Origin of the sequence: Myxococcus sp. NMCA1, from assembly GCF_026810205.1 — a bacterium.
GTDB classification, from domain to species: Bacteria; Myxococcota; Myxococcia; order Myxococcales; family Myxococcaceae; genus Myxococcus; species Myxococcus xanthus_A.
On the sequence record NZ_CP113950.1, the window covers coordinates 2,334,290 to 2,391,039 of the forward strand.

A 56,750-nucleotide genomic window follows, 5' to 3' on the forward strand; every position below is an offset into this window, starting at 1 on the left:
CTTTTCGTTGGCCAGGTCGATGGACTCGCTCAGCTCGTCGTCGGAGAGCTCGGAGGCCGTCTTTCCCTTGTGGGGGCCGAACGCCACCACCACGGCGCTCGGCTTGGGGCGTGGCGCGGTCTCTGGACTGGCGGCGGGCTGGGCCTTGGCCACCGGCTCCCGCTGAGGGGCCGGGGCGGCGGGCCCCGCCTCCAGCGTGGACTCGCGGGGCTGCTTGGGCTGGAGCGGCACGTCGATGTCCAGCTGCGCCGCGGCGGCCTGGGACGCGCGCGGCTCCTGGGGCGCCAGTGGAGGGAAGGACGCCTTGAGGGGACCGGGCTTGGAGCCCAGCACCTCGTAGGGGCCGCTGCCGTGCTCGTCCGAGTGCGACTCGTAGTCCTCGGCGGGCATCTCCTCCCGCACATAGAGTCCACCGAAGGCCTCCGGGTACGCCTTGCGCAGGGCGGCCACGCGGGCGCACTTCTCAATCATGGTGGTGGGAATCTTGGACCACAGCGGCGTCTGCTGGACGTAGCCGCTGAAGTCCAACCACACCACCACGGGCAGCTTGTCCTCGCGCACCACGCGCGACCATGCACCCACCAGCGCGCCCTTGCGCTTGGCGGGGTTGAAGCGGTGCACCACCTCGCCTCGGCCCTGGTCCACGACGATGTCGTCCTCGGCGAACACCGCGCTCGCCTGGATGCCCTTGAAGTCCGGGAAGCGCTCGGCGCGCGCGAGCATTCCGGCCTCGGAGGGCTGGAACTCGTACTTCGTCACCCAGTTGGGCCGCTCGCGGTTGCCGGCATTCTGCCGGCGCGCCACGCAGAAGGCCTCCTTGAGGAGCGGGTCCAGGCCACTGCGCTTGCACTGCTCGATGAAGAGGGCGAACTCGTCCTCGCTGATGCCGCGAGGGCAGATGGTCCGCTTCACGAGCTCCACGCGCTCCCGCGTCCACCCGGCGTGCTGGCCACCCTGGCCGGCCGCCGTTCCTTCCGCCTTCTGTTGGGGGTTGGCTTCCATCTCTGTCTTCTCCTGCTACGTCCTGCGCGAAAAGGGCGGACGACCTCCGTCCGCCCGCATGGTTGCCGCGGGGTGCTCGGTGCTCTTGAGGTGACTGACCGCGAGCCGTCACACGCTCGCCGTCCCGCCAGGCTGGGACGAACAGCGTGCTACGGCCATGTTGAACATCGGAGTGGGGCGCTCGCTTCACATGCCTGTGTCACGCGCCGGGCCCGGCTGAAGAGCATGCGGACCAGCATCGACCCCGGAAATCACCGGAGACAGATCGCCACGGACAGGAATGAAGGGGGGCGCGAAAAAACGTTTTGACACAGCCAGCGGCGTTCTGTAGTTACCGCCGCCACCTGGACGCCGCGCAGGCGGCGGACCGGGGCAGTGCCGGGAGCGTAGCTCAATTGGCAGAGCAATGGACTCTTAATCCATAGGTTGTGGGTTCGATTCCCTCCGCTCTCACTGTGAGGCCCCTCCAGAAATGGAGGGGCCTTTTTGTTTTTCCGGCCCTCTGCCGTTCCGTGGACGTTTCACGGTAAGACGGTGCAGCGCACGACGACGCAACCCGGGCGGGTGGCGAAACTGGTAGACGCGCCAGACTTAGGATCTGGTACCGCAAGGTGTGAGGGTTCGAGTCCCTCCTCGCCCATTTCGCGTTGACCCGTTCGTGCCTATCCCCTAAAGGCGCACGTCCCACTTTTCCGGCACCGCCCGAAACGACTGATTGTCCGGCGGCGGTGGCGAGCGAGGCCCGCATGAAGGTCCAGGTCGAAGAGCTTTCTCCCATCGAGAAGAAGCTCTCCATCGAGGTCGACAATGCCCGCGTGGCGGAGGAGCTGTCCCGCGCGTACTCCAACCTGGGCCGCCAGGTGCGGCTGCCAGGGTTCCGTCAGGGCAAGGTGCCTCGTCGCATCCTGGAGCAGCGCTACCGCGACCAGGTGGAGGACGAGGTCATCCAGCGCGTGGTGCAGAGCGCGTACGTGGAGGCCATCCGCGAGCACAACGTGGAGGTCGTCGCCACGCCGCAGGTGACCAACTCCGGTCTCAAGCCCAACACCCCGTTCACCTTCGAGGCTCGCGTCGAGGTGAAGCCCAAGGTGGAGGCCAAGGACTACCAGGAGCTGCCGCTGACGAAGTCCGACACCGCCGTCACCGACGAGCAGGTGAACGAGCAGCTGGAGCGCATGCGCCAGTCGATGGCTCGGCTGGAGCCCGTCACCGACCGCGACACCGCCGCCTCCGGCGACTACGCCACCGTGGACTTCGACGCCACCGTGGACGGCCAGCCCTTCGCGGGCAGCAAGGCGGAGGGCATCACCGTGCAGGTGCAGCCCGGTGAGCTGGTGGAGTCCAAGATTGCCGCCCTGGAGGGCGTGAAGGTCGGCGAGTCCAAGGACATCGACTACGCCTTCCCGCAGGAGTACCAGGTGGAGGAGGTGCGCGGAAAGACGGCGCGCTTCCACATCACGCTCAAGGGCGTGCAGAAGGAAATCGTCCCCGAGCTGAACGACGACTTCGCCAAGCAGACGGGCGTCTCCCAGTCCATTGACGAGCTGCGCACCAAGCTCCGTGAGGACATGGAGAAGGCGCGCAAGTCCCAGGTGGAGGGCGAGGAGCGCGAGGCGCTGGTGAAGGCGCTGCTGGAGCGCAACACCTTCGACGTGCCCCGCGCCATGGTGGAGCGGGCCATGGACTCCATGCTGCGTGGTGCGCTGCAGCAGCTCCAGCGCTCCGGTGTGGACCCCCGCCAGCTGAACCTGGACTTCAACCGTCTGCGCGAGGACATGCGCGAGAAGGCCCTCCAGGAAGTGAAGGGCACGCTGCTCTTCGAGTCCATCGCTCAGAAGGAGGGCATCCAGGCCTCCGACGCGGATGTGGACGCCCGCATCGAGCAGCTCGCCAACGAGGCGGGCCAGCCGCTCGCCGTGGTGCAGAAGTACTTCAAGGGCGCCGACGAGCGGCTCGGGTTGTCTCTCCGACTCAGGGAGGAAAAGACGATTGAATTCCTGAGGAGCCGGGCGAAGTATTCGTAAGGTTCCCTCACCGAGGTCGACATGCCCTTCATGCCCGTTCCCTACGTCATCGAGCAGACCCACCGGGGTGAGCGCTCGTACGACATCTACAGCCGGCTCCTGAAGGACCGCATCGTGATGCTGGGCACGGAGATCGACGATGACGTGGCCAACGTCATCGTCGCCCAGCTGCTGTTCCTGGAGTCGGAAGACCCGGACAAGGACATCAACCTCTACATCAACTCGCCGGGTGGTTCGGTGACGGCGGGCCTCGCCATCTACGACACCATGCAGTACGTGAAGTGTCCGGTGTCCACCATCTGCGTCGGGCAGGCGGCCTCCATGGGGGCCGTCCTCCTGCTCGCCGGTGCCAAGGGCAAGCGTTACGCCCTGCCGTCCAGCCGCATCATGATTCACCAGCCCTTGGGCGGTGTGCGCGGTCAGGCAACGGACATTGAAATCCAGGCGAAGGAAATCCTCCGGATGAAGGCGAAGCTCAACGAGCTCATCGTCAAGCACACCGGACAGTCCATCGAGCGTGTCGAGAAGGACACGGACCGCGACTACTTCATGGGCGCGTCCGAGGCGAAGGCCTACGGCATCATCGATGAAATCCAGAACCCCCGGAAGGTCGTGGGACTGGGCAAGGAAGAGAAGAAGTAGGCGGATTGCCGAGGCTTCGGGGCCTCGGTCGGCAGCCGGAGCCGCGGGAATGCGCCCCCGCGACTCCGGCTTTCTGCTTTCTGCGTCATGGCACAGGCCCTGTTAAGTACCCGGAAGGCGCGTGGACGTTCCGGACGGGGGCTGACTAGATTGGTCCCGAGCCAGGAACGGGGTGGAGTTCGGGGTCGGGGGCCTTTCAGGCGCAGCGAGGGACGAAATGGCGGGCAAGAACGTGGAGAAGCGAGACAACCAGACCCTCTGCTGCTCCTTCTGTGGAAAGTCACAGAAGGAGGTCAAGAAGCTCATCGCGGGGCCGACGGTCTACATCTGCGACGAGTGCATCGGGCTGTGCAACGACATCATCGCGGAGGAGATCGACCGCGAGGAGACGAAGGACACCAAGCTGCGCATCCCCCGGCCCTCCGAAATCAAGGCGGTGCTGGACGAGTACGTGATTGGGCAGGAGCGGGCGAAGAAGACGCTCTCCGTCGCCGTGCACAACCACTACAAGCGCATCGAGTCCAAGGTCGCGATGGAGGACGTGGAGCTCCAGAAGAGCAACATCCTTCTCCTGGGGCCTACCGGTAGCGGCAAGACGCTGCTGGCGCAGACGCTGGCGCGCATCCTCAACGTGCCCTTCACCATCGCCGACGCGACGTGCCTCACCGAGGCCGGCTACGTGGGCGAGGACGTGGAGAACATCATCGTCAACCTGCTGCAGGCCGCCGACCACGACATCGAGCGGGCCCAGCGCGGCATCGTCTACATCGACGAAATCGACAAGATCGCGCGCAAGTCGGAGAACCCCTCCATCACCCGCGATGTCAGCGGCGAGGGCGTTCAGCAGGCGCTGCTCAAGCTCATCGAAGGCACGGTGGCCAATGTTCCGCCCAAGGGCGGCCGCAAGCACCCGCAGCAGGAGTTCCTGCAGGTGGACACCACCAACATCCTCTTCATCTGCGGCGGCGCCTTCGGCGGGCTGGACCAGGTGATTGAGCGGCGCATGGGCGGTCGCAGCCTGGGCTTTGGCGCGGAGGTGCAGTCCAAGAAGCAACGCAGCCTCACGGAGCTGCTCAAGCACGTGGAGCCGGAGGACCTGCTGAAGTTCGGCATGATTCCGGAGTTCATCGGCCGCCTGCCCATCATCACCGCGCTGGAGGAGCTGGATGAGGCCGCCCTCATCAACATCCTCAACCAGCCGAAGAACGCGCTCACCAAGCAGTACCGCAAGCTCTTCGAACTGGATGGCGTGACGCTGAAGTTCACCGACGGCGCCCTCAAGGCCATTGCCAACGAGGCCATCCGCCGCAAGGCGGGTGCCCGTGGCCTGCGCTCCATCCTGGAGTCGGCCATGCTGGACGTGATGTACGAAATCCCGTCCCGCAAGACGGCCCGAGAGGTGCTCATCTCCGAGGAAGTGATTCTCAAGAAGAGCGAGCCGGTGGTGCTGCACGCGCAGCCGGAGAAGGAAGCCGCGGAGCCGAAGAAGGAATCCGCATGACGCCTGGGCCCCTGTAGGGGCCCGGTGTTGTCTGGTTGACGGGGCGCGTCACGGAACCACCTGGTGTGGTCCGGGCGCGCCTCTTTCGTCAGGGGAGGGGCCGGGCTTGCGTTGGCCCCGCCACACTTTTTGTGGGACGGCCGGGGGCCTTTCTGTATGTGCTGGGCCCATGAGAAATCTGCTCGTTCCCGCCCTGATGTCGCTCGCGGCGTGTGCCTCCCAGAAGGAGGCTGCGCGTGATGAGCTGCCCGCGGCAGCCTCCGCGGCCCCCGTACCTGAGGAGTCTCCCCGCATGTCATACCCGGCGACCCGGGCGGAGCAGGTTGTCGACACGTTGCACGGCGTCCAGGTGGCGGATCCGTACCGTTGGCTCGAGGACGAGAAGGCCCCCGAGGTCCAGACGTGGATGACGGCGCAGAACGCGCACGCCCGCGAAGCGCTGGCGAAGTTCCCCGGCCGTGAGGCCCTGGCCGCGCGCTTCAAGGAGCTGTTCTACACCGACTCCGTCTCCACCCCGTCGCGCCGCAATGGGCGCTTCTTCTACGTCCGGACCCACAAGGACAAGGAGAAGGCCATCCTCTACTGGCGCCAGGGGGAGAGCGGGCAGGAGAAGGTGCTCCTGGACCCGAACGGCTGGAGCAAGGACGGCACCGTGTCCCTGGGGACGTGGGCCGTGTCCTGGGACGGCAAGAAGGTGGCCTTCGCCCAGAAGCCCAACGCCGCGGATGAGGCGGTGCTGCACGTCATCGACGTGGACTCCGGCGAGTGGTCCAAGGTGGACGTCATCGAGGGCGGCAAGTACGCCACGCCCAAGTGGACGCCCGACAGCAAGGGCTTCTATTACGAGTGGCTGCCCACGGACCCGTCCATCAAGGTGGACGAGCGCCCCGGCTACACCACCATCCGCTACCACGCGCTGGGCACGGACCCGTCGAAGGACACCGTGGTGCACGAGCGCACCGGCGACCCGACGACGTTCCTCCAGAGCGACCTGAGCCGCGACGGCAAGTACCTGTTCGTCTACATCCTCCGCGGCTGGAGCGAGAACGACGTCTACTGGAAGCGGCCGGGTGAGAAGGACTTCCGCCTGCTGGTGAAGGGCGCGGGCGCCAAGTACGAGGTGCACGCCTGGAAGGACCGCTTCTACGTCCTCACCGACGAGGGTGCCCCGCGCCAGCGCGTCTTCGAGGTGGATCCGGCGAAGCCGGCCCGCGCGTCGTGGAAGGAAATCGTCCCCGAGGACCCGTCCGCGTCCCTGCTGTCCGTCGGCATCGTCGGCGGGCACCTGTCGCTGGAGTACCTCAAGGACGCGACGTCCGAGGTGCGCGTGGCCACGCTGAAGGGCAAGCCGGTGCGCACGGTGCAGCTGCCGGGCGTGGGCGCGGCGTCCAACCTGATGGGCCTGGAGGACCTGGATGACGCCTACTACGTCTTCACGTCCTTCACCACGCCCCGTCAAATCTACAAGACGTCCGTCAGCACCGGGAAGTCTGAGCTCTGGGCCAAGGTGGACGTGCCCATGAACCCGGAGCAGTACCAGGTCGAGCAGGTCTTCTACGCGTCCAAGGACGGGACGAAGGTGCCCATGTTCGTGGTGCACCGCAAGGACCTGAAGCGTGACGGCAACGCGCCCACGCTGCTCTACGGCTACGGCGGCTTCAACGTGAACATGGAGGCCAACTTCCGCTCGAGCATCCTGCCCTGGCTGGACGCGGGCGGCGTGTACGCGGTGGCCAACCTGCGCGGCGGCGGCGAGTACGGCAAGGCCTGGCACGACGCCGGCCGCCTGGACAAGAAGCAGAACGTCTTCGACGACTTCCACGCGGCGGCCGAGTATCTGGTCCAGCAGAAGTACACGCAGCCCAAGCGGCTGGCCATCTACGGCGGCAGCAACGGCGGCCTGCTGGTGGGCGCGGCCATGACGCAGCGGCCGGAGCTGTACGGCGCGGTGGTGTGCGCGGTGCCCCTGCTGGACATGGTGCGCTACCACCTCTTCGGCAGCGGCCGGACCTGGATTCCGGAGTACGGCACGGCGGAGAAGCCCGAGGACTTCAAGACGCTGCACGCCTACTCGCCCTACCACCACGTGCGGCCGGACGTGCGCTACCCCGCGCTGCTGATGATGGCGGCGGACCACGACGACCGGGTGGACCCCATGCACGCCCGCAAGTTCGTGGCGGCGGTGCAGAACTCGCCCGGAAACCCGGCGACGGCCCTGCTGCGCATCGAGGCCAACGCGGGCCACGGTGGCGCGGATCAGGTGGCCAAGGCCATTGAGTCCAGCGTGGACCTGTATTCGTTCCTGTTCCACGTCCTGGAGGTCCAGGGGGCACAGGGTGGGGTGGCGGCGCAGGGCCGCTGACACCCCAAGCGGACGCCCGAGGGAGCTTCGGGTGTTCCCTTGATGGCACGACGCCGTTCCCCAATCTTGAGCCGGGGAACGGCGCCGCGAATCGCCGTGTTATAGAACTGCTGCATCCCGTACGAATGCTCGGCGAGCGAGCAGACGGGCAACTCTTCTAGGGGCCTGCAACTCCGAGGGCCCGCAGGTGGCGGATACATGTTCTTCGGACGTGACGACAAGAAGGAAGCCCAGAAGCGGGGTTTGACGGTCCCGCTCTTGCCCCTTCGGGACATCATCGTGTTCCCGCACATGGTGGTGCCGTTGTTCGTCGGCCGGGAGAAGTCCATCGCGGCATTGAAGGACGCGATGGCGCACAAGGGGCCGGACGACAAGGCCGTCATCCTGCTGGCTGCGCAGAAGAAGGCCAAGACGAACGACCCCACCCCCGACGACATCTTTCACTTCGGTACGCTGGGCCACGTCATCCAGCTCCTCCCGCTGCCCGACGGCACGGTGAAGGTGCTGGTGGAAGGCGTGCGCCGCGCCAAGGTGAAGAAGTTCCACCCCAACGACGCCTTCTTCATGGTCGAGGTGGAAGAGGTGGAGGAGCAGACGGAGAAGACGGTGGAGCTGGAGGCGCTCGTTCGCAGCGTCCACTCCGTCTTCGAGGCCTTCGTCAAACTCAACAAGCGCATCCCGCCTGAGATGCTGATGCAGGTGGCCAGCATCGACGACCCGGCGCGCCTGGCGGACACCATCGTCGCGCACCTCTCCCTGAAGCTGAACGACAAGCAGGCCCTGCTCGAGACGGAGTCCCCGGCCAAGCGCCTGGAGAAGCTCTACGAGCTGATGCAGGGTGAGATCGAGATTCTCCAGGTGGAGAAGAAGATCCGCACGCGCGTCAAGAAGCAGATGGAGAAGACCCAGAAGGAGTACTACCTGAATGAGCAGATGCAGGCCATTCAGAAGGAGCTGGGTGAGCGCGACGAGTTCAAGAACGAAATCCAGGAGATTGAAGAGAAGCTGAAGAACAAGCGGATGAGCAAGGAGGCCACGCTCAAGGTCAAGAAGGAGCTGAAGAAGCTCCGGATGATGAGCCCGATGAGCGCCGAGGCCACCGTCGTCCGCAACTACATCGACTGGATCATCAGCCTCCCCTGGTACGACGAGACGCAGGACCGTCTGGACGTCACCGAGGCGGAGACGGTGCTCAACGAGGACCACTACGGCTTGAAGAAGCCGAAGGAGCGCATCCTCGAGTACCTGGCCGTGCAGCAGCTGGTGAAGAAGCTCAAGGGCCCCGTGTTGTGCTTCGTCGGTCCTCCGGGCGTCGGCAAGACGTCGCTGGCGCGCTCCATCGCTCGGGCCACCGGCCGCAAGTTCGTGCGCCTGTCGCTGGGCGGCGTGCGTGACGAGGCGGAGATTCGCGGCCACCGGCGCACGTACATCGGCGCGATGCCGGGCAAGCTCATCCAGTCGCTGAAGAAGGCGGGCAGCAACAACCCCGTCTTCCTGCTCGACGAAATCGACAAGATGTCCACGGACTTCCGTGGCGACCCGAGCGCGGCGCTGCTGGAGGTGCTGGACCCCGAGCAGAACCACAACTTCAACGACCACTACCTGGACCTCGACTACGACCTGTCCAAGGTGATGTTCATCTGCACCGCGAACACGATGCACAACATCCCCGGTCCGCTGCAGGACCGCATGGAAGTGATTCGCATCGCGGGGTACACGGAGCCGGAGAAGCTCTCCATCGCCCGCCGATACCTCATCCCGAAGGAGCAGGAGGCCAACGGGCTGTCGGACCTCAAGGTGGACATCTCCGACCCGGCGCTGCGGACCATCATCCACCGCTACACGCGGGAGTCGGGCGTGCGCTCGCTCGAGCGTGAGATTGGCGGCGTGTTCCGCAAGATTGCCCGCGACGTGCTGAAGAACGGCAAGCGGGACATCGACGTGGACCGGAAGATGGCCATGAAGTTCCTGGGCACGCCCCGCTACCGCTACGGCATGGCGGAGGCCGAGGATCAGGTGGGCATCGTCACGGGCCTGGCGTGGACGGAGCTGGGCGGTGAAATCCTCACCACCGAGGCCACCATCATGCCGGGCAAGGGCAAGCTCATCATCACCGGCAAGCTGGGTGAGGTGATGCAGGAGTCCGCGCAGGCGGCCATGTCCTACGTGCGCAGCCGCGCCGAGCGCTTCGGCATCGACCGCAAGGTGTTCGAGAACTACGACATCCACGTCCACTTGCCGGAGGGTGCGATTCCGAAGGATGGGCCGTCCGCCGGTGTCACCATCTGCACCGCCCTGGTGAGCGCGCTCACCCGCGTGCTCATCCGCCGCGACGTGGCGATGACGGGCGAAATCACCCTGCGTGGACGGGTGCTCCCCATTGGCGGCCTGAAGGAGAAGACGCTGGCCGCGCACCGGGCGGGCATCAAGACGGTCCTCATCCCGAAGGCCAACAAGAAGGACCTGAAGGACATCCCGCTGAAGATTCGCAAGCAGCTGCGCATCGTCCCGGTGGAGTTCGTGGACGACGTGCTGCGCGAGGCGCTGGTGCTGGAGAAGCCGGAGGAGTTCGGCCGCAAGCCCGTCTCCGACGGTGGCAAGCTGGGTGCCGAGCTGCCCTCGTCGCCGGCCGTGGCTCCGGCCTAGCGGAGACAGACAGCATCCGGTGGGCCGCCGCGCCTGCCGGGCCGAGCTGAAGGGACGCCAGGACGCCGGACGACCAAGGTCGCCGGGTTCCTGGCTTCTCCTTTTCTGGCGCCTGGACCTTCGGGGTAGAAGGGGCCTTGGTGGCTCCGCGCGCTCGACTCCGGTGGTGGTGGTACCTGCTGGCCGTGTGGGCCGCGTCGTGTGGACCGTGTGGCTTCCAGCCAGAGCCCGGCGTGAAGGTGGTGGTGCCGGCCATGCCCACCACGCTGGATTGGAGTCACTCGGACCCGGACAGCTGGGCGAACTACCCGGTGATGCTGGCCACCCAGCGCGGGCTCACGCAACTGGGGCCGGACCATGCCGTGGAGCCGGGGCTGGCCGAGCGGTGGGAGCGCGTCACGGACGGGCAGGGGCGGGATGTCTATACGTTCCACCTGCGGCGGGACGTTCGCTGGTCGAATGGCGCACCGCTGGTGGCGCGTGACTTCGTCGTGGGCTGGCGGCGCGCGCTGCAGGGCCGCGAGCGCGGGGAGATGGCGGACCTGGAAGGGGCCTCCGAGGCGCTGGCGCTCCAGGAGCAGGGCGCGCCGGAGGCTGAGGTTCGCGCCGCGTTGGAGCGCGTGGGCGTGGAGGCCGTGGACGCGCACACGCTTCGGGTGACGCTGGCGCGGCCGCGCAGCTACTTCCTGGCGCGCGTGGCCAACGTGTACCTGTTCTATCCGGCGCCCTCGGCGGACCTGGAGGGGAAGTCGGACGAGGAGGTTCGGGACTACTTCGACCGTCCGCGCGATGGCCGGCCACTGGCGCTGGGGCCTTACCGCGTCGAGCGGTGGGACCGCGCGGGGGAGCGGGTGCGGCTGGTCCATAACCCGGCTTCGGCCTTTCCAGCGCCGATGGCAGAAGGGGAGACGCCCGTTCCGGTCATCACGCTGATGAAGTCGGAAATCGGCCCGGCGCTGTACGAGCGGGAGCGGGTGGACTTCGTCTTCGTGGACAGCGCCGCGGCGCTGCGCATCCACCGGCCGGACGACTTGCGCCGCGAGCCGTTGCTGTCCACGTACTTCCTGGCCTTCAACACGGAGAAGGCGCCGCTGGACAGGCCCGAGGTGCGGCGCGCGCTGTCCCGGGCGTTGGACCGCGAGGCGCTGCTGGCGGGGTTGCTGCCCGCGGCGCGGCCGTCTCATGTGTTGCTGCCGCCGGAGCTGCCGGGGGCCGCGACGACGGAGCAGGCCGCGCGGCTGCCGCACGATGCGCCGGAGCAGGCTCGGGCGGAGCTGGCGGGTGTGGCGGGGCTGGAGCGGCCGTTGCGGCTCGTCTACCGGTCAGGGGATGGATTCGTTCCCGAGGTGGCCATCGCGGAGCGGGTGGCCGCGCAGTTCGCGCGCGTGGGCGTGCGGGTGGTGCTGGAGGCGCGCTCGGATTTCTCGGCGGAGATTTCCCGGCGCTCTGCGCGGGGGCCTCGCACGTATGACTTGTACCTGAGGCGCCTGGGGGCGGATTACGCGCACCCGAATACGTTCTTCACGCTGTTCGAGCGTGAGGGCAATCACCAGACGGGGTGGGAGACGCAGTCGGGCGGCGAGCCCATGGCGCGCTTCGAGCGACTGCTGGAGGCAGGGGACGGCGCGCCGGACGAGGCGAGTGCCCACGCGTCATATGTCCAGGCGCAGGAGGTGTTGGTGGGGGAACAGGCGGTGATAGCGCCCCTGTACCATCCGGACCGTTACTACCGCGCGCGCGAGCGGCTGCGCGGACTGGACGTGGACCCCTTCAACTTCCTGGCGCTGCGCGCGCTTCGCTTGGGGCCGACGCTCGATACCTCCCGTGCGGGGGAGTCGCCGTGAGCGGCAGCGGAAGGAGTTGCAGGCTGCCTCTCGTATGCGCTTCGCGTGGGGCCCATGGCATCGCGCAGCGGCGTCACGCGAAATCGACTCGCGTCTGTCAGCGCATGCGGAGCTGTGTTGCTGGCGCTGGTCGTCGATGGGGAGGCGGGCCATGAGGGCCATCGCCCAGCGGCTGTTGCGGCAGGTGGTTCTGGTGCCCGTCGTGGCCGTGGCGTCGTACTTCCTCATGGCCTCGCTTCCGCTGACCACGGAGACGGACGCGAAGCGGCAGGTGTCGCGTGAGCTCGCGGCCTCGTACCGGAGGGATTTGGGCATCGGCGAGCCGCTGGGCTTCCTGCGCCCGTGGGAGAAGCTCTTTCGCGGCGAGCGCCTGGGCACGAGCGCCCAGGGCATCACCGGCGATGAGCTGCTGACGAAGCTGTCTGGCAGCGTAGGCGTGGGCTTGATGGCGCTGCCACTCGCGCTGACGTGGGCCCTGGGCTTTGCCTTGCTTCGGACACGGTGGAGGAAAGGCCAGTGGGCCGCGCTCGGTGACGTGGTGCCCGCTGTGGCCTTCGGAACACCCGTCTTCATCCCCGCGCTACTGCTCGCGCCTGGCGTGGTGGAGCGTGGGCATCTGCTGCCGGAATTGTGCGCGGCGCTGGTGACGTCCATCTGGCCCGGCATCTTCCTGGGCACGCTCGTGGGCGACTCGCTGGAGGCGGAGTTGTCGCGCGACTACGTGCGCACCGCGTTGGGCAAGGGCCTGTCCCGCGCTGCCGTGCTGCGCCGTCATGTTCTGCCCAACGTGTGGCCCGCGATGCTGGACGCCGTGGGGCCAGTGGCCACGTCGCTGCTTGCCGGTTCTTTCGCCGCGGAGCGCGTCCTGGGCCTGCCGTACTTCGGCCAGCTCTACGTCCTGGCCGTGCTCAACAAGCAGGTGGCCGTCGTCGTCGTCGCCACCACCACCTTCGCGACCCTCCTCGTCGTCGTGAGTCTTGCGGTGGAGGTGCTGCGCTACGCCGTGGACCCGCGCTCCCGGGAGGCCTCGGCATGAGCCGCGTTCCCGTGCGCGCCCGCGTTGGCCTGGCGCTCCTCGTGGGACTGGGCCTGCTCAGCCTCGTGGCGGGGCGGCTCTTCCCCGAGGCCCTGGCCAGCACCTGTCCGCTGGGCATGGACCCCACGCGCCCGGACCGCACCGTCTGCGAGCTCGCCTTCGGCGGACTCTGGGTCTCCCTCGCCGTGGGGCTCGCGGCGGGCGCGCTCTCCACCGCGATTGGCCTCACCGTGGCCGCCGTGGCGCGGCTGTCCGGCGGCGCGGTGGAGCAGACGTTGCTGCGCGCCGTGGACGCCGTCTTCGCCTTGCCGGACGTGCTGGTGGTGATGGTGCTCCAGCTCGCGGGGCAGTCGCTCTCCGACGCGGGAGCGGGCGGCGGCCTGGGCCCCTTCGGATTGATGGTCGTCTCGCTGGCCCTGGTGGGCTGGGCGGGGCCCGCGCGCATGTTCCGCAACCGACTGGCGACGCTCGAGTCCCAGGAGTACGTGGCCGCGTCCCGGGCGCTCGGCGGAGGCGGACTGCACTTGCTGCGCGTCCACCTGTGGCCCGCGCTGCGGCCCTTCGCGCTCGCGGTGTTCCTGTCGCGGCTCCCCGCCGCCATCCTCACCGAGTCCACCGTGAGCTTCTTCGGCATCGCCCGGATGGAGCCCATGTCCCTGGGCCGCTACCTGGGCACCAGCTACGCGGCCCTCATCTACGAGGGCGGCGGCCGGGTCGTGCTGCCCGCCTGGGCGCTGCTCGTGCTGCTGGTGCTCGGCGCCTCGCTCGCCTCCCAGGCGCTCTCCGGGGCACCTCGTCGGGCGTCCTGACGGGCACGGGACACGGGCGCCCGCCCTGGCGCGACGTGGAATTCCCAACGTTGGTGGAGGGGTTCTCCTCACACGGAAACCTTTTGCCCACATTGGTGCCATCATGTCCCTGACGCCCAGCGAAGAGCTTGCCACCTCCACCGAACTCGACACCCGCGAGCGCGAGGAGCGCACGGACTTGCTCAAGCTGGAGCCCGTGCGCGGCGCGGTGCTCGTCGTCGAGGATGACCCGTCCCACCGCGAAATCCTGGTGGAGTTGCTGGCGGGCTGGGGCTACGAGCCCCTGCCCGTGGGCAGCGCCGAGGAGGCCGAGTTCGCCGTGCGCAACAAGCGCATGGACGCCGCCGTCGTCGACGTCTTCCTGCCCGGCCGCAGCGGCGCCACGTTGATGTCGCGGCTGCGCGAGCGCTTCCCCCAGTCCGTCCTCATTGGCGTCAGCGCCATGAGCGACGCGGCCATGGCGCGCAAGTGCAAGGGCCTGGGCGCGGACCTCTTCATCGGCAAGCCCCTGGACCCGGAGCGGCTTGCCGAGGCCCTCCAGTCCAGGCACACGAGTTGGCATTGAGGCCCCCCTCTGGCCGGGGGCGCCGGGGCGGGTTCCGGTTGCGCCATCCGCGTGAACGGTTGATGCTCCTGGCGTGAAGAACCTCGCTCCCGGCTTGCTGCTGGCCATGCCCCAGCTCGGCGACCCGAATTTCTACCGCTCGGTCGTCTTGATGCTGGAGCACTCGGAGACGGGCTCCATGGGGCTCGTCATCAACCGGGGAGCGCCCCTGACGCTCGGTGAGCTGGCGCGCGGGCAGAGCCTGGGCATCGCCGCCGGGCGGAAGGAACATTCCGTCTACCTGGGCGGCCCGGTGGAGCCCCAGCGGGGCTTCGTCCTCCATGACGACACGGAGCAGCGGGAGAAGCATTCGGTGCTGCCCGGCCTGTTCCTGAGCGTGACGCTGGACGCGTTGGGCCCGCTGCTGACCAACCCGAACCCGCGCCTGCGCTTCTGCCTGGGGTATGCGGGCTGGGGGCCGCGCCAGTTGGAGAGCGAGATTGCCGCCGGCTCCTGGCTCTTCACCGAGGCCTCCGCGGAGGCGGTGCTCGGGCAGGAGCCGTCGAAGCTGTGGGACACGACGCTGCGAGGCATGGGGGTGGACCCCGCCATGCTGGTGATGGGAAGGGGAATGAACTGATGCTCGACGCCGAATTCATCCGGGCCCGCATCCTGGAGGCCCTGCCGGGCTCCGAGGTGGAGGTACGGGATTACACTGGGACGGGAGACCACTACGAGGCCCGGGTGGTGAGCCCTGACTTCGCTGGGAAAGCGATGGTGCAGCAGCACCAGCTCGTGTACGCGCCTCTCCAGCAGTGGCTGAAGAGCGGCGAGCTCCATGCGCTCGCGCTAAAGACCTATTCACCCGAGCAGTGGAAGAAGCTCGGGACTCGCTAGAAGGAGCGGTACCCATGACGCCCGAACTCAAGGCCCGGTTGGAGCAGGAGACCCGGTCGCACAAGATTGTGCTCTTCATGAAGGGCAATGCCCTCTTCCCCCAGTGCGGCTTCTCCGCGCGGGCGCTGCAGCTGCTGCAGCCCCTGGGTGAGGTCCACACGGTGGACGTGCTCGCGGATCCGGAGATTCGCCAGGGCATCAAGGACTTCACCAACTGGCCCACCATCCCCCAGATTTTCATCAACGGGCAGTTCGTCGGCGGCTCCGACATCCTCATGGAGCTGGCCGAGCGCGGTGAGCTGGCCGACCTGGTCGCGGGAAAGAGCCCGGCCTAGCGGAAGGGGCCTCGGGGCGTGACGGGCGAGGGGAGACCGATTCCCCTCGCTGCGGCTAGGATGGAAGGCCGCTGCCCCGAGGAACCGCCGTGGTCACCGCTACCCGTCACAACGCCCCTGAGAATCCGGACGAAGCCTCCGCCGAGGTGCCCAACGCGGGCCCCGCCGTCGAGGCGAACGTCCCCGTCGCAGAGCCCCCTGCCGCCGTCGCCCTGACGGACACCGTGTTGCCGGCCCAGGCGCCGGGCGTGGCGGTGGACCCGGACGACCTGGTCGACACGACGAAGACGCCCACCCTCATGGACAAGGTGCAGCAGTTCCGCGCCCGCCATGAGAAGTGGGAGATGGCCGCCTTCTTCTTCGGCGGCTTCATCTACGACGTCCTCACCATCAGCCGCATCGATGACACGCTGACGCTGGCGCAGAACTTCGGCTACCTGCTGGTCCTCACGGGACTGCTGCTGCTGGAGCAGCGCTACCCGGACGGCGTGGAGCCGCCGAAGTTCCTGCAGAAGGTCTGGCGCTGGCGTGAGGACGGCATCCACTTCCTCTTGGGGAGTCTGCTCAGCGCGTTCATGCTGCTGCTCTTCAAGAGCACGTCGGGCGCGCTGCCCTACCTGTTCGTGGTGGGCCTCTTCGCCCTGCTGGCGGCCAACGAGTTGCCCCTGTTCCGCAAGCTGGGCCCCGTCATGCGCATGGTGCTGCTCAGCCTGTGCGTGACGATGTACTTCGTCTGCCTGCTCCCGGTGGTGCTGGGGCGCATGGGCTTCTGGGTCTTCCTGCTGGCCGTCGCCGTGGGCTGCGCGAGCATCTACGGGGTGATGCGCCTCATCCGGCGCTGGCGGCCGGACAACCGGTACCTGCTTCGCAACGTGGCCATCCCCGGCTTCGGCGTGCAGGCCGCGCTGCTGGGGCTGTACCTGGTGGGCGTGATTCCGCCGCTTCCGGTGGCCGTGCAGTTCGCGGGCATCTACCACCAGGTGGAGCGGGTGAGCCCGGGCGTCTACCACCTGTCCTCGGTGGACTCCGGCGCCTGGTACAAGCCGTGGACGTGGGGCGGGCCGGACTTCCTGATGCAGCCGGGAGACAAGCCCTACTACTTCTTCCGCATCTTCGCGCCGAAGCACTTCCAGTCGTACAAGGTCCGCGTGCGCTGGTACTTCGACGACCCGCAGAAGGGCTGGACGACGTACGGCAACGGCTTCATGGCCACCGTCAGCAGCAACGGCACGGACGGCGGCTACCGTTTCTACGCGACGACGTCCAACCTGAAGCCCGGCAAGTGGCGCGTGGTGCTGGAGACGGAGGACGGGCACGAAATCCACCGTCTCAACTTCACCGCCGGCCCGGACGCGAACCCGCAGCCCCGCGTCTTCGACGTCGCGGTGTCCACGCTCAAGGACGTGAAGCCCCTGGCGCTGTCGGAGTGGCAGGAGCGGGCCGCGGCCGCGGCGGCGAAACCCGCCACCGCCGCGCCGAAGCCGAAGTAGCGCGCCTGGCCTACTTCTTCTTGCCCTTCCGGGCGGCCTTGTCCGCCGTCCAGAGTGACTTCATCCACGCCTCCACATCCTTCGCCTTGCGGGGGATGTCGGCGGAGAGGACCTTGCAGCCGCGCGCGGTGACGACGACGTCGTCCTCGATGCGCACGCCGATGCCGCGGTAGCGCTTGGGCACGGTGAGGTCGTCCATCTGGAAGTAGAGACCGGGCTCCACCGTCAGCACCATGCCGGCCTGGAGCTTCCCGTACTTGTAGGTCTCCTGCCGCGCCTGGGCGCAGTCGTGCACGTCCAGGCCCAGCATGTGGCTGACGTTGTGGAGCGAGTAGCGCTTGTAGAACTGGTGCTCGTCCTTGAGCGCCTCCTCGGCGTCCTCGAGGATGCCCAGGTGCTCCAGGCCATCCGCCAGCACGCGCATGGCCGCGCGGTTGGGCTCCATGAAGTCGTTGCCCGGCTTCACCTCGGCGAAGGCCGCGTCCTGGGCCTCCAGCACCAGTTCGTAGATTTCGCGCTGCTCCTTGGAGAACTTCCCGGAGATGGGCAGGGTGCGGGTGATGTCCGCGGTGTAGAGCGTCTGGCCCTCCACGCCCGCGTCCAGCAGCAGCAGGTCGCCAGGGACGAGCGGCCCGTCATTGTGGTGCCAGTGCAGGATGCACGCATGGGCGCCGGAGGCGGCGATGGTGCGGTAGCCCACGTCGTTGCCTTCCACGCGGGCTCGGAGGTTGAAGATGCCCTCCACGTAGCGCTCCGTCTTCGCCGTCTTCAGGCCGCGGATGACGTCCTCGAAGCCGCGCTGCGTGGAGTCGATGGACGTCTGGAGCTCGCGCAGCTCCTGCGCGTCCTTGAGCAGCCGCATCTCCGACAGCGCCTGGGCCAGCCCCTTGTCCTTGTCCTTCTCACCCGGCTCCGGCACGGCGCCGTCCACCTTGGGCGACAGGCCGCGCAGCAATCGCGTGGGGCGGCTCGCCGCGCCACTGAGGCCGGAGAGGAAGTCCGGCAGCTCGTTGAGGCCCCGGGCCTGGTCCACGCCGTAGCGGGCATGGCTCTCCTTCACGCCCAGGCGTGGGCCTTCCCACAGCTCACCCTTCACGCGGTCGGTGAAGAACGTGGCGTCGGTGCGGCCCGGGTTGGGCTCCACGAAGAGCACGTCGGTGTGGCCGCCCTTCTCCTTGGGCTGGAGGACGAGGACGCAGTCCGGCTCCAGGTTGCCGGTGAGGTAGTAGAAGTCGCTGCCCGGCCGGAAACGGAAGTTGGTGTCGTTGGCGCGCACCTTCTCGTGGCCGGTGGGGATGATGAGCGTCTCACCGGGGAACAGCTTGGAGAGCGCGCGGCGGCGGGCCTTGAAGGCGTCCGCCTGCTTGATTTTCGGGGGCAGCTTCTTCGAGCGCGGCTTCCACGACTTCATCATGAAGTCGAGCAGGGCCGGCGGCGGCACCGTGTCGTGCGTGGCGGGCTTCGCGGGCGCTGCCGCGGGAGCCTGCTCCTCGGAGGTGACAATCGGCTGTTGCTCGCCCAGGGCGGGCTGAGCGGCGGCGGAAGAACGGGTCGTGGCCATGGACAACTCTTCACCCGGCCACGGCGCGCCTTCAAGTCAGAGTTGTCGCGGGCGGTGCCGCAATGTCCTCCCGGAGAAGCGCCACCTGTCCCAGGAGGACGGGCACGGCCGTCTCCACGCGGAGAATGCGGGGCCCCAACGAAAACGGGTGGAAACCATGGGCTTCCAGGAGGTCGGCCTCGAAGGGCACCCAGCCGCCGTCCGGTCCAATGGCCAGTACGACGCGCTGGGCCAGACCCACGCCCAGCGCTCGGAGCGGCTGCCTCGCGGGAGGGTGGGGGAGCAGGCGGAGCGTCCGGGGGCCGAAGAAGGAGTCGAGCTCGTCTTCGACGAAGGGGCGGAAGCGCTCGCGGACCAGAACCTCTGGGAGGCGCGTGTCCCGGGCCTGCTCCAGTCCCTGGATGAGCAGCTCGTGGACGAAGGCGGGGTCCAGCACCTTGGAGTCGAAGTAGCTCTTCTCCACGCGCGCCGCGTTGACCAGGACGATGCGGTCCACGCCCAGCGAGGCCACGGCGGGCAGCACCTTCTTCAGCGCCTTGGGGCGGGGGATGGCTAGCAGCAGGTCGACGCCCGCGCGCGGGGGCGGAGGCTCGGTGAGGGCGACGCGCAGGTGCAGCACGCCCGCGCTGTTCTCCAGCACCTCGCCGGTGCCGGTGAGGCCTCCCAGGTGTCCCACGCGGAGGGACTCGCCGGGCTCGGCGCGCAGCACCTCGCGGGCGTGCTGGGCCCGCCGTCCGGTGAGGCGCGCGGTGCCGTCGGGCAGGAAGTCTTCGTCCAGGAGGAGCAGCAGATTCACCGGGCCTCTGTACTCCGTCGCCTGGAGGCTTGGGGAATCTTCAGCCCCGGGGAAGCCGGTCCCCGGGCACCCAGCCTGCCCGGCCCTCCCGTGGTGGGACTTGCCCCTGCTCGGAGCGTGCCGTAAAGGCGGTGGCCGTGCGTAACCTCTGCCTGCGTTGCCGCCGTCCCGAGAGCGCGTGTTATTGCGCGCAACTGCCGCCCCGGTTGGAGACTCGCACGCGCGTCGTGTTCCTCCAGCACCCGCGCGAGAGCCGCGTGGCCATTGGCACCGCGCGCATGGCCCACCTGTCGCTGAGCAACTCCGAGTTGCATGAGGGCGTGGACTTCACCGGCCACCGGCGAATCGAGGAACTGGCCGCGCAGCGGGACTCAGTCGCGGTGCTCTTCCCGGGCGAGGACGCCATCACGGTGGAGGAGGCGCGGCTGAATCCTCCCAAGACGCTCATCGTCGTGGACGGCACCTGGCCGCAGGCGAAGAAGGTCGTGTCGCGCAACCCGGTGCTGGCCGGGCTGCCGCGCATCGGCTTCGTGCCGCGCCGGCCCAGCAACTACCGCATTCGCGCGGAGCCCGCGGACCACTGCGTGTCCACCATCGAGGCCGTGGTGGAGATGCTGGGCATCCTGGAGGGGGACGCGGCGCGCTTCGACACGATGCTGCGGGCCTTCGAGTACATGGTGGATACGCAGTTGGAACGGCAGTCGGCGCGCACCTCGCCCAACCGGCGCCGCATCTACTTCGGGCCGTGGCGTCCACCGCTGGAGCTGCGCACGCTGGCGGAGCGCTTCGAGAAGCTCGTCGTCTTCTACGGCGAGGCGAATGCGCACCCCGCGGGCGACGAGGAGATTCCCACCGAGCTGGTGCACGCGGTGGCGTGCCGTCCGGCCACGGGCGAGCGCTTCGAGGCCATCATCGCGCCGGAGCAGCCCCTGGCCTACAGTACGCCGCTGCATGTGGAGTTGTCGGAGGACATCCTCCGCGCGGGCGAGCCCCGGGCCGAGGCGATGAAGCGCTTCGAGGCCTTCCTCCGTCCCGATGACGAGCTGGCGGTGTGGACCACGTTCGCGTTGGAGCTGCTGTGGGCGGGCGGCATCACCCGGCGTCCGGCGAGCAGCGTGCGCCTGGCCACCGCGCGCGCGCTGAAGGGCAAGGCGGGCGGCGTGGAGCAGGCGATGACGCTGTTGCAGGGGCCGGAGGTGCCGCAGTGGGCCCCGGGTCGCGCGGGCCGGCGCATCCGCGCGCTGGAGTCCGTGGTGCGCGAGCTGGTGGCTCGAGGCAACGCCACCGAGCCGCCCCAGAAGCTGCCTCGCACGGGTAGCTGAGTCCGAGGCCCGTAACCGTCCGCGCTGTGCGTCGCGCGCGGGCACATGGGGCCGTCATCTCCCGCCCGCATCAGGGCAGCAGTCCCGTCTTGGCCTCCTTGGCGTAGCGCCCTCGCGGGAAGTCGTTGAGGTACCGGCGGTATTCGTCCTTGGCCCGGTGCGATTCGAGCTTCTCCTCGAAGCACCTCGCGCGCAGGTAGCGCGCCTGTTCGCGGTGGGCCGCCCTTGGGCTGCGCTGGGCAATCTCGTCCAGGCCAACCAGGAAGCTCTCGCACTTGCGCGAGTTCACCTTGAGCCGGGCGTAGCCCAGGAATCGCTCGTCGGCGTCCTTGGACACCAGCGCCATGGGAATCAACGGCTCGCGCTTCTTCGGTGATTGCTTCGCCACGGCCCCCGGAGGCGGCTGGGGCTCCGGCGTGGGCGACATGGGGACGTTCACCGACGGCACAGGGTAGGGCGCGAACTCGTGGTTCGGGTCCACGGGGGCCGGGGGCGCGGTCGGGGTACCTCCCGCGGCGGCCACGGGGGCCAGGGCATTCGCCGGTGGCGGTGCGGGCTCGGGCGCCGGGGCTTCCCCGATGGGCTCCTGCGGCGTGGGCGTCACCGCCGCCACCGCGCCCGGCGTCATGGGGGCGGGCGCGTCGGTCGGCTCGGGTTTCTGACGGGGGGCGGGCCGAGCGCTGATGGGGTGGGGCGGGCTCACGGGGACTTCGTCCACCGGGTCCCGGAGCTCCGCGATGGCCCGCAGGTCCGGCTTCGACATCTTCCGCGGGTTCAGCGTGTGCTTCGCCGCGTGCAGTTCCACGCGCTCACCAGGACCGACCAGCCGCGGCGGCTGGCCTGCCGCCTCGACGCGGACCTGCCCTTTCGCGACGGCCACGGCGGCGCCATCCTTCGTGCGCTCCACCGTGAAGACAGTGCCCACCACGGAGACGCGCAGGCCCGCCACTTCCACCAGGAAGCCTTGGCGCGCCGTGTGTGAGGCCTCGACGGACAGGCGTCCCTTGTTCACGGTGAGGTGCACATCGCGCGACTCCGCGCGGGACAGCTCCACCTCCGAGCCCGCCGACAGCCGAACGCGGCTCTCATCCGGCAGCCGAAGCAACGCACTGGAGCGCGCGGGCGTCCGCACCGCCACGCCTGAACGCAGCCGCATGCCGGGCTTGAGCGCGCGCTCCGTGCCTCCCGCCTCGCGCAGGATGGCCCCCGCGACGGCGACCCGTTCTGTCTCCGTGGTGGCGTCGAGCTTCTCCGCTGCATTCGAGGGTACAGATGGCTCGCTGCCGGCCGCGGCGTGAGCAGCAGACTCCGGAGCCGGGGGCACCGTGGGAACCGCGTCACCGCCGTTCGACGGAACGGAGACGCCGGACGCAGGCTCAGAGGGCGCATCCCCCCGAGCCACGAGCGCTCCGCCCTCATCCGTTGCCCGGGGAGCGCGGACCATCCAGAACGCCAGCATCGCCGCGCAGACACCCGCGAGCGCCACGGCCCACGGCCAGCGGGCCCTGGGCGCGCTGCGCACCATTCGCCGAGCCGCTTCCGCGCGAAGTCCTTCGCCCATGGCGTCCGTGCGCGGCGCGGGCATGGTGCCGCGGCCCTCGTGGAGGACGGCGCGGGACTGCCGCACCTGCTCCAGCGCCTGGGCACATTCGGAGCAGGTGGCGACGTGCGCCTCCACCCGGCCGCGCGCATCTGCGTCCAACTCGCCCGCGGCCAGGGCCCACAGGGAGAGGTGCTCATGGCGCGCCATGGAAACCTCCGGGGCGGTTGGCGCCGAGCAGCCGCTGCATGGCTTCGTTGAACTCCAGCCGCGCATGGTGGAGGCGGCTGCGGACGGTGTTGGGTGAGCTGCCTACGGCCTCGGCAATCTCGTCCGGGCTCATTCCACACAGCTCGTAGTACACGAAGACGATGCGCTTCTTTGGCTTCAGCCGCTCCAGCGCCAGCTCCACCAGCCGGGCCGCCTGACGCCGCGAGGCCACCCGCTCGGGGTCCTCTCCCTCCGCCGCAGCTTCCGGCAGCTCCCAGACGGAGTCCTCGGGCCGGCGTCGCTTCCAGCGCAGGTGGGACAGGGCCACGTTGGAGCACACGCGATAGAAGAAGGTCCGGAACCGGGACTCGCCCCGGTAGCTCTTCACGGCCGTCAGCAGCCGGAGATAGGCCTCCTGGAGCAGGTCCTCCACGTCCACGCGGTTGCCGACCAGGTGCCACAAGGTGCGCGAGGCATCCGCCTGCGTGAGCGCATAGAGCTGTTCGAATGCCGTCAGGTCGCCCTCCTGGATGCGCCGGACCAGTGCCTGGAGCCGCACCTCGTCCTGGGCGGGAACACCGGACACGTCGCGTCCCTTTCGCCCCTCGGGGAGGTGGGTGACGTGCGCGAATGAGCGGGCTCCACGCAGGAACACCAGGGGTTCTCCCTCAAGGGGTGGTCGTCGTGGTCCGGCGCGATGCGAGCCCGGCCCGGTGACCGACTGAAAGGTCCAGGCCACTACATACCTCCATGGCCATGGGTCTCCGGAAAGACGAAAGCCGATCAAATAAATTTTTTGATCATCCGTCTGCGCTACGGAGTCCATCGCTGCTGAAACCGGAAAACACCCCCGGTGGCCGGACCGGTACCCCTGAGTTCTCGGAGTCCCCACTCATGCGGAACACCCCCATACGTAGCCTCATGTGGCTGCCGTTGCTCGCCGTTCTCGCCGTCCTCCCGGGCTGCATCGTCCATGGAGAGGATGACTGGTACGACGACTACGACGACGACATCTGCTACTGCTCCTCCGACAGGGATTGCAGCACAGGTGAGAGCTGCCGCAGCGGCGTCTGTCGGACCGTTCCACCTGGCTCGGGCGAATGTTCCTCCTCCCTGGACTGCCCCGGGTCCCAGATCTGCATCAACAGCGTCTGCTCGCAGTTCTGCTCGCGTGACTCCGACTGCGGTTCGGGCCAGCGGTGCGACGACCACTACTGCGTTGGGAACGGCGGGACGCGCCCGGACGCGGGTTCCGATGGCGGGACGCGCCCGGATTCGGGGACGGACGGCGGGACGCGCCCGGATTCAGGGACGGACGGCGGGACACGTCCGGACGCTGGCTCCGACGGCGGGACGCGCCCGGATGCGGGCGTGGACGGGGGTTCTCCTCAGCAGTGCCGGGTGAACGTGGATTGCGGTGCGGGGAACTACTGCATCAACAACCAGTGCATCCGCGGCTGCTATGACGATTCCTGGTGCGACGCCACGGACACCTGCGTGAGCGGCCTGTGCCGTCCGCGCCCGGTGGACCCGAACACCTGCTCCACCGCGGCGGACTGCACCGGCGGGAAGGACTGCGTGGATGGCCAGTGCCGCGCGGCTTGCGACTCCACCACCCAGTGCCCGGACGACTTCAGCTGCCAGATTGGCTACTGCATGCCCATCCCGGACGGGGGCCAGTGCCGCGCCAACTGCGAGTGCCCCGCCGGCCAGGTCTGCTTCAATGGCAAGTGCAAGGCGCCGCACCCGGACCCGGGCCAGACGTGCGTGGCCAACTGCGACTGCCCCTCGGGTGACGTCTGCACCAACGGCTACTGCCGTCCGCCGGCCCCGCCGCCGGACGCGGGCACGGGCCCGGCCTGCCAGGCCAACTGCGACTGCCCGTCGGGCCAGGTCTGCTCCAATGGCCAGTGCAAGGTGCCTCCTCCTCCTCCGGTGCAGGATGCCGGGACGTCCACCCCGGTGTGCCGCGCCAACTGCGAGTGCCCGTCCGGTCAGGCCTGCACGGACGGCGTCTGCAAGCCCGTCAACACGGGCAGCGGCAACAGCTGCCAGGCCAACTGCGAGTGCCCCGCCGGCGAGCGCTGCATCGACAGCGTCTGCTGGCTGTAGTCGGGACGGACGCCAGCGTCAGGGAGCCACCATGCGCCAGCAGCGGTGGATCTCCTTGCGCTGGAAGTCCTCGGGGATGGAGCGAGGGGTGATTTCCTCCACCTCCATCCCCCGCGTGGCCTTCGGTTCCAACTGGAACCCCAGGAAGTTGTTGGAGAAGTAGAGGACGCCACCGGGTGCGAGCAGCGCCCGGATGGCGGCCAGCAGGCGCGGGTGGTCGCGCTGCACGTTGAAGCTGCCCGACATCTTCTTCGACGTGGAGAAGGACGGCGGGTCGCACACCACCAGGTCATACCGCTCTGGCGCGTCGGCCTGGGCCTCCACCCAGGCCTTGGCATCCGCGCGCACCAGCGTGTGCCGCGCGTTGGCCAGGCCGTTGAGGTCCAGGTTGTCCTCGGCCCAGTCCAGGTAGGTGTTGGACAGGTCCACCGTCATCGTGCTCGCGGCGCCTCCAGCGGCGGCGTAGACGGTGAAAGCCCCGGTGTACGCGAAGAGGTTGAGGAAGCGCTTGCCCCGGGCCTCCTCCCGCACGCGCGCGCGGGTGTTGCGGTGGTCCATGAAGAGGCCGGTGTCCAGGTAGTCGCCCAGGTTCACCCAGAACTTCAGGCCCTGCTCCTCCACGACGATGCGCCCGCTGTCCTGGCCCACCCGGCCGTACTGCGAGCGGCCCCAGGGCTGGGGCGTGTGCGTCTTCACGAAGATGCGCTCGGGGGGAACGGCCAGCACCTGCGTCACCGCGGCCAGGACTTCCTCCCGCTGCGTGTCCGCGGCACCTGAGGCGATGGCGCGCCGGCGGGGATATTCCACGACGTGGGCGCAGTCGCCGTAGACGTCGATGGCGTACGGGTACTCGGGGATGTCCCTGTCGTAGACGCGGAAGGCCGTCAGCCCCTGCGTCCGGGCCCACTTCCGGAAGCGCTTGTCCCCCTTGCGCAGGCGGTTGGCGAACATGCCCTCGGGGCCGGTTGCGTCGTGAGAGCCATGCGTACCTTGTGTGTCAGCCATGCCCAAGCGTCCTTCCGTCCAGACCACTGCGGCCCCCCTCATCCCTGAGTCTCCGACGTACGACAAGCTCCGAAAGGCGGCCGCGGGATGTCAGGCCTGCCCGCTGTGGCGCACGGGCACCCAGACTGTCTTTGGCGAGCCTGAGGGCCAGCCGCGCCCCGGCCCCCGGGTGATGCTGGTGGGGGAGCAGCCGGGAGACCAGGAGGACCGGGCCGGCAGGCCCTTCGTGGGTCCCTCCGGGCGACTGCTGGACGAGTCGCTGGAGGCCGCCGGCATCGACCGCGCGCAGGTGTACGTCACCAATACGGTGAAGCACTTCAAGTGGACCGGCCAGGGGCCCCGGCGCATCCACGCGAAGCCGACCACGACGGAGATTCGCGCCTGCCTGCCGTGGCTGGAGGCGGAGATTCGCGTGTTCCGCCCGGATGTCCTCGTCTGCCTGGGGGCCACCGCGGCACAGGCGCTGCTGGGCAAGGCGTTCCGGGTGACGCAGTCGCGTGGGCAGCCGATGGCGTCGGAATGGGCGCGGGTGGTGGTGGCCACGGTGCACCCGTCCTCCATCCTCCGCGCGTCGGACCCTCGGGCGAGGGAGGCCGCGCTGGAGGCCTTCGTGGACGACTTGCGCCAGGTGGCGCGCATCATCCACGGCCTGTCTGAAGGGGAGGGCGTGCACGCGCCCATGTGAGGAAGCACCGCGGCGGGATTGCGGTCCGGACGCGAGGGAAGAAGACTCCGCCGCCATGAGCGTGCGCGTCGAGAAGAACGGCCCCGTCACCACCGTCATCCTGGACCGCCCGGAGGTACGCAACGCCGTGGATGGCGCCACCGCCCAGGCGCTGGCGGAGGCCTTCCGCGCCTTCGACGCGGACCCGGACGCGCGGGTGGGCGTGCTCCATGGAGAAGGGGGCACCTTCTGCGCCGGGGCGGACCTGAAGGCCGTCTCCGAGGGCCGGTTGCCCCGCCTGGAGCTGGACGGAGATGGCCCCATGGGCCCTTCGCGCATGGTGCTGTCGAAGCCCGTCATCGCGTCTGTTGGCGGCCATGCCGTGGCGGGCGGATTGGAGCTGGCGCTGTGGTGTGATTTGCGCGTGGCCGAGGAGGACGCCGTCCTGGGCGTCTTCTGCCGCCGCTGGGGCGTGCCCCTCATCGATGGGGGGACGGTGCGGCTGCCCCGGCTCATCGGCCTGTCGCGGGCCCTGGACCTCATCCTCACGGGCCGGGCCGTGTCCGCCCAGGAGGCACTGGCCATGGGGCTGGTCAACCGCGTGGTGCCCCGGGGGCAGGCGCGCGAGGCCGCCGAGGCCCTGGCGCGCGAGGTGGCCGCCTTCCCGCAGGCGTGCATGAACGCGGACCGGCGCTCCGCCTACACCCAGGCGGGGCTGGGCACCGAGGACGCACTGCGTCAGGAGTTCGCCCGCGGCGTCAAGGTGCTAGAGTCGGAGTCCATTGTCGGCGCCACGCGTTTTGCCCAGGGGGCAGGGCGTCACGGGAAGTTCGAATAGGCGGGTCCTGCTGCGCGGCCGGGAGGGACTGTGTTAGTTCCCCCGGCATGCGCTTCGACACGCTTGCCATTCACGCCGGTCAGGAGCCGGACCCCACCACGGGCGCCATCATGACGCCCGTCTACCTGACTTCCACCTACGTCCAGGACGGCCCCGGAGAGCACAAGGGCTACGAGTACAGCCGGACGCAGAACCCCACCCGCAAGGCGCTCCAGGACTGTCTGGCCGCGCTGGAGGGAGCGAAGTACGGCGCGGCCTTCGCCTCCGGCTTGGCGGGCACGGACATGCTGATGCACATGCTGGATTCGGGCGACCACGTGGTCGTCTCGGACGATGTGTACGGCGGCACCTTCCGCCTCTTCGACAAGGTGTTCCGGCGGGCCGGGCTGCACTTCTCCTTCGTGGACCTGTCCAAGCCGGAGAACTTCGAGGCGGCGATTACGCCGAAGACGAAGATGGTGTGGGTGGAGTCCCCCACCAACCCGATGCTCAAGCTCATCGACCTGGCGCGCATCGCCGAGGTCGCCAAGAAGCGGAACATCCTCTCCGTCGCCGACAACACGTTCATGACGCCGTACTTCCAGCGCCCGCTGGACCTCGGCTTCGACGTGGTGGCGCACTCCACCACCAAGTACATCAACGGCCACAGCGACGTGGTGGGCGGCTTCGTCTGCACCAGCCGCGAGGACGTGGCTGAGCGGATGTACTTCCTCCAGAACGCGGTGGGCGGCGTGTCCGGCGCCTTCGACAGCTTCATGGTGCTGCGCGGCGTGAAGACGCTGCACGTGCGCATGGACCGCCACGCCTCCAACGCGATGAAGGTGGCGCAGTTCCTGGCGTCCCACCCGAAGGTGAAGAAGGTCACCTACCCGGGCCTGGAGTCGCACCCGCAGCACGCGCTCGCCAAGCAGCAGATGACGGGCTTTGGCGGCATGGTGACGTTCGACATCCAGGGCGGCCTGGAGGCGGCCCGCACCTTCCTGAAGACGGTGAAGGTGTTCGCCTGCGCCGAGTCGCTCGGCGGCGTCGAGTCCCTCATCGAGCACCCGGCCATCATGACCCACGCCTCCATCCCCAAGGAGACGCGCGAGCAGCTGGGCATCACCGACGGCTTCATCCGCCTGTCGGTGGGCATCGAGGACGCGCGGGACCTGGTGGACGACCTGGCGCAGGCGCTCGACGCCGCGAAGTAGCCGTCAGGGCCTCGTGCCCCGTTGCCCAGGGCCTCCCCGCGCTTCTCCTTTGTGGAAGCGCGCGGAGGCCCTTGTCATGCCGTCGTCCGGGCTGGAGGCGGCGTGCTGATTTGCTAGGCTGCCCGCTCAGGCAGTGTCCGCCCCTGGAGACCGACCCCCATGACCCGAGAAGAAGCGCAGATGCTGGCGCAGGCGTTCCTCGCCGCCAACGGCACCCCCAACAGCGTCGGCATCAACCCGCAGGGCTTCGGCGGCGTCGCCCTGGGCGATGCCCAGCTCTACTTCGAGTGGCACGACAAGGAGCAGGCGCTGGAGTGCAGCGCCCTCATCCACCGGTTCCGGGACACCCCCAAGCCGGGCATCCTGGAGGGCTTCCAGGACGAGCAGAAGAAGGGCACCGACACCGGCGGCGGCACCGTGGACTTCGAGCCGGAGAACAAGTCCCTGTTCCTCAGCCGCACCTACACCACGGCGCCGCAGATCCCCATCTTCAACGACGACATGAAGCGGCTGATGAAGGCCAGCCTCGAGTGGAGCAGCACCGTCCTGAACCGGGTGGCGGACCGCGTCTTCGGACGCTGATCCTTTGCCGCAGTGCGGCAAAGTGAGGGGCGCCGCAACTTCCAAGACCCTGGGGCGATAATTCCCTCACTAGCAGTCCACTCCTTCCAAACCGTCTGGAGCCCCCCATGAACCCCATCGAGCGCGGCCGGAAACTCATCAACACGGTCCGTACCGGTGCCGAGAAGGCCATTGACCGTACGCAGGACGCCGTGGGTAACGCCGTCGACAACGTGAAGGGCGCCGCAGTTTCCGGTGGCCGCAAGGTCGGCCAGTTCGTGGACGGCTTCGAGAACGCCGTCTCCGGCACCGCCCGGGGCGTGGGCAACGTCGTCGGCGGCGCCGCGCGGGGCGTGCAGGAGTTCTTCGGCGGCGGCAACCAGCCGGACCGCGTGCACGACGGCAAGTTGCTGGGCGCGAACGGCGCGACGTTCCCGCCGGGTACCCCGCTGGCGGACATCCCGGGCGTGACGCCGGCCAACAACCCGAACCCGCAGTCGACGGTTCTCTACGTCAACGGCATCCTGACGACGAAGGAGGCCCAGTCCGAGAGCCTGCAGGCCATCGCCAACGCGACGGGCTCGCGCGTCGTCGGCATCCACAACGCCACCGAGGGCATGGGCGCGGACCTGGCCCAGTCCGTGAAGGACAAGCTGGACAAGGGTACCAACCCCGCCGTGGACACCCTGGCGGACGCGCTCTACACCGAAATCAAGGCCGGCCGTGACGTGCACCTGATGGCGCACAGCCAGGGGGGGCTCGTCTCCAGCCGCGCGCTGAACGACGTGTACAACCGGCTGCGCATCGAAGATGGGATGTCCAAGCAGGACGCCAAGGCGCTGATGGGGAAGATCAACGTGGAGACGTTCGGCGGCGCCGCCGCCACGTACCCGGACGGCCCGAACTACGTGCACTACGTGAACCGTGGCGACCCGGTCCCCAGCATGTTCGGCCTGGGCCCCATCCCGGACAAGTGGAACCCCATCGCGGACGGTGGCAAGGGCTCCAAGGTCCACCAGTTCAACGAGTTCCACCTGAACCCGTTCGACGGCCACAGTTTCGAGGACGTCTACCTCAAGAACCGCGTGCCGTTCGACCAGGCCCGCGAAGGCAACTTCGACAAGTAACCCATGGCTACCGCTCCCCGCAGTGGCCTCGCTGGCCTGCTCAGGTCCTGGATTTCGGGCCTGGGCCCCGCTGCTCAGGCGGATACGCCGCTGACGAGGGAGTCTGCCCAGCGACTGGTCCAGGGCTTCCTCCATGAAGAGGGCACGCCGCCCAGCCCGGGCATCAATCCCCAGGGCTTCGGCGGGCTCTCCGCGGGGGGCGCGTCGCTCTACTTCGAGTGGTTGGAGGACACCCAGGCGCTGAAGTGCAGCGCCTTGGTGTACCGCTTCCGCGAGCCGCCCAAGCCCGGCGTCATCGAGGGCTTCCAGGCGGAGGAGCGGGAGGGCACGGATGCCGGTGGCGGCACCGTGGACTACGAGCGGGAGAACCGGGGCCTCTACCTGGCCCGGACGTACACCCGCATGCCGTCCGAGCGCGCCTTCGCCAAGGAGATGCGCCGGCTGATGAAGGTCAGCATCAAGTGGAACTCCGAGGTGTTGGATCGCGTCGCTTCGCGCGTGTTCCACCCGGAGGAACTGGAATCCAAGGACACGTCGCGTTGAAGTAGCGCCCATGCGCTACTTCGAGGACTTCCAGCCCGGGGACGTGAGCGAACACGGCCCCCACGTGGTGTCGCGCGAGGAAATCATCGCCTTCGCGACGCAGTTCGATCCGCAGCCCTTCCACCTGAGCGATGAAGCCGCCCGCGACAGCATCTTCGGCGGGCTGGTGGCCAGCGGTTGGCACACCGCTTCCCTGTGTCACCGGCTGTTGGTGGACAGCTTCCTGGGGCAGACGTCCAGCCTGGGCTCGCCCGGCTTGGATGAGCTGCGCTGGCTCAAGCCCGTGCGTCCGGGGGACACGTTGCACGTGCGCGTGGAGGTCGTCTCCACCACGCCGTCGCGCAGCAAACCGGACCGGGGCGCCATCAAGCTCCGCATGGAGGTGCGCAACCAGAAGGACGAGGTGGTGATGACGGAGTTGGCCAACGTGCTCTTCGGCCGGCGTCCCTGAACACGAAGGGCCTCCCGTTTCCACTGGGGAAACGTGGAGGCCCTCGGTGCTTCCCGGGCGCAAGTGCGCCGGGGACTACGCCGCCGTGCGGTGCAGGTAGTCGATGAGGTCGATCTTGGTGACGATGCCGACCACCTTCTCGCCGTCCTTCACCACCGCCACGTTGTCCTGAGCGAAGACTTCGCGCAGGCGGGCGATGCTGGTGTCGAGCGACAGCGCGCCCTGCAGCGGCGCGATGATGCTGTCGATGCTGTCGGAGAACTTCGCCTTGCCGGCGACCAGCGCGTTGAGCAGGTCGTACTCGTGCACCATTCCCACCGTGCGGCCGTCGTCGCCCACCACCGGCATCTGGCTGATGCCGTGGCCGCGCATCGTCTCGACCACCTGGTCGACCTTGTCACCGCGGCGCGCCGTCTTCACGTCCTTGCGCTTGTCGCCCAGGATGTCACGGATGGTGCCGGCGCCCTTCTCCTCCAGGAAGCCGTTGTCGCGCATCCACTCGTCCGAGTGGAACTTGCTGATGTAGCTGCTGCCCGAGTCCGGGAGCACGACGACAATCGTCTTGCCCTTGCCGACTTCCTTGGCCAACTGCACCGCGACGTGAATCGCCGCGCCCGAGGAGCCGCCGGCGAAGATGCCTTCCTCACGCGCCAGGCGGCGCGCGGCGATGAAGCACTGGCGGTCATCGACCTGGCGCACGTCGTCCAGGTTCGTGAAGTCCATGGCGCCGCACAGCATGTCCTCGCCGATGCCTTCCACCTTGTAGACGTGCGGCTCGGTCAGCTTGCCCGTCTTGAAGTAGCCCTCGTAGACGGAGCCCTCCGGGTCCACGCCCACGTTCTTGAGGCCGGGAATCTTCTCCTTCAGGAACTTGCCGGCGCCGCTCATGGTGCCGCCGGTGCCCAGGCCTGCGACGAAGTAGTCGAACTTGCCCTCGGTCTGCTCGTAGATCTCAGGACCGGTGGTGTTGTAGTGCGCCTCGATGTTGTCGGGGTTGTGGTACTGGTTCAGCATGAACGCGCCCGGCGTTTCGCGGTGCAGGCGCTTGGCCGTCTCGTAGTAGCTGCGCGGGTCCTCAGCCGGCACGTTCGTCGGCGTCACCACCACCTGCGCGCCCAGCGCCTTGAGGCGGTTGATCTTCTCCAGGGACATCTTGTCCGGCATGGTGAAGATGCACTTGTAGCCCTTGACCGCCGCGGCCAGCGCCACGCCCATGCCGGTGTTGCCGGACGTGTTCTCGACGATGGTGCCGCCGGGCTTGAGCTTCCCCTCCCGCTCGGCCTTCTCGAGGATGTAGAGCGCCATGCGGTCCTTGATGGACGCGCCCGGGTTCATGAACTCGCACTTGACCAGCACGGTCGCGTCGTTCGGCCCGACGAGCTTGTTGAGCTTGACCAGCGGCGTGTTGCCAATGGCGGTGAGGATGTTCTCGTGGATGTCCATCGCGGCTTCCGTAAGTTAATGAGGGTTCGCGGCGCGTCTTATATGCCGCCGCACTGGCCCGGTCGACAGCGTGTGGCCTCTTGCGACCCTGGAGAGCGTTGAACCCACCCCGGCGGGCAGGGAGTTCCGACGCACCCGGACGAGGGGGGAGGATGGCTGGCCGCCCGTCGGGTTGGCGACAGCCCGGGGGGCGTCCGGCCATCCGCCCGGCCAGGCCTTTGACCCGGATGGGCGCGCCTCCGATACTCGTGTGCGACTTGCGTCAACCCCCTCCGGAGAACCCCGTCGATATGGAACTCGAGGCCGCCCTGCGCGACCAGGTGGGACAGGCCATTGGCCGTCCCGTTCCCAACGCCCCCATCACGAAGCTGAAGGGCGAGGCGAGCAGCCGCTCGTACTACCGCGTTGGCGCGCCGCCCGAGAGCTGGGTGGTGATGGTGATGCCGCCCGACTCGACGAAGAAGAGCGACGAGGCCACCAAGGGCGAGCCGCCCAAGGAGCTGCCCTTCGTCAACGTGCACCGCTACCTGGAGAAGCTGGGTGTGCGCGTGCCAGGCATCCTCCGCTACGACGAGCCGGCGGGGATGATGGTGATTGAAGATTTAAGTGACATCACCTTCGAGTCCGCGCTGGAGGGCGGCAAGCACCATGAGGCGCTCTACAGCCGCGCCGTGGACCTGCTGGCGCGCCTGCGCGCGGCGGCGGAGAAGGCGGAGGACCCGGACTGCCTGGCCTTCACCCGCGCCTTCGACGAGGACCTCTACGACTGGGAGCTGCACCACTTCCGTGAGTGGGGCCTGGAGGCGTGGAGTGGCAAGACGCCCACCGACGCCGAGCGCGCCGAACTGGACGCCACCTTCCGCGACATCGCCCGGCAGCTGGCCGCCGCGCCTCGTGGCTTCACCCACCGCGACTACCAGAGCCGCAACATCATGGTGAAGGAGGGCGAGCTGGTCGTCATCGACTTCCAGGACGCGCTCCAGGGCCCGCGCCAGTACGACCTGGTGGCGCTCTTGCGCGACAGCTACGTGGAGCTGGACCGCGACTTCGTGGACGCGATGCTGGACCGCTACATCGCCACCTTCCAGGAGGTGAGCGGCGAGCGCATCGACGCGGCGTCCTTCAAGGCCTTCTTCGACTTGCTCACCATCCAGCGCAAGCTGAAGGACGCGGGCCGCTTCGAGTTCATCCACCGCGTGAAGGGCAACCCGGGCTTCCTGGTGTCCATCCCCGCGTCGCTGCGCTACGTGCGTGAGGGCTTCGCGCGGCGGCCGGAGCTGCGCAAGCTGCAGGACCTGGTGGCGAAGTACGTCCCGGAGCTGGCGGCCTGAGATGAAGGCCATGGTCCTCTGCGCGGGCCTGGGCACGCGCCTGCGCCCGCTCACCGAACGCTGGCCCAAGCCGGCGATGCCGTTTCTGGGGCAGCCGCTGCTGCGCTACCACCTGGCGGTGCTGAAGGCCGCGGGCGTGACGGCGGTGGGCATCAACACCCACCACCTGCCGGACACCATGGAGGCCGTGGCCCGCGCCGAGTGCGCCCGCGCGGGGCTGCCGCTGCACGTGGTCAACGAGCCCGTCATCCAGGGCACCGGCGGCGGCATCCGCGGCCTGCGGGACTTCCTGTCGGACGGCGACTTCATCGTCTTCAACGGCGACATCCTCTACCCGGTGGACCTGCGGCCGGTGGTGGCCGTGCACCAGGCGTCCGGCGCGCTGGCCACCATGGTGCTGCAGCCCATGCCAGCGGGGGAGACGTACGCCGCGGTGGAGCTGGACGCGGAGGGCCGCGTGCGCCGCATCGCCGGCCACGGCCCCGGCGGTGAAGGCCTGTCGCCGTGGCACTTCACCGGTGTGCACGTGATGTCGCCGCGCGTCTTCGACTTCATGTCGCCGCAAGGTGAGGAGGACATCAACCGCGGCGTCTATGTCCGCGCCATGGAGGCGGGGCAGACGGTGCGCGGCGTGCGGGTGGACGGGTACTGGTCCGACCTGGGCACGCCGTCGCGCTACCTCTCCACCGTGCAGGACGTTCTCGCCGGGCGCGTGCGGCTGGAGTGGCTGGGCGCGGACTCACCGCTGGCGGGGACCGCGCGCGGCGCGAGTGGCACCTGGGCGCACGCGGAGGCCCGCCTGGACGGCACGGCGGAGGGCCCGGTGTACCTGGGACGGGGCAGCGCGGTGGCTGCCGGAGCCACCGTGGGGCCGGGCGTGTCGCTGGAGCCGGGCGCGAAGGTGGCTTCGGGGGCGCGGCTCTCGCGAGCCACCGTCTTCGAAGACACCGAGGTGTCCTCCGGGGAGTCGCTCTCCGAGGTGCTCGCCTGGGGCGCGCACCGGATTGCCGCGCCGCTGAAGGGGCGCTGAGCGCCGCCGCTCAGGCGGCGTGGTAGCGGGCCAGCACGCAGGTGACGTTGTCGTTGCCGCCCGCGGCGTTGGCCATGTCGATGAGCTGCGAGCAGGCCTTCTCCAGCTCCGGCGTGCGCTGCAGGATTTCCTGCATCTGCGCGTCCGTCACCATGCCGCTCAGGCCGTCCGAGCAGAGCAGGAAGACGTCGTCTTCCTGCGGCTCCACGCGGGAGACATCCACCTGGACGTTCTCCTTCATACCCAGCGCGCGGACGATGACGTTCTTGTGGGGGAAGTTCTCGATTTCCTCCGGCGAGAGCTTCTTCGCCTTGAGGTAGTCGTTGAGCAGGGAGTGGTCCTCTGTCACCTGCTTCAGGGCGCCGCCGCGGAAGTAGTAGACGCGGCTGTCACCGACGTGGCCCACGTAGACGGCGCTCTGGGAGAAGTGCACCGTGACGATGGTGGTGCCCATGCCCTTGTACTTGGACTCGGAGCAGGCCTTCTCGAAGATGCGCGCGTTGGCGAGCTTGATGCCGGTGGCGAGCCGGTTCTCGTCATAGTTGCGCGACTTGTCCATCTTGAAGGGCCAGGTGGAGTCCTGGTCCTTGGACGTGAGCTTGTAGAACTCGCCGAGCTCGTCCACCGCGATGCGGCTGGCGATTTCTCCAGACGAGTGGCCGCCCATGCCATCCGCCACGCAGAAGAGAAACTCTTCCGGGAGCATCAGGAAGTTGTCCTCGTTGTGATTCCGCTTCATCCCAACGTGGGTGCTGCCAGCTACCTCGATGCGCATGCGCGAGAACTCTTCTAAAGGGGCGAGAAAACGTGGCGCCGGAGGTTAACAAAGCGCTCGGAAATCGGTCAAAACTCGTGCATCCCGGCCTGACAGGCAGGGGCACTTCGGGCAGGGCCTCAAGGAACCGGCTCGAAGCTCAGCACATCGCCTTCCTGGGTGCCGCTGGCCGCCAGGACACCCGCGGGAAGCTCCAGGACCGAGCGTGACTGGAAATACACGGATGTCGCACGCCAGGGCGGCAAGGCGGGCATCTGCTTGACGATGCGGCCCTGGGCGTCCAGGAACAGCACGTCAATGGGGATGCGCATGAAGAAAGTGTGGATGGAGTTGCAAGGGACGATATGGAGCCCCTCGCCCACCTCCAGCGAGCGGCGCCCCATGAGTCCCTTGAACCGTTGGAGGAACGAGGTGGCCTTGTCGGCCCGGTCCGCCAGCAGCCGTTGCCGCGTCTCGTTGTTCACCTTCCAGCGCATGTAGCGCCTTCTACCCCATGCTCGAGCCCCTGGCGCGTCCTCTCCACCTGGTCCTCGTTTCTCCCCAGATTCCCCCCAACACCGGCAACGTCGCCCGCCTGTGCGCGGTGACCGGTTGCCGGCTCATCCTGGTGGAGCCCCTGGGCTTCTCCATTGACGACCGGCAGCTCAAGCGGGCGGGGCTGGACTACTGGGACAAGGTATTTCTCCGCCTGTATCCAACCTACGCGGCCTATGTGGCGGACTACCCGGAGGCCCGGCGGTGGCTGTTCTCGGCCAGGGCTGAGACATCCCTGTATGAGGCCCGGTTCGAGGAGGGGGACCACCTGGTGTTCGGCTCGGAGGTGTCCGGGCTGGCGCCGGAGGTGATGGAGGGGGGCACGGGGACGGCCGTCACCATTCCCATGATGGAGGACCGCCGGAGCCTGAACCTGTCCACGTCGGTGGGAATCGGGACCTATGAGGCTCTGCGACAGGTCCGTTTCACCGGAGCGGGCAGGCAAGCACCCCCGGCAAGTTGAGGGGCCGTGTAGAGGGATTACACTGCGGCGACGCATGACCCCGTCGCAGGCCGCCGAAGCGCTCTATTCCGCCCACAAGTCCCGAGCCACCGGGAGGCTCACGCTTTCCTCGGGAGGGCGCGAGTCCCAGCTGTGGCTGCGTGAGGGGAACCTCGTGGGGACGCAGCTGGGCTTTGGGTTCCAGAGCCCGGCGCAGGCCCTGCTCCAGTCGGGGATGCTGGATGCGGAGGCGCTGGACACGCTGTGGGCGCGGGGTGGGGCGGGGGCTCCGGACGAGGAGACGCTGGAGGAATTCAACCTGGTGCCGGACGTGGTGGCGGAGCAGCAGGTGCTCGCGCATGTCCGGCGGTTGAGTGCGCTGGCGGAGCAGGCCGCGTTCGAGCCGGGGACGGTGGAGGCGGAGGGGTTTCAGCCCATCGCGGGCGTGCGGGTGGTGCGCGCGGCGCTGGAGGGGCCGATTCATGGCGGCGCCGCGGCGCGAGTGTTCCGGTGTGAGGATGTCGAGGCCTGTGGGCCGTGGCTCGCGGATGCTTCGGAGCGGGTGTTCCTGGAGACGTTGGCGGAGTTCCGTGAACCGGAGTCGCTGACGCCCGCGCAGGAAGCGCTGCTGCTCGTGCTGGAGCGCGAGGGCTGGGTGCAGGCGCTCTCCGTGGAGGACTGGGAGGAGCGCGAGCGGGTTCGACAGGAGGAGGAAGAGGCTCGGCAGCGGGCGGAGGAGGACGCGCGGCTCGAAGAGGAGCGGCTGCGGGCGGAGGAGGCTCGGCTTGAGGCGGAGCGGCTTGCCGAGGAGGCGCGGCTCGCGGAGGAGGCTCGGCTCGAGGCGGAGCGCCTGGCGGAAGAAGCTCGACTCGCTGAGGCGGCTCGGCTCGAAGAAGCGCGCCTGGCGGAAGAGGCGCGGCTCGCCGAAGAAGCGCGCCTGGCGGAAGAGGCGCGGCTGGCGGAAGAAGCGCGGCTCGAAGAAGAGCGTCGCGTGGCCGAAGAGGCTCGCCGCGCGGAAGAGGCCCGTCTCGCAGAGGTAGCTCGGCTTGAGGCGGAGCGCCTTGCTGAAGAGGAACGGCGTCTCGCGGAAGAGGCGCGGCTCGAGGAGGAGCGGCGTCTCGCGGAGGAGGCGCGGCTCGAGGAGGAGGCGCGTCTTGCCGAAGAGGCTCGGCTTGAGGCGGAGCGCCTGGCCGAAGAGGCGCGGCTCGCCGAAGAAGCTCGCCTCGCAGAAGAGGCTCGGCTCGAAGAGGAGCGCCGCCTCGCGGAAGAGGCTCGGCTCGCAGAAGAGGCTCGGCTCGCAGAAGAGGCTCGGCTCGCAGAAGAGGCTCGGCTCGCAGAAGAGGCCCGCGTAGCCGAAGAAGCTCGGCTGGCTGAAGAGGCTCGGCTCGCGGAAGAGGCCCGGTTGGCGGAAGAAGCGCGGCTCGAAGAAGAGCGCCGCCTGGCGGAAGAGGCGCGGCTTGAAGAAGAACGCCGCCTTGAAGAAGAGCTTCGTCTGGCGGATGAGGCTCGCCGCGCAGAAGAGGCCCGGCTGGCAGAGGAAGCTCGACTCGCTGAGGCGGCTCGGCTCGAAGAAGCGCGCCTGGCGGAAGAGGCGCGGCTGGCGGAAGAAGCGCGGCTCGAAGAAGAGCGTCGCGTGGCCGAAGAGGCTCGCCGCGCGGAAGAGGCCCGTCTCGCAGAGGTAGCTCGGCTTGAGGCGGAGCGCCTTGCTGAAGAGGAACGGCGTCTCGCGGAAGAGGCGCGGCTCGAGGAGGAGCGGCGTCTCGCGGAGGAGGCGCGGCTCGAGGAGGAGGCGCGTCTTGCCGAAGAGGCTCGGCTTGAGGCGGAGCGCCTGGCCGAAGAGGCGCGGCTCGCCGAAGAAGCCCGCCTCGCGGAAGAGGCTCGGCTCGCAGAAGAGGCTCGGCTCGCAGAAGAGGCCCGCGTAGCCGAAGAAGCTCGGCTCGCAGAAGAGGCTCGGCTCGCAGAAGAGGCTCGGCTCGCAGAAGAGGCTCGGCTCGCAGAAGAGGCCCGCGTAGCCGAAGAAGCTCGGCTCGCAGAAGAGGCTCGGCTCGCAGAAGAGGCCCGCGTAGCCGAAGAAGCTCGGCTGGCTGAAGAGGCTCGGCTCGCGGAAGAGGCTCGGCTCGCGGAAGAGGCCCGGCTGGCTGAAGAGGCGCGTCACCTCGCAGAAGAGGCCCGCCTCGCAGAAGAGGCCCGGCTTGAAGAGGAGCATCGCCTCGCGGAGGAGGCGCGACTTGCTGAGGAGGCGCGGCTCGAAGAAGAGCGTCGTCTGGCGGAAGAGGCCCGGCTAGAGGCGGAGCGCCTGGCGGAGGAAGCGCGTCTGGCAGAAGCGGCTCTTCTTGAGGCTGCGCGCCTCGCTGAAGAAGCTCGCCTAGCTGAAGAGGCTCGCCTCGCCGAAGAAGCTCGTCTGGCTGAAGAGGCTCGGCTCGCTGAAGAAGCCCGGCTCGCTGAAGAAGCGCGCTTGGCGGAAGAGGCTCGGCTTGAAGCCGAACGTGTTGCAGAAGAATCGCGCTTGGCGGAAGAGGCTCGGCTCGAAGAGGAGGCCCGGCTCGCTGAAGAAGCCCGCTTGGCGGAAGAGGCGCGCCTCGAAGAAGAACGCCGCCTCGCCGAAGAGCGTCGTCTGGCGGAGGAGGCTCGGCTCGCGGAAGAGGTCCGTCTCGCCGAAGAAGCTCGGGCTGAAGAAGAACGCCGCCTCGCCGAAGAGGCTCGGTTGGCGGAAGAGTCGCGGCTCGCAGAAGCGGCTCGTGTAGCCGAAGAAGCTCGGCTGGCGGAAGAGGCTCGACTCGAAGAAGAGCGTCGTCTGGCGGAAGAGGCTCGCCTGGCTGACGAGGCGGCGCGTCTCGCTGAAGAGGCTCGGCTCGAAGAAGAGCGTCGCTTGGCTGAAGAGGCCCATCTCGCTGAAGAGGCTCGGCTGGCTGAAGAGGCTCGGCTGGCTGAAGAGGCCCGGCTCGCTGAAGAAGCCCGTCTCGCCGAGGAAGTTCGGCTCGCGGAAGAGGCCCGCCTCGAAGAAGAGCGTCGTTTAGCGGAGGAGGCTCGGCTGGCGGAAGAGGCCCGCCTCGAAGAAGAGCGTCGTCTGGCGGAGGAGGCTCGGCTGGCGGAAGAGGCCCGCCTCGCCGAAGAGCGTCGTCTGGCGGAAGAGGCTCGTCTCGAAGAGGAGCGCCGCCTCGAAGAAGAGGCCCGTCTCGCCGAAGAAGCGCGCCTCGAAGAAGAGGCCCGTCTCGCCGAAGAAGCGCGCCTCGAAGAAGAGGCCCGCATCGCGGAAGAAGCTCGCCTCGAAGAAGAGCGCCGCCTGGCGGAAGAGGCGCAGCGTGTGGAGGCCGCTCGGCTCGAGGCAGAACGCCTGGCGGAAGAGGCGGAGCGGCTTGCGGAGGAGGCCCGTCTCGCGGAAGAGGCTCGGCTCGAGGCGGAACGCCGTGCCGAAGAAGCCCGCCTCATCGAGGAGCGCCGTCTCGCGGAGTCCGCCCGCCTTGCGAGAGAGGCCCGCCGCGCGGAGGAGATCTGGGCCGCGGAGGAGGCCCGTCTCGCCGAGGTCGCACGCGTCGAGGCAGAAGCCCGCCAGGCCGAAGAAGCCCGCCAGGCCGAAGAACTGCGCCTGGAGGTCGAACGCCGCCGCGCCGATGCCGTCCGTCGCGGCAAGGAAGCTCGCGCCGCCGAGCAGGCCCGTCAGGCAGACGAACCCCGTCCCACCGAAGACTCCACGCAGTCCGCCTCCATCCCCGAACTCGCGGCCGCGGACGTCGAGGCCCTCACGCTTGATGTGGGCGACATCCTGCTCACCGAGCTTCCCGCTCAGCCTTCCGAGGCGGATTCCTGGGCCGGCTCCGTCCAGGACGCCGGTGCATCCGACCTGGACCTGGCCGCTCTGCCCGAAAGCGCGGACGCCCTGCGTGTCGCCCGGCAGAAGGCCCAGGCCGAGCTCCTCCACGACATGGAGGAGGCCCTGCGCCGCTCGAAGTCCCAGCCGCTCGAGCCCTGGCTCGCGGACGAGCCGCCCCAGCCGACACCGCCCACCCGGACGCACGACCGTGTCCCGGTCCAGGACGAGCAGTGGCACACCGAGGCCATCTCCCTCAGCGCTGCGTCCGACACCGAGTCGGAACTCCCGCTGCTGGAAGTCGAACCCGAGCCCGAACTCTGGGCCGTGGCCGAGCCACTGCCCGCGCCCGCGGCCCGCCCCGCCGCCGCGGGCGAACCTCCGGTCCTCACGCCTGTCGCCGAAGACGACGCGGACATCCTGCTGGAGGCGACCCCCGACGAGGAGGACGACGCCAGCTGGGCCACCCAACCGTCCGCGCCCGCGCTGCGCCCGGCCGCACCCAAGTCAGGGGACGAGGACCTTTGGCGCATCGTCGCCTTCGACAAGGACGAAGGCGCCGACACCCTGACAGCGTCGTTCGAGGCCGCGCTCCTCCAGGTCGATACGCACCTGGAGTCGCTCGTCCGCTCGGATGTCAATCAGGCGAACGTCGATTTCGACGAGCCTCCTGTCGAGGCCATTGTCGAGGCGACCATCGAACCGGTAGCACCGGATTCATCGGGGGCCTTCCCCGGTGACAACTCATGGCCAACTGGCCAGACTGACTGGGACGAGCCGTCCGGAGACCTGGACGACTGGGACTTTGACGAGGACGACGTGGCGGCAGATCCCTCCAACCCCGACGAGGCAGCAAAGCTCCGGCGGCAGCGTCTCTTGCGCCGCGCCATGGAGAACATGGGTGTCCTCGGTGGGCGCCCGACCGCCGCACCGGGCGCCACGCCCGCGCCCACGAGCGAACCCGCCGCCGCCCCGGCACCCGCGGCCTCCGAGCCTCCCCGGCCCGACGAGGCCCGCCTGGCCCAGCAGCTCGAGCAGCGCTTCGCGGACGTCCAGGCCAAGCGAGACCACTTCTACGTGCTCGGCGTTCCGCAGGACGCCACGCGCGACCAGGTGAAGACCGCCTTCCTCAACCTGGCCAAGATCTTCCATCCGGACCGCCTGCCGCCGTCGCTGCCCCACATGGCGCCGAAGATCACCGCCGTGTTCGAAGCCATCCGAGAGGCCTACGAGGTCCTCTACGACGACACCCGGCGCAAGACGTACCAGCAGAACCTCCAGGCCCAGCAGGCCCTGCCCAAGCCGCCCGCGTCCGCGCCGACCGCCCCGGTACTCCGCCCGCAGGGCCGCGCCGACAGCAACGCCGACGACCTCTACAAGATGGGCGAGGTCTTCTTCCGCAAGCGCGACTTCACCACGGCCTCCGACCACTACGACCGCGCCCACGCGCTGGACCCCAAGCCCCTGTACCTGTCCGCTCGGGCCTGGGCCATCTACATGGATCCGGCGCGCAAGGCGGACATGGCCAAGGCCAAGCAGATGATGGCGGACGCGGTGCGCGCCGATCCGAATTGTGATCGGGCGCACTACCAGCTCGGCGTCATTGCCCGGGTCGAAGGCGACATGGACCGCGCGGAGCGCTGCTTCCGCGAGGCCGTGCGCGCCAACCCCAAGCACCTGGAGGCCAACCAGGAGCTGCGGCTCATCGACATGCGCAAGAAGAACCCTCCGAAGAAGGGAGGCTTCTTCCGCTAACGCGGCAGGCCTCACACTGGGTACGGGTGCTTCAGCCCGGCCCGATTTGACTCTCCCCGCACCTGACTCGAGCCGCCTGTCCAGCAGGAGGCCAGCCAGGTTACCCACCGGCCCCAGCCATTGACACGCCTGGAAAGCGGGCAGGATGCTCCCGCGTCAGGCTCCCTGGGCCGTCTGCAGTGACGAAAGGCATGGAACGTGGCCAAGCAGCACCTGCTCCTGGTCGATGGTGACGCGAAGAGCCTCCGGGTCATGGAGGTCAGCCTGAAGAAGGCTGGCTTCTCCGTGACGACGGCCATTCACGGCAAGGATGCGCTCGAGAAGGTCCAGATCAGCCCTCCGGACCTCGTGCTCGCGGACACGAAGATGCCGGAGATGGACGGCTTCGAGCTGTGCAAGACGCTCAAGTCCGACGAGCGCTTCAAGTTCATCCCGTTCGTCTTCCTGACGAGTCAGAAGTCGGTCGAGTTCAAGGTGCGCGGCCTGGAGCTTGGCGGTGACGACTACCTGACCAAGCCGATCTACATCAAAGAGATCGTCACCCGCGTGAAGATGATCCTCCAGAAGGCGGAGAAGGAGAGGATCGAGAAGCGGGAGACGACGAAGGGTGGCTTCGCCGGCAGCCTCGCCGACATGGGCGTGGTGGACCTGGTGCAGACCTTCGAGATTGGCCGCAAGACGGGTCTCATCAACATCCAGGGCGAGCGCACCGGCACTGTCTACTTCAAGGACGGACGCGTCATCGACGCGGAGCTGGGACGGCTCAAGGGCGAGAACGCCTTCTACCGGATGCTGAACACCTTCGAGGGGCAGTTCGAGGTGCAGTTCAGCGCGCTGGACCGTCCGGAGCGCATCGAAATCTCCACGCAGGGCCTGCTGATGGAGGGCATGCGCCGCCTCGACGAGTGGGGCCGCATGCTCGAGCAGCTGCCGCCGCTCGAGACGGTGTTCGAGATCGACTACCACCAGCTCGCCGACCGCCTGTCGGAGATTCCGGACGAGGTGAACGGTCTCCTGAGGCTCTTCGACGGCAAGCGCGCGTTGAGCCGCGTGGTGGAGGACTCGGACTTCGAGGACCTGGCTGCGCTGGGCATCATCAGCAAGCTGTACTTCGAGGGCCTCATCCGCGAGCTGGGCAACGCGCCGCTGGAGCCGGTGCAGAGCAGCAAGCCTGGCATCGAGCAGTGGCTCAACACGGCGCCGCAGGCCAGCGCGACCGTGGAACCCGCGCCTCCCGCGCCGGAGAATCCGCCGCAGCCCGTTCCCGAAGCCGCCGTGCCCGAAGCGGCCCCCGAGCCCGTGGCCGCCGCGCCGGAGCCTTCCCCGCGGTCCATGCCGCAGAGCGTGCTCGCGCCTCCCGCGGGCGTGGAGGACGAGCCGGCCGCGCCGCCGCAGCCGACCGCCGCGCCTGCGCAGCCCGCCAACGTGGTCGTCTTCCACGCGCGGCCCAAGCGCTCGGACACGCCCGAGTACACGCCCGAAGTTCCGGCGGCCGAGCCGGTTCCGGAGGTCCCCGCGCAAGAGGGCTCGGCGTTCCTGGTCGAGCCGCCGCCGGCCCATCGCGCCGTGGAGCACGCGCGTCGCAGCCTGCTGCTGGACTGGAGCCGCGTGGACACCGAGGGCATCAGCGCGCCCACCACGTGGGGGCCCGGCTCTGGCTGGTCGCACTCGCCGCGGGCCCATGGCGCCTCCTCTTCCTCCGCCTTCGCCGTGAGCGCGCCCGCCTTCGAGCCCGTGCCCTCGCCGCGTGCGCCCATCTTCGGTGGCGCGGCCGTGGCACCCAATCCGTTCCCGCCCGTGCCCCCGCCGACGCCGGCACCGCCGTCATCCGAGGTGACGCTGGTGAGTGGCAGCGGCTACGTGACGCCGCCCATCCCGCCGGTGCAGGTCGATGCGGAGCTCGTGGCCGAAGAGGTTCCCGCCACGTCCCAGCGCGCGCTGCCGCCCTATCCGGGCCACGGCGTGCCCGAGCTGTCCGCCGAGCCGCCCACGCCCAGCGCGCCACTGGCCAGCACGGTCGAACCGTTTCTCGCATCCCCGGTATCGGCTCCGCCTGCCGTGGAGACGCAGCCCGCCGAGCCGGCCGCCACCGCGCTCGCGACGCCGGTCGATACCGCTCCAGTGCCGTCCTCGAAGCCCGTGGATGCCGCGTCCGTGACGCCCGAGGAGGCCGGCCCGGCTGCCTCCGCGAAGCCCACCGACGACGGAGTCGTCACGCCCGTGAAGTCAGCGGACGCCGCCCCTGTTGCGCCCGCGAAGCCCGCTTCTTCCGGACAGTCGGCCGAAAGGAAGCCGACGGCGGCCACGCACGCGAATGACGCAGGCGTGGCCAACGCGGGTCGTTCCAAGCGCACCGGGCTCATCATCGGCGCGGCGGTGGTCCTCATCGGAGCGGTCGCGGCCGTCGTCGCGGGGACGGGCAGCGGTCCGTCGCAAACGCCTCCGTCGAAGCCTCCCGTGGTGGAGACGAAGGCCCCCACGAACGGCGACGCCCAGCAGACGCCGCCCCCTGAGAAGGCGCCACCGCCCGAGGAGGCCACGGCCAAGGCTCCCGAGGCTCCGCCGGAGCCGCCCGCCGCTACGCCAGATGCGGGCGTGGCCATTGCCGAGGCGCCGAAGCCACCCGAGGCGACGCCCACCGAGACCACCACTCCGCCGGCGCCCGCCGTGGATCCGGAGGTCGAGTTCGCCACGCTGGTGAAGCAGGCGAGGGCGGCCGTCGTCAGTCAGCGGTTCCGGTCGGCGGCGGGAAGCTATCGCAAGGCGCTGGCGCTCAAGCCGACGGCCACGGAGGCGAAGGCGGGTCTGGGCATCGCGCTGGTGAACGGCTTCACCACGGACGGGGCCTACCGCGAGGCGGCCAAGCTGCTGCAGGAGGTCGTCAAGGAAGAGGCCTCCAACGCCCGTGCCTGGCTGTCGCTGGGCATGGCGCTACAGTTCACCGGGAAGAATTCCCAGGCGGCCGACGCCTACAAGCAGTACTTGTTGCTGGAACCGACGGGGTCTTCCGCCGAAGAGGTCCGCACGTTGCTCAGGGGGCTGGGCAACTGAGCGGGGGCGGTCCCACTTCCTTCATTGGCCCCCTGAGAAGTGAGCCGCCTTGCTCGTCCTAGGACTGGAAACCTCGTGTGATGAGACTGCCGCCGCCGTCGTGGAGGACGGCCGCCGTGCGTTGTCGGATGTCGTCTCCACGCAGGTGGACATCCACCGGCGGTGGGGTGGGGTGGTGCCGGAGCTGGCCAGCCGCAACCACATCGTCCAGGTGCTGCCCGTCGTCCACGAAGCGCTGACGCGGGCGAACAAGACGCTCGACGACGTGGACCTCATCGCCGTCACGTCCGGCCCCGGCCTCATCGGCGCGCTGCTGGTGGGCGTGCAGGTGGCCAAGGGCCTGAGCCTGGCGACGGGCAAGCCCTTTGTGGGCGCCAACCACCTGGAGGGCCACCTGCTGGCCATCCGGCTGCTGGATGTGGCGCCGGAGCCGCCGTTCCTCGGGCTCGTCGTCTCCGGGGGGCACACCAGCCTCTACGAGGTGCAGGCCTACGGGCAGTACCGGCTGGTGGGCAGCACGCGCGACGACGCAGCCGGCGAGGCATTTGACAAGACCGCTCGTATCCTCGGCCTGCCATATCCGGGCGGGCAGCCCATCGACCAGCTGGCGCAGCAGGGGAATCCGGAGGCCATCCGCTTCCCGCGCGCGCTGCCGGGCGACAACTTCGACGTGTCCTTCTCCGGGTTGAAGACGGCGGTGCTGCACCACGTGCAGAAGCACGGCGTGCCGCAGGGCCAGGCGCTGGCGGACCTGTGCGCGTCCTTCCAGGAGGCCGTGGCGGACGTGCTGTCGAAGAAGCTGGTGGCCGCCGCGCGCCGGTTGGGCCACAAGCAGCTGGTGCTGTGCGGCGGCGTCGCTGCGAACTCGCGGCTGCGGGCACTGTGTCAGGCGCGGGCCGAGGAGCGGGGGTTGAACATGTTCCTGCCCCCGGTGCGGCTGTGCACGGACAATGGCGCCATGATTGCGGTGGCAGGGTATGAGGCGTACCGCCGCGGCCTGCGCGGAGATTTCCGCCTCGCCGCCGACCCGGCCTGGCGCATGTAGAGGGGAGCAGACGGGTGGAATCGCCAAGAGACATCCTCAAGCGGCATGGCCTGCGCGCCAAGTACAGCTGGGGACAGAACTTCCTCGGAGACGAGGACGCGCTGGAGGCCATCGCCGACGCGCTGAATCTGCGCGCCGATGAGCCGGTGGTGGAGCTGGGCCCGGGCCTGGGCCACCTCACGCGCTTCCTGGCCGCCACCGGGGCCCGCGTCACCGCCGTGGAGCGGGACCGGGACATGGTGATGGTGCTGGAGAAGGAGGCCATCCCCGGCGTGCGCGTGGTGTCTGGCAACGCGGCCACGGTGGACTTCGCGCAGGTGGCCAATGCGCCCGACGTCGCGGTGGCGGGAAACCTCCCGTACCACCTCACCAGCCCCATTCTCTTCCGAGTGCTGGAGCAGCGGGCCCATGTCTCGCGCGCCGTCTTCACGCTCCAGAAGGAAGTCGTGGTGCGGCTCGCGGCGGAGCCCGGCAACCGTGACTACGGGCTGCTGACGGTGCTGCTGGGCATGCACTACGACGCGGACAACGTCCTCACCCTGGAGGCCTGGCGCTTCCATCCGCCCCCGAAGGTGGACTCCGCGGTGCTGCGGCTCACCCGCCGCAAGTCGCCGCGCGCGCCCATCATCGACGAGGCCCGCTTCACCCGCGTGGTGAAGGCGTCCTTCGCGCACCGGCGCAAGACGCTCATCAACTCCATCAAGTCGGACCCGACGCTCGGGACGACGGAGACGCTCATCGCCGCCCTGGAGGCCGCGGGCGTGGATCCACAGCGCCGCGCGGAGACGCTGGCTCCCGAGGAGTTCGCCGCCATCGAGCGCGCGCTTGGCCCCGTGAAGGCGGCCCCGCCTACGCCCGCGGAGTAGGGCGCCGCTAGCGTCCGCGCATGCCCAGCGCCTGGAGCAGGCCGCCCTGCTGCTCCAGGTAGGCGAAGAACTCGGCTTCGGGGATGCGCATCCGGGCGAGCACGCCGCGGAGGATGTCCTCCACGGTGCCGTCCTGTCGGCGCTTCAGCTCCATGGCCGTCTTGAGCAACACCACGCCGTAGAGCGGATCCGGCTCCACGGGAGGTGTGGGCGCTCGCTGGGTGGGCGTGCTCTGGCGGGCCTCTTCCAGCCGCACCACTGTTTTCGCCCTGTGTCTGCCGCTCATGTCCGGAGACCACCCCGCGCACACGCCAAGAAGTCGCGCGGACCGTAGGGGATGCGTCTCGGAGCGTCAAGGGACGCGGGCCGCCGTGGAAAATTGCCGGATTCCAGCGGCCGTGTTGTGTTATCCGCCCGCGTGCGTGGCCGCGCCTTCGCGCGATGTCTCGCGCGCGCGGTCTCAAAGCGCATTCCGCGGGCGGGAGGCCTCGGGCGGATGGACTACCGGTATATCGTGGTGGAAGGGCCCATTGGCGTGGGCAAGACGAGCCTCTCCAACATCCTCGCGGAGCGTCTGGCGGGGCGGCGCATCCTCGAAGTCGTGGAGGAGAACCCCTTCCTTTCCAGCTTCTACACGGACCGGCAGAAGTTCGCGTTCCAGACGCAGATCTTCTTCCTGCTGTCGCGCTTCCGGCAGCAGCAGGAGCTGTTCCAGCAGGACCTCTTCAGCTCGATGACGGTCAGCGACTACCTGTTCGCCAAGGACCGCATCTTCGCGCACCTCAATCTGGACGCGCACGAGCTGGCCCTCTACGAGCGCGTCTTCGAGGCGCTCGGGCCCCGCGTGGCCAAGCCGGACCTGGTCATCTATCTCCAGGCCCGACTGGACGTGCTCCTGCACCGCATCAAGAAGCGCGGCCGGGAGTTCGAGCGCAAGTTCGACCCCACGTACCTGGAGGGGCTCGTCCACTCCTACAACAACTTCTTCTTCCACTACACGGACACGCCGCTCCTCGTCGTGGATACCTCGGACATCGACTTCGTGAATGTCGAGGCAGACAGGGAAGACCTGCTTGCCACCATCCGGAAGGCGAAGCCGGGGACGCAGCATTACGTTCCGAAGGCTTCCCGCCGGGGCTGAAAGTCAGGCTCCTGGTGGGACGTCCGCCTTCAATGCCCCCACGGCAGGCGCGGGGGCGTTAGAGTGCGGTGGCGGGCCCAGGGCTCCCGGCGATCCCCTGTGGGGACGGCGAGGCGCGAATGGACCCGTCAGGCCGTTCAACCCGTAGCCATAGGAGGTGAACCGTGAAGGACAAGGTCACCATCCACACACTGAAGCGCTTCAAGCAGATCGGTCAGAAGATCTGCATGGTCACCGCTTACGACGCCACGTTCGCCCACATCCTCGAAGAGGCAGGCGCGGACGTACTGCTGATAGGCGACTCGCTAGGCATGGTCATCCAGGGGCATGACTCCACGCTGCCGGTGACGATGGACCAGATGGTCTACCACACGGCCGCCGTGGCCCGTGGCGCGCGCCGGGCGCACGTCGTGGCCGACCTGCCCTTCATGAGCTACCAGGTGTCGAACCAGGAAGCGGTCCGCAACGCGGGCCGGATGGTGGCGGAAGGCGGCGCGGGCAGCATCAAGATGGAGGGCGGCGCCGAGTTCGCGGACACGGTGCGGGCCATCGTCCGCGCGAGCATCCCCGTCATGGGACACCTGGGGCTGACGCCGCAGTCCGTCCACAAGATGGGCGGCTATGTCGTCCAGGGCCGTGGCGATGACCAGGCGCGGCAGATTCTGGACGATGCGCTGGCGCTGGAGCAGGCCGGGGCCTACGCGCTGGTGCTGGAAGGCGTGCCCATGGACCTGGCGCGCACCGTGACGCAGCGCCTGTCCATCCCCACCATCGGCATTGGCGCCGGCGTGGACTGTGATGGCCAGGTTCTCGTCTGCTACGACCTGCTGGGCATGAACCCGGACTTCAAGCCGAAGTTCGTGAAGCGCTACGCCAACCTCCACGGCTCGATTACGGATGCCGCGGGCACGTACTTCGCGGAGGTCCGCAAGGGCGCGTTCCCGGACGAGGAGCACTCCTTCAAGGCGAACAAGAACATCCGGCTGGCGACGGGGGCTCCGGCTCCGGCGGCCCGGGTGGAGCCATCCGCGCCCACCGAGGATGGCGAGAAGATGGGCCCCGTCTACGGGAGACCCGCCTAGTCATGGCTCCCGCCGTCCTGAAAACCGTTGAGGACGTGAAGGACTGGACGGCGGGGCTGCGCCGGGAGGGGCACCGGCTCGCGCTGGTGCCCACCATGGGCTTCCTGCACGAGGGTCACCTCTCGCTCATTCGCGAGGGGCGGCGCCGCGCGGACGTGGTGGCCGTGTCCATCTTCGTGAACCCCACGCAGTTCGGGCCGCGGGAGGACTTGTCCCGCTACCCCCGGGACTACGAGGGGGACGTCGCCAAGTGCATCAGCGCGGGCGCGCAGGCCATCTTCGCGCCCGCGGGCCCGGAGGTGATGTACCCGCAGGGCTACCAGACATACGTGGAGGTGACGGACGTCAGCCAGGGCCTGTGCGGGGCCCGGCGTCCGGGGCACTTCCGCGGGGTGGCCACCGTCGTCACGAAGCTGCTGACGCTGTTCCGCCCGGAGGTGGCGCTCTTCGGGGAGAAGGACTACCAGCAGCTCCAGGTCATCCGGGCGCTCAATCAGGACCTGCACCTGGGCGCGGACATCGTCGGCATGCCGACGGTGCGTGAGCCGGACGGCCTGGCGATGAGCAGCCGCAATGCCTATCTGTCCCCCGAGGAGCGGCAGCGGGCGCTGGCCCTGTCCCGGGGGCTCAAGGCCGCCCAGGCGCTGCTGCGCGAGGGCACGCGGGAGTCGGAGCCCCTGGTGGCGGCCGTCCGGCGCGAATTGGAAGCGGCGGGGCTCCGGGAAGACTACGTGGAACTGGTGGATGCGGAGCGGCTGACGCCGCTGGCTGCGGTGGCGCCCGGGCAGCCTGCCCGGTTGCTCGTCGCGGCCTTCAGTGGCACGACGCGCCTCATCGACAACATGCAGTTGGGTGGTGAGGAGAACGCGGGACGCGTATGACATCCGGAGGGAAGTCAAAGGGAGTGGGCAGCGAGCCCGGCGTGAGAGTCATCGCGGAAAACCGTCGTGCGCGTTTCGACTACACGGTCGACGAAAAGCTGGAGGCCGGGCTGGCGCTCACGGGAAGCGAGGTGAAGTCTCTGCGAGACGGAATCGCCAATCTGTCGGACGCCTACGCGCTCCCCAAGGGGGACGAGCTCTTCCTGCTCAACGCGAACATCGGCTCCTACAAGGCGGCGAGCGTCTTCGACCACCTTCCCACTCGGGGTCGCAAGTTGTTGATGCACCGAGGAGAAATCGACCGTTGGACGGCGAAGGTGCGTGAGCGGGGCTATTCGATCATCCCGCTTGTGCTGTACTTCAGGAAAGGCCGTGCCAAGGTGGAGCTGGGGCTCTGCCGGGGCAAGACGCACGAGGACCGGCGCCACGACATCAAGGAGCGGGAGACGAAGCGGGAGATGGACCGGGCGATGCGCCGACGTTGAGAGGGGCGCCCGAAGTTCTTTCGCCGTACACCGATGGACGACAAGAAGGTTCTCGACAAGAAGGAGCGGCTGCTGGCCGCGCTCGACCAGGGCATGGTGATGATTCACCTGGACGCGCGCCGTCCGGGCGTGCTCGTCCCAGCCTCCGTCAAGACGGAGGCGCACCTGCGCCTCAATCTCTCGTACCGGTTCGACCCACCGGACCTCACGGTGGGCGAGTGGGGCGTGCGCTCCACGCTGAGCTTCTCTGGCTCGCGCTTCACCATCGCGGTGCCGTGGTCGGCGTTGTTCGCCATCGCCAGCCACGTGACGAAGGAGTTCTGGATGTACCCGGAGGACATGCCGCCGGAGTTGCTCCAGCAGACGGCTGCGTCACGTCCGGCGCAGCCCCTGCCCGTGGCACCCGTGCCGGTGGCAGCGGAGCGCCCGCGCACCTTCCTCCGGGAAGTGCAGGGCGAGCGGCGCGATGATCCGCCCGCCGACGTTCCGCCCACGGACGGACCCCCGGACGAGCCACCTCCGCCGCGTCGTGGTCATCTCCGCCTGGTGAAATGAGGCGCGCTCAGCGCTTCAGCTTCGCCTCGATGTGGGCGGCCTCGCCGCCGGAGAACGTCCCCTTCCACGTGCGGTGGCCTTTGAGCCGGACCTGGATGGGGACGCGTCCTGCTGGATGGCGGTTCTCGAGCAGCAGCGGCGTCGTCCCCAGCTCCGCGTCCCGGACCCAGACGGTGGCTCCGGGCGGGTCGCTGTCGACGCGCAGCATCGGGGCGGACAGGCGAAGCCCCGTCGCTGACATCACTCGGATGAGCAGGGTGGAGCGCTGGGGCCACAGCCAGATGCCGGTGCCCACCATCAGCGCCAGGAGCAGCAGCCCCAGTGCCCGTTTCAGGCGCGAACGCCGGAGGAGGGCCGCCTCATCGGGCCAGTCGCTCTCGGGTGAAGGTGGGCGCTCCGCCAGCTCCAGTGCATCGGCGTCGGTCTGGAGCACGCTCTTCGCGCCCGGCGTGACGTGTGTCTGGGGGACACTCTCCGCGAGCGTCTGATGCGCGGTGAGCTCGAGGCCCGCGGATGGAGCGAAGGCGCCCGGAGCGGTGGGCGTGCGAGGCGTTGCCGCCGCGCCGTTCGAGGCATCCGGCCACATCGCGCAGTGTGAGCACCGCGCTTGGGGCGAGGAGAGCACGTGGTTGCATCGAGGGCAGCGATGCACCATCCGCCCACTGACGCTGAGCGCCGCGCCGCCCGGCATGGAGAGCGGCTCTTCTTCCGGCGCAGCGGCCTCGACGGGCGACGCCGCATGCACGGCCATCGCCGGCGCCCCCCCGTCAACCTGTGCCCGCGTCACGGGGCGCCCGGAAGCCGCTGCCTGTTCACTCAGGGACGGCGGCAATCCCAGCCCGCGAAGGAACGCGGCCAGCGTCTGCGACGTCGCGGGCTCGCCGACTTGGGCCAACCACCGGGCAAAACCTTCGGCCAGTGACTCCGGCGAGTGGAAGCGCTCCTGAGGCGCCCTCGCCAGCATGCGCATGACGGCGCCCGCCAGTGGCGCGGGAACGCCCTGCGGTGGCTCCACAGGCCGCGTCAGGATGGCGTAGGCCACCGCGCTCGCGTCCTTCTCGGTGTGGAACGGATGCCGCCCCGTGAGCAGCTCGTAGAACACGATGCCCAGGGAGAACTGGTCGCTCGCGGCGGTGGCGGGAGCGCCTTGCAGCACCTCGGGCGCGGTGTACGCCTCCTTCCCTCGGAAGACGCCGGGCTCGGTGTGCGCCGCGCCGGCCATTCGCGCGATGCCGAAGTCCGTCAGCTTCACCTCGCCCTCACGAGACACCAGCACGTTGGAGGGTGACACGTCGCGGTGGGCCACCATCACCGGCCGCCCGTCATGCACTTTCCGGTAGGCATGGCCGAGCCCCGCCAGGGCCTGATGGACGATGAAGGCGGCCAGGTGCGGAGGGAAGCGCACGCCCTGGCGCGCGGCCGAGCGCAGCAGCACGCCCAAATCCCATCCGTCCACCAGCTCCATCACCAGGAAGAGCCCTTCGGGGCCCTGGCCCACGTCGAAGACGGTGGCGATGTTCTGGTGTTGCAGCAGCGTGGCCAGCCGCGCCTCGGCCAGGAACATGCGCGCGATGTCCGGCTCGCGAGCCAGGTGGGGCAGCACCCGTTTGATGGCTACCGGCCTCTCGAATCCCTCCGCGCCGCGCGCGACGCCGAGGAAGAGCTCCGCCATGCCTCCAGAGGCCAGCGGGCGAACGAGCCGGTAGCGTTCGTTCACAGGGCGCTCAGGCGGCGGGCTGGGTGATGTCGCGCAGCAGCTGCCAGGGGTAGATGCCGGTGGTGTGGCCGTCGCTGAAGCTGAAGGCCAGCGCGTAGTTTCCCACGGGCTGCACCTGCTTGATGCGCAAGTCGGCGGGGACCTTCGACGGGTCCAGCGTCCGCTTGTTCGTCCATTCATCCACGCACGCGGCGCAGGGGCACTGCTGGCGCAGCACCTGTGCGGTGGCGCTCGTCTTCGCCCCGTCGTCCCACGTCAGGTCCAGGCGCGCGCCATCCGAGGACAGCTGTGCGTCCGTCGCGGTGACGGCTTGGGGGGCGGGCTTGATGCGGTCCCAGAAGCTCAACGTTCCACCTTCCAGAGTCTCAACAGTCTAGCGCCCTCCCTACCATCCTTCGGCCGTCAGGAGGCGAGCTTCACGGGCAGCCGGTGGCCCTCCAGCCGCACGCCCTGCTTCGCCAGCACCTGCTTCAGGGCCTGGACGACCTTCGGGTCCAGCTGGGCGCCGCTGAGGTTGTCGAGGATTTCCATCGCCTTCTCCAGCGGCATGGCCTTCTGGTATGGGCGGGTGGAGGTGCAGGCGTCGAAGGTGTCCGCGCACGCGACGATGCGGGCCAGCAGGGGGATGTCCTCGCCCTTGAGCTTGTCCGGGTACCCGGTGCCGTCCCAGCGCTCATGGTGGTGGCGGACGCACGCGCGCACCGCGCCCAGGAAGCTCACCGGCCCGATGATGGCGTCACCGATGGCGGGGTGCTCGCGCATGATGGCCATCTCCTGGTCCGTCAGCCGCGTCTGCTTGCAGAGGATGGACTCCACGATGCCAATCTTCCCGATGTCGTGGAGGATGCCGCCGTACTGCAGCTGCCGCAGCTCGCGCTCGGTGAGCGTCATCTCCCGGCCAATCTGCACGGAGACGTCGCCCACGCGCTGGCTGTGGCCGCGGGTGTACGCGTCCTTCGAATCGATGGAGTTCGCCAGCGCGACGATGGTCTCCAGGTAGCCCTTCTCCAGGCTCTCGTAGAGGCCGCGGTTCTCCATGTCGTACGCGAGCAGCTGCTTGCTCATGTAGTTGAACGTCTGAGCCAGCTCGCCCAGCTCGTTCTTCTGCTTGATGTCCACCTCGACGCCGAACTTGCCGTGCGCCAGCTCCAGCGCGCCGCTGATGAAGCCCTTGAGCGGCCGGGTGAGGTTCCGAGAGAAGAGCGCCGCCAGCACCACCGCCACCAGGATGGCCGCCCCCAGACCCAGGAGGATGCGCTGCTCCATGGTGTCCACCTGGCGGTAGGCGTGCTCCACGGGTTGCTCGGAGACGATGGCCCAACCCGTCTCGGGGAGCACCGTGTACGCGGCCACCACCGCGTCCCGGCCCTCGCCGAAGTTGCCGACGTGGAACAGCTCCATGTTCGACTTACCCACCAACTGCTTCAGCAGGTGCGCCACCGGGCCACGCTGCGCCACGTCCTCGCCCAGGCCGGCGACGCCGCCACCGCCCGCCACGAGGTGCCCGTGCCGGTCCGCCAGATAGGCGAAGCCGGTGCTGCCCACGCGCTCCTGCTCCAGCATCTTCCGCAGGTCGGTCAGGGACAGGTCCGCCGCGATGTACCCCCGGACGGGCTCGCCCACGGGGAAGGCCAGCGTCAGCACCGGCTCGCTGCCCTGCGGGTCCTTCACCACATCCGCGTAGCGCACGCCCTCGATGTTCTCGAGCAGCGCCCGCGCGCGCTCCTCATGTCCGGCCAGTGCGGTGGGCGGCACGTCGTGCTTGGAGAAGGCCTGGAGTCCCGGCAGCCGCTGGCGGTCGGCGTCGAACACGGTGAGCGCCAGCACATCGCGCCGCTGGTTGAGCACCGAGGCCAGGTGCGTCTGCTGCGCTTCCAAGGGCAGGCCGAAGAAGCCGGGCACGCGGGCCAGGCCCAGCACCGCGTCGGTGGGCTCGCCCAGGAAGATTTCGGCCTTGAGGCGCAGCTGCTTCACGCGCTCCTGTGCCAGTTCCTGGGCGTCGCGCACCAGGAGCTCCCGGGTGTGGGAGACGGAGAGCCACCCCACCATCAGCGTGGGGACGACGCCCACCACCAGCATCAACAGGAGGATGGCTTTGAACAGGCGCACGGCGTGGCTCCTCCAGGGGTTACTGCCACTGGCCCTTCTTCACTTCGAGTTTGAGGCGCTCGGGCACCAGTTCGAAGTGCCTGGGCGCGCTGGGCTCGGACGGGCCCGCGGGGCCCACCGCGCGCACCGTCCACCGGTAGCTTCCCGCGGGCAGCACTGGCAGCTTCGCTTCCAGGCTGGTGACTGTCTGGGTGAAGACGGCGCGTTGCTCCTGGGCGCGCGACACCTCCACTTCATAACGTTCCGCGCCCCGTACCGCCTCCCAGGTCAGCTTCACCGGGCCCAGGTGCCCGTCCCGGTCCGGGCGCCGCTTCAGGCGCGCGGAATCTTCCGGTTGCCCGGGGCTGGGGGCCACCAGCGGCGGGAGGGGCGCGGGGGGCGGACGGCCCTTCTCCACGCGGATGGACTCGCCCTTGGCGACGGGCTGGGTGACGCCCTCGGCCTCCACGCGGACCGGCGGGCCGTGCTTCACGGTGACGGTGGTGCTGTCGCCGTCGCCCACTTCCACGGAGAACGCGGAGGACTGCGGCGAGCGGTCCGCCGCCACCATCTTCCCCACCGCATTGGCCTCCGAGGCCGCCTGCGTGTAGCGCGCCTCGCGGAAATGGCTCTCTGCGTTCTTCAGCCGGGTAGAGACTTCTGGGGGCACGCTCGCATCCTTCGAGCTGGCCACCAGCGTGCGCGCCGTCTCCAGGGCCTTCTGCGCCAGCACGCGCTCGTGGCCGGGCACCTTCAGCCGGGTCCCCGCCGCCACGTCGTCCGAGGAAAGTCCGTTGAATGCGCGCAGCTCCCCCACGGCGCGCGCGTCACCCAGGGTGCGCTGGGCCACCTGGCGCAGGGACTCGTTGGGGCCCACCACCACGGTGCCCGGGGGCATCGTGCCCAGCCATGTGACGAGGAGGAGCGCCGCCTTCATTGGAAGACAATCTCCCTTCCCGCCTGGATGGTGGCGGACGGCGTGGTGACGGACAGGGACTGGGTGGCGGGCTTCTCCAGCTCCGCGTCGATGCGGCCCCGCAGCACGGTGAGGTCCGTGCGCTGCTGGCCAGGACGGGTGCGCGTCTCCGCGATGCTGATGAGCGAGTCCCCACCCAGGTGCACCGTGCTGCCGTTGGCGGCGAAGACGATGTCGGTGCCAGCGCCCGCCTCGGTGCGGACCTTGTCGTTTTCGTAGAGCGGCTGGCCTTCCCGGGCGGGGCTCCACTCGTCGGCCGTGGCGCGCTTGATTTGGACGCCGCCCTTCATGGCTCGCAGGTGCGCGCGGTGCGTGGCCACCGTGGGCGGCGTTGCCGCGTCGGGCGCGGACGGACGCTCATCGGCGGTGCAGCCGGCGGGGAGGGCCGAAAGCGCGAGCGCAAGCAGCATGGGTGACCAGCGTCGTCCATTCACGAGAGGAGTTCCGGGGACCCGAAGTCTATCGAAGGTGAACCCGAGAGGGGGGCGGGCCTGGGTACGCGCACGCTAGTCCAAACGGCGGTGCTCCAGGCAGGGGAGGTTGCGGCGGATGCGTGCTTGCAGCTCCGGGTCCACTGGCGCCAGCGCCAGCCCTTCACCCTCGGAGGCCCGCGCTGTCACCAGGCCCCATGGGTCCACCACCAGGGCGTGTCCATAGGTGACGCGGTTGGCTGAGTGCCGTCCCCCCTGA

General features: G+C 68.9%; 50 protein-coding genes and 2 tRNA genes (2 of these 52 running past the window's edge). 36 read left to right on the top strand and 16 right to left on the bottom strand.

The genetic code is table 11. The annotated features are described in order from the left end of the window. Positions 1 to 1,002, bottom strand: partial view of a phage recombination protein Bet gene (bet, locus tag OZ403_RS10070; protein ID WP_140797744.1) — the 5' portion only. Its footprint begins 135 nt before the window's first position; 1,002 of the gene's 1,137 nt are visible here — the first part of the coding sequence; its start codon is at positions 1,000 to 1,002; its stop codon lies off the left edge, out of view. A 380-nt stretch (positions 1,003 to 1,382) separates the two neighbouring features. On the opposite strand from bet, the gene OZ403_RS10075 reads away from it, so the two are divergent. The 15 genes from OZ403_RS10075 to OZ403_RS10145 all read left to right on the top strand — a co-directional run bounded on the left by OZ403_RS10075 (position 1,383) and on the right by OZ403_RS10145 (position 17,132). Further along, positions 1,383 to 1,455, top strand: a tRNA-Lys gene (locus tag OZ403_RS10075). Between the two features lie 105 nt (positions 1,456 to 1,560). Next, positions 1,561 to 1,642: transfer RNA gene (locus OZ403_RS10080), tRNA-Leu, on the top strand. Between the two features lie 106 nt (positions 1,643 to 1,748). Continuing rightward, complete coding sequence (tig, locus tag OZ403_RS10085) at positions 1,749 to 3,026, top strand: trigger factor (protein WP_140789145.1); 1,278 nt, start codon at positions 1,749 to 1,751, stop codon at positions 3,024 to 3,026. 21 nt (positions 3,027 to 3,047) lie between these two features. Then, positions 3,048 to 3,668: an ATP-dependent Clp endopeptidase proteolytic subunit ClpP gene (gene clpP / locus OZ403_RS10090; RefSeq protein ID WP_011552098.1), complete on the top strand. Its 621-nt coding sequence runs from the start codon at positions 3,048 to 3,050 to the stop codon at positions 3,666 to 3,668. A 217-nt stretch (positions 3,669 to 3,885) separates the two neighbouring features. Next, positions 3,886 to 5,169 carry an ATP-dependent Clp protease ATP-binding subunit ClpX gene (gene clpX / locus OZ403_RS10095; protein ID WP_140789147.1) on the top strand — a complete coding sequence of 428 codons (1,284 nt, stop codon included), beginning with the start codon at positions 3,886 to 3,888 and terminating at the stop codon, positions 5,167 to 5,169. A gap of 196 nt (positions 5,170 to 5,365) precedes the next feature. After that, positions 5,366 to 7,531: a prolyl oligopeptidase family serine peptidase gene (locus OZ403_RS10100; protein WP_140858256.1), complete on the top strand. Its 2,166-nt coding sequence runs from the start codon at positions 5,366 to 5,368 to the stop codon at positions 7,529 to 7,531. Positions 7,532 to 7,729: 198 nt separating this feature from the next. Further along, a complete protein-coding gene (gene lon, locus OZ403_RS10105) occupies positions 7,730 to 10,177 on the top strand; it encodes an endopeptidase La (protein WP_140853568.1) in 2,448 nt (815 codons plus the stop codon). 137 nt (positions 10,178 to 10,314) lie between these two features. Further along, complete coding sequence (locus tag OZ403_RS10110; protein WP_140853569.1) at positions 10,315 to 12,021, top strand: peptide ABC transporter substrate-binding protein; 1,707 nt, start codon at positions 10,315 to 10,317, stop codon at positions 12,019 to 12,021. Positions 12,022 to 12,172: 151 nt separating this feature from the next. Continuing rightward, positions 12,173 to 13,057 (top strand): ABC transporter permease subunit, encoded by an 885-nt coding sequence (locus OZ403_RS10115; protein WP_140789153.1) that lies wholly within the window; start codon positions 12,173 to 12,175, stop codon positions 13,055 to 13,057. Continuing rightward, positions 13,054 to 13,866 carry an ABC transporter permease subunit gene (locus OZ403_RS10120; RefSeq protein WP_140789155.1) on the top strand — a complete coding sequence of 271 codons (813 nt, stop codon included), beginning with the start codon at positions 13,054 to 13,056 and terminating at the stop codon, positions 13,864 to 13,866. Before OZ403_RS10115 ends, OZ403_RS10120 begins: the two co-directional genes overlap by 4 nt. A gap of 103 nt (positions 13,867 to 13,969) precedes the next feature. Then, positions 13,970 to 14,431 (top strand): response regulator, encoded by a 462-nt coding sequence (locus OZ403_RS10125; RefSeq protein WP_140789157.1) that lies wholly within the window; start codon positions 13,970 to 13,972, stop codon positions 14,429 to 14,431. A 73-nt stretch (positions 14,432 to 14,504) separates the two neighbouring features. Further along, positions 14,505 to 15,050 carry a YqgE/AlgH family protein gene (locus tag OZ403_RS10130; RefSeq protein ID WP_140789160.1) on the top strand — a complete coding sequence of 182 codons (546 nt, stop codon included), beginning with the start codon at positions 14,505 to 14,507 and terminating at the stop codon, positions 15,048 to 15,050. Beyond that, on the top strand, positions 15,050 to 15,307 hold the full coding sequence (locus OZ403_RS10135) for a BolA family protein (protein ID WP_011552107.1): 258 nt from the start codon (positions 15,050 to 15,052) through the stop codon (positions 15,305 to 15,307). The genes OZ403_RS10130 and OZ403_RS10135 overlap by 1 nt, the downstream gene beginning before the upstream one ends. 14 nt (positions 15,308 to 15,321) lie before the next feature. Then, entirely contained in the window at positions 15,322 to 15,642 is a 321-nt protein-coding gene (gene grxD / locus OZ403_RS10140; protein WP_140789162.1) for a Grx4 family monothiol glutaredoxin, read from the top strand. Between the two features lie 89 nt (positions 15,643 to 15,731). Further along, positions 15,732 to 17,132 carry a DUF2914 domain-containing protein gene (locus OZ403_RS10145; RefSeq protein WP_140789165.1) on the top strand — a complete coding sequence of 467 codons (1,401 nt, stop codon included), beginning with the start codon at positions 15,732 to 15,734 and terminating at the stop codon, positions 17,130 to 17,132. 10 nt (positions 17,133 to 17,142) lie between these two features. Here the strand turns inward: OZ403_RS10145 and OZ403_RS10150 are convergent, their stop codons facing one another. Continuing rightward, complete coding sequence (locus OZ403_RS10150) at positions 17,143 to 18,693, bottom strand: aminopeptidase P family protein (RefSeq protein WP_174258709.1); 1,551 nt, start codon at positions 18,691 to 18,693, stop codon at positions 17,143 to 17,145. Between the two features lie 31 nt (positions 18,694 to 18,724). Continuing rightward, a complete protein-coding gene (locus tag OZ403_RS10155; protein ID WP_268784052.1) occupies positions 18,725 to 19,489 on the bottom strand; it encodes a 16S rRNA (uracil(1498)-N(3))-methyltransferase in 765 nt (254 codons plus the stop codon). Positions 19,490 to 19,620: 131 nt separating this feature from the next. On the opposite strand from OZ403_RS10155, the gene OZ403_RS10160 reads away from it, so the two are divergent. Next, positions 19,621 to 20,811 (top strand): tRNA-uridine aminocarboxypropyltransferase, encoded by a 1,191-nt coding sequence (locus OZ403_RS10160; protein ID WP_140789170.1) that lies wholly within the window; start codon positions 19,621 to 19,623, stop codon positions 20,809 to 20,811. Positions 20,812 to 20,881: 70 nt separating this feature from the next. On the opposite strand, the gene OZ403_RS10165 is transcribed toward OZ403_RS10160, so the two are convergent. Together OZ403_RS10165 and OZ403_RS10170 are read right to left on the bottom strand one after the other, a co-directional pair. Further along, positions 20,882 to 22,561, bottom strand: coding sequence for a FecR domain-containing protein (locus tag OZ403_RS10165; RefSeq protein ID WP_268784053.1), 1,680 nt, complete (start codon positions 22,559 to 22,561; stop codon positions 20,882 to 20,884). Then, complete coding sequence (locus OZ403_RS10170; protein ID WP_268784054.1) at positions 22,548 to 23,216, bottom strand: RNA polymerase sigma factor; 669 nt, start codon at positions 23,214 to 23,216, stop codon at positions 22,548 to 22,550. Before OZ403_RS10170 ends, OZ403_RS10165 begins: the two co-directional genes overlap by 14 nt. A 239-nt stretch (positions 23,217 to 23,455) precedes the next feature. On the opposite strand from OZ403_RS10170, the gene OZ403_RS10175 reads away from it, so the two are divergent. Continuing rightward, the gene (locus tag OZ403_RS10175) at positions 23,456 to 24,673 is read left to right on the top strand and encodes a DUF7107 domain-containing protein (protein WP_268784055.1); all 1,218 of its coding nucleotides are present in this window, start codon (positions 23,456 to 23,458) and stop codon (positions 24,671 to 24,673) included. An 18-nt stretch (positions 24,674 to 24,691) separates the two neighbouring features. Here OZ403_RS10175 and OZ403_RS10180 read toward each other — a convergent pair whose 3' ends face one another. After that, a complete protein-coding gene (locus tag OZ403_RS10180; RefSeq protein WP_174258710.1) occupies positions 24,692 to 25,678 on the bottom strand; it encodes a class I SAM-dependent methyltransferase in 987 nt (328 codons plus the stop codon). Between OZ403_RS10180 and OZ403_RS10185 the strand changes: the two genes are divergently transcribed. The 7 genes from OZ403_RS10185 to OZ403_RS10215 all read left to right on the top strand — a co-directional run bounded on the left by OZ403_RS10185 (position 25,677) and on the right by OZ403_RS10215 (position 31,055). Beyond that, positions 25,677 to 26,363 (top strand): UdgX family uracil-DNA binding protein, encoded by a 687-nt coding sequence (locus OZ403_RS10185; protein ID WP_140789180.1) that lies wholly within the window; start codon positions 25,677 to 25,679, stop codon positions 26,361 to 26,363. The genes OZ403_RS10180 and OZ403_RS10185 overlap by 2 nt on opposite strands. A 55-nt stretch (positions 26,364 to 26,418) precedes the next feature. Further along, a complete protein-coding gene (locus tag OZ403_RS10190; protein ID WP_268784056.1) occupies positions 26,419 to 27,180 on the top strand; it encodes a crotonase/enoyl-CoA hydratase family protein in 762 nt (253 codons plus the stop codon). Between the two features lie 47 nt (positions 27,181 to 27,227). Beyond that, complete coding sequence (locus tag OZ403_RS10195; RefSeq protein WP_140789184.1) at positions 27,228 to 28,373, top strand: cystathionine gamma-synthase; 1,146 nt, start codon at positions 27,228 to 27,230, stop codon at positions 28,371 to 28,373. A 159-nt stretch (positions 28,374 to 28,532) separates the two neighbouring features. Further along, on the top strand, positions 28,533 to 28,955 hold the full coding sequence (locus OZ403_RS10200) for a hypothetical protein (RefSeq protein ID WP_140789186.1): 423 nt from the start codon (positions 28,533 to 28,535) through the stop codon (positions 28,953 to 28,955). 107 nt (positions 28,956 to 29,062) lie between these two features. Then, on the top strand, positions 29,063 to 30,061 hold the full coding sequence (locus OZ403_RS10205; protein ID WP_140789188.1) for a hypothetical protein: 999 nt from the start codon (positions 29,063 to 29,065) through the stop codon (positions 30,059 to 30,061). Positions 30,062 to 30,064: 3 nt separating this feature from the next. Then, the gene (locus tag OZ403_RS10210) at positions 30,065 to 30,604 is read left to right on the top strand and encodes a hypothetical protein (RefSeq protein ID WP_140789190.1); all 540 of its coding nucleotides are present in this window, start codon (positions 30,065 to 30,067) and stop codon (positions 30,602 to 30,604) included. 10 nt (positions 30,605 to 30,614) lie between these two features. Continuing rightward, a complete protein-coding gene (locus tag OZ403_RS10215) occupies positions 30,615 to 31,055 on the top strand; it encodes a MaoC family dehydratase (RefSeq protein ID WP_268784057.1) in 441 nt (146 codons plus the stop codon). Between the two features lie 75 nt (positions 31,056 to 31,130). On the opposite strand, the gene OZ403_RS10220 is transcribed toward OZ403_RS10215, so the two are convergent. After that, on the bottom strand, positions 31,131 to 32,498 hold the full coding sequence (locus OZ403_RS10220) for a pyridoxal-phosphate dependent enzyme (RefSeq protein WP_140789192.1): 1,368 nt from the start codon (positions 32,496 to 32,498) through the stop codon (positions 31,131 to 31,133). A 290-nt stretch (positions 32,499 to 32,788) separates the two neighbouring features. Here OZ403_RS10220 and OZ403_RS10225 point away from each other — a divergent pair, with 290 nt between their 5' ends. Both OZ403_RS10225 and OZ403_RS10230 read left to right on the top strand, forming a co-directional pair. Then, entirely contained in the window at positions 32,789 to 33,829 is a 1,041-nt protein-coding gene (locus tag OZ403_RS10225; RefSeq protein WP_140797756.1) for an aminoglycoside phosphotransferase family protein, read from the top strand. A 1-nt stretch (position 33,830) separates the two neighbouring features. Further along, positions 33,831 to 34,859 carry a nucleotidyltransferase family protein gene (locus tag OZ403_RS10230; RefSeq protein WP_268784058.1) on the top strand — a complete coding sequence of 343 codons (1,029 nt, stop codon included), beginning with the start codon at positions 33,831 to 33,833 and terminating at the stop codon, positions 34,857 to 34,859. Between the two features lie 10 nt (positions 34,860 to 34,869). Here the strand turns inward: OZ403_RS10230 and OZ403_RS10235 are convergent, their stop codons facing one another. Together OZ403_RS10235 and OZ403_RS10240 are read right to left on the bottom strand one after the other, a co-directional pair. Further along, a complete protein-coding gene (locus OZ403_RS10235) occupies positions 34,870 to 35,634 on the bottom strand; it encodes a Stp1/IreP family PP2C-type Ser/Thr phosphatase (RefSeq protein WP_140853578.1) in 765 nt (254 codons plus the stop codon). 119 nt (positions 35,635 to 35,753) lie between these two features. Beyond that, positions 35,754 to 36,110 (bottom strand): DUF192 domain-containing protein, encoded by a 357-nt coding sequence (locus tag OZ403_RS10240; RefSeq protein WP_140789200.1) that lies wholly within the window; start codon positions 36,108 to 36,110, stop codon positions 35,754 to 35,756. A 17-nt stretch (positions 36,111 to 36,127) separates the two neighbouring features. On the opposite strand from OZ403_RS10240, the gene OZ403_RS10245 reads away from it, so the two are divergent. From OZ403_RS10245 to rsmA, 5 genes are all read left to right on the top strand, one after another. Next, complete coding sequence (locus OZ403_RS10245) at positions 36,128 to 36,631, top strand: tRNA (cytidine(34)-2'-O)-methyltransferase (RefSeq protein ID WP_140789202.1); 504 nt, start codon at positions 36,128 to 36,130, stop codon at positions 36,629 to 36,631. 34 nt (positions 36,632 to 36,665) lie between these two features. Beyond that, entirely contained in the window at positions 36,666 to 42,173 is a 5,508-nt protein-coding gene (locus OZ403_RS10250) for a J domain-containing protein (RefSeq protein ID WP_268784059.1), read from the top strand. A 198-nt stretch (positions 42,174 to 42,371) separates the two neighbouring features. Further along, complete coding sequence (locus OZ403_RS10255) at positions 42,372 to 45,224, top strand: response regulator (RefSeq protein WP_268784060.1); 2,853 nt, start codon at positions 42,372 to 42,374, stop codon at positions 45,222 to 45,224. A 49-nt stretch (positions 45,225 to 45,273) separates the two neighbouring features. Continuing rightward, entirely contained in the window at positions 45,274 to 46,269 is a 996-nt protein-coding gene (tsaD, locus tag OZ403_RS10260; RefSeq protein ID WP_140853580.1) for a tRNA (adenosine(37)-N6)-threonylcarbamoyltransferase complex transferase subunit TsaD, read from the top strand. A gap of 14 nt (positions 46,270 to 46,283) precedes the next feature. Then, positions 46,284 to 47,135 carry a 16S rRNA (adenine(1518)-N(6)/adenine(1519)-N(6))-dimethyltransferase RsmA gene (rsmA, locus tag OZ403_RS10265; protein ID WP_140789208.1) on the top strand — a complete coding sequence of 284 codons (852 nt, stop codon included), beginning with the start codon at positions 46,284 to 46,286 and terminating at the stop codon, positions 47,133 to 47,135. A 7-nt stretch (positions 47,136 to 47,142) separates the two neighbouring features. Here rsmA and OZ403_RS10270 read toward each other — a convergent pair whose 3' ends face one another. Beyond that, complete coding sequence (locus OZ403_RS10270) at positions 47,143 to 47,421, bottom strand: hypothetical protein (RefSeq protein WP_043710562.1); 279 nt, start codon at positions 47,419 to 47,421, stop codon at positions 47,143 to 47,145. Positions 47,422 to 47,631: 210 nt separating this feature from the next. Between OZ403_RS10270 and OZ403_RS10275 the strand changes: the two genes are divergently transcribed. The 5 genes from OZ403_RS10275 (at position 47,632) to OZ403_RS10295 (ending at position 51,279) form a co-directional block, all read left to right on the top strand. After that, entirely contained in the window at positions 47,632 to 48,276 is a 645-nt protein-coding gene (locus tag OZ403_RS10275) for a deoxynucleoside kinase (protein WP_011552138.1), read from the top strand. Between the two features lie 164 nt (positions 48,277 to 48,440). Next, positions 48,441 to 49,358 carry a 3-methyl-2-oxobutanoate hydroxymethyltransferase gene (gene panB, locus OZ403_RS10280; RefSeq protein ID WP_268784061.1) on the top strand — a complete coding sequence of 306 codons (918 nt, stop codon included), beginning with the start codon at positions 48,441 to 48,443 and terminating at the stop codon, positions 49,356 to 49,358. Between the two features lie 2 nt (positions 49,359 to 49,360). Continuing rightward, positions 49,361 to 50,239 (top strand): pantoate--beta-alanine ligase, encoded by an 879-nt coding sequence (gene panC / locus OZ403_RS10285; protein WP_268784063.1) that lies wholly within the window; start codon positions 49,361 to 49,363, stop codon positions 50,237 to 50,239. Next, a complete protein-coding gene (gene smpB / locus OZ403_RS10290) occupies positions 50,236 to 50,724 on the top strand; it encodes an SsrA-binding protein SmpB (protein WP_268784064.1) in 489 nt (162 codons plus the stop codon). The genes panC and smpB overlap by 4 nt, the downstream gene beginning before the upstream one ends. 33 nt (positions 50,725 to 50,757) lie before the next feature. After that, positions 50,758 to 51,279, top strand: coding sequence for a ClpXP protease specificity-enhancing factor SspB (locus OZ403_RS10295; RefSeq protein WP_140789218.1), 522 nt, complete (start codon positions 50,758 to 50,760; stop codon positions 51,277 to 51,279). 7 nt (positions 51,280 to 51,286) lie between these two features. Here the strand turns inward: OZ403_RS10295 and OZ403_RS10300 are convergent, their stop codons facing one another. The 6 genes from OZ403_RS10300 to OZ403_RS10325 all read right to left on the bottom strand — a co-directional run. Beyond that, a complete protein-coding gene (locus tag OZ403_RS10300) occupies positions 51,287 to 52,951 on the bottom strand; it encodes a serine/threonine-protein kinase (protein WP_268784065.1) in 1,665 nt (554 codons plus the stop codon). A 52-nt stretch (positions 52,952 to 53,003) separates the two neighbouring features. Beyond that, positions 53,004 to 53,342 (bottom strand): DUF971 domain-containing protein, encoded by a 339-nt coding sequence (locus OZ403_RS10305; protein ID WP_140789222.1) that lies wholly within the window; start codon positions 53,340 to 53,342, stop codon positions 53,004 to 53,006. Positions 53,343 to 53,398: 56 nt separating this feature from the next. Beyond that, positions 53,399 to 55,105, bottom strand: a complete 1,707-nt coding sequence (locus OZ403_RS10310) for an HD domain-containing phosphohydrolase (RefSeq protein ID WP_268784066.1) — start codon at positions 55,103 to 55,105, stop codon at positions 53,399 to 53,401. Positions 55,106 to 55,124: 19 nt separating this feature from the next. Continuing rightward, entirely contained in the window at positions 55,125 to 56,021 is an 897-nt protein-coding gene (locus tag OZ403_RS10315; protein ID WP_268784067.1) for a LysM peptidoglycan-binding domain-containing protein, read from the bottom strand. Next, the gene (locus OZ403_RS10320; protein WP_268784068.1) at positions 56,018 to 56,470 is read right to left on the bottom strand and encodes a FecR family protein; all 453 of its coding nucleotides are present in this window, start codon (positions 56,468 to 56,470) and stop codon (positions 56,018 to 56,020) included. Before OZ403_RS10320 ends, OZ403_RS10315 begins: the two co-directional genes overlap by 4 nt. Before the next feature lie 96 nt (positions 56,471 to 56,566). Then, positions 56,567 to 56,750, bottom strand: partial view of a carbon-nitrogen hydrolase family protein gene (locus OZ403_RS10325; RefSeq protein ID WP_268784069.1) — the end only. 620 nt of this gene lie beyond the right edge of the window; the window shows 184 of its 804 coding nt (coding positions 621-804); its start codon lies off the right edge, out of view — the gene reads right to left on this strand; the stop codon is at positions 56,567 to 56,569.

Coding starts and splice junctions, on each gene's coding strand:
- tig (WP_140789145.1), top strand. CDS start 1,749: ATGAAGGTCCAGGTCGAAGAGCTTTCTCCCATCGAGAAGAAGCTCTCC.
- clpP (WP_011552098.1), top strand. CDS start 3,048: ATGCCCTTCATGCCCGTTCCCTACGTCATCGAGCAGACCCACCGGGGT.
- clpX (WP_140789147.1), top strand. CDS start 3,886: ATGGCGGGCAAGAACGTGGAGAAGCGAGACAACCAGACCCTCTGCTGC.
- OZ403_RS10100 (WP_140858256.1), top strand. CDS start 5,366: ATGTCGCTCGCGGCGTGTGCCTCCCAGAAGGAGGCTGCGCGTGATGAG.
- lon (WP_140853568.1), top strand. CDS start 7,730: ATGTTCTTCGGACGTGACGACAAGAAGGAAGCCCAGAAGCGGGGTTTG.
- OZ403_RS10115 (WP_140789153.1), top strand. CDS start 12,173: ATGAGGGCCATCGCCCAGCGGCTGTTGCGGCAGGTGGTTCTGGTGCCC.
- OZ403_RS10120 (WP_140789155.1), top strand. CDS start 13,054: ATGAGCCGCGTTCCCGTGCGCGCCCGCGTTGGCCTGGCGCTCCTCGTG.
- OZ403_RS10125 (WP_140789157.1), top strand. CDS start 13,970: ATGTCCCTGACGCCCAGCGAAGAGCTTGCCACCTCCACCGAACTCGAC.
- OZ403_RS10135 (WP_011552107.1), top strand. CDS start 15,050: ATGCTCGACGCCGAATTCATCCGGGCCCGCATCCTGGAGGCCCTGCCG.
- grxD (WP_140789162.1), top strand. CDS start 15,322: ATGACGCCCGAACTCAAGGCCCGGTTGGAGCAGGAGACCCGGTCGCAC.
- OZ403_RS10150 (WP_174258709.1), bottom strand. CDS start 18,693: ATGGCCACGACCCGTTCTTCCGCCGCCGCTCAGCCCGCCCTGGGCGAG.
- OZ403_RS10165 (WP_268784053.1), bottom strand. CDS start 22,561: ATGGCGCGCCATGAGCACCTCTCCCTGTGGGCCCTGGCCGCGGGCGAG.
- OZ403_RS10175 (WP_268784055.1), top strand. CDS start 23,456: ATGCGGAACACCCCCATACGTAGCCTCATGTGGCTGCCGTTGCTCGCC.
- OZ403_RS10185 (WP_140789180.1), top strand. CDS start 25,677: ATGCCCAAGCGTCCTTCCGTCCAGACCACTGCGGCCCCCCTCATCCCT.
- OZ403_RS10180 (WP_174258710.1), bottom strand. CDS start 25,678: ATGGCTGACACACAAGGTACGCATGGCTCTCACGACGCAACCGGCCCC.
- OZ403_RS10190 (WP_268784056.1), top strand. CDS start 26,419: ATGAGCGTGCGCGTCGAGAAGAACGGCCCCGTCACCACCGTCATCCTG.
- OZ403_RS10195 (WP_140789184.1), top strand. CDS start 27,228: ATGCGCTTCGACACGCTTGCCATTCACGCCGGTCAGGAGCCGGACCCC.
- OZ403_RS10200 (WP_140789186.1), top strand. CDS start 28,533: ATGACCCGAGAAGAAGCGCAGATGCTGGCGCAGGCGTTCCTCGCCGCC.
- OZ403_RS10205 (WP_140789188.1), top strand. CDS start 29,063: ATGAACCCCATCGAGCGCGGCCGGAAACTCATCAACACGGTCCGTACC.
- OZ403_RS10210 (WP_140789190.1), top strand. CDS start 30,065: ATGGCTACCGCTCCCCGCAGTGGCCTCGCTGGCCTGCTCAGGTCCTGG.
- OZ403_RS10215 (WP_268784057.1), top strand. CDS start 30,615: ATGCGCTACTTCGAGGACTTCCAGCCCGGGGACGTGAGCGAACACGGC.
- OZ403_RS10220 (WP_140789192.1), bottom strand. CDS start 32,498: ATGGACATCCACGAGAACATCCTCACCGCCATTGGCAACACGCCGCTG.
- OZ403_RS10225 (WP_140797756.1), top strand. CDS start 32,789: ATGGAACTCGAGGCCGCCCTGCGCGACCAGGTGGGACAGGCCATTGGC.
- OZ403_RS10230 (WP_268784058.1), top strand. CDS start 33,831: ATGAAGGCCATGGTCCTCTGCGCGGGCCTGGGCACGCGCCTGCGCCCG.
- OZ403_RS10235 (WP_140853578.1), bottom strand. CDS start 35,634: ATGCGCATCGAGGTAGCTGGCAGCACCCACGTTGGGATGAAGCGGAAT.
- OZ403_RS10240 (WP_140789200.1), bottom strand. CDS start 36,110: ATGCGCTGGAAGGTGAACAACGAGACGCGGCAACGGCTGCTGGCGGAC.
- OZ403_RS10245 (WP_140789202.1), top strand. CDS start 36,128: ATGCTCGAGCCCCTGGCGCGTCCTCTCCACCTGGTCCTCGTTTCTCCC.
- OZ403_RS10250 (WP_268784059.1), top strand. CDS start 36,666: ATGACCCCGTCGCAGGCCGCCGAAGCGCTCTATTCCGCCCACAAGTCC.
- OZ403_RS10270 (WP_043710562.1), bottom strand. CDS start 47,421: ATGAGCGGCAGACACAGGGCGAAAACAGTGGTGCGGCTGGAAGAGGCC.
- OZ403_RS10275 (WP_011552138.1), top strand. CDS start 47,632: ATGGACTACCGGTATATCGTGGTGGAAGGGCCCATTGGCGTGGGCAAG.
- panC (WP_268784063.1), top strand. CDS start 49,361: ATGGCTCCCGCCGTCCTGAAAACCGTTGAGGACGTGAAGGACTGGACG.
- smpB (WP_268784064.1), top strand. CDS start 50,236: ATGACATCCGGAGGGAAGTCAAAGGGAGTGGGCAGCGAGCCCGGCGTG.
- OZ403_RS10295 (WP_140789218.1), top strand. CDS start 50,758: ATGGACGACAAGAAGGTTCTCGACAAGAAGGAGCGGCTGCTGGCCGCG.
- OZ403_RS10300 (WP_268784065.1), bottom strand. CDS start 52,951: ATGGCGGAGCTCTTCCTCGGCGTCGCGCGCGGCGCGGAGGGATTCGAG.
- OZ403_RS10315 (WP_268784067.1), bottom strand. CDS start 56,021: ATGAAGGCGGCGCTCCTCCTCGTCACATGGCTGGGCACGATGCCCCCG.
- OZ403_RS10320 (WP_268784068.1), bottom strand. CDS start 56,470: ATGCTGCTTGCGCTCGCGCTTTCGGCCCTCCCCGCCGGCTGCACCGCC.